Annotated in this window: 51 protein-coding genes, 1 other RNA gene and 1 pseudogene (1 of these 53 running past the window's edge); 21 read left to right on the forward strand and 32 right to left on the reverse strand. The window is 66.3% G+C overall.

Annotated features, from left to right (window positions below; translation table 11 throughout):
• Positions 1–315 carry the 3' portion of a PQQ-dependent sugar dehydrogenase gene (locus G3N64_RS04810; RefSeq protein ID WP_205782627.1) on the forward strand. It extends 825 nt beyond the left edge of the window, so only the last 315 of its 1,140 coding nucleotides appear in the window; its start codon lies off the left edge, out of view; the stop codon is at positions 313–315.
• Between the two features lie 109 nt (positions 316–424).
• The gene (locus tag G3N64_RS04815) at positions 425–892 is read left to right on the forward strand and encodes a TM2 domain-containing protein (RefSeq protein ID WP_205782628.1); all 468 of its coding nucleotides are present in this window, start codon (positions 425–427) and stop codon (positions 890–892) included.
• A 49-nt stretch (positions 893–941) separates the two neighbouring features.
• Here the strand turns inward: G3N64_RS04815 and G3N64_RS04820 are convergent, their stop codons facing one another.
• Positions 942–2,129, reverse strand: a complete 1,188-nt coding sequence (locus G3N64_RS04820) for a PA0069 family radical SAM protein (RefSeq protein WP_205782629.1) — start codon at positions 2,127–2,129, stop codon at positions 942–944.
• A gap of 92 nt (positions 2,130–2,221) precedes the next feature.
• The gene (locus G3N64_RS04825; RefSeq protein ID WP_205782630.1) at positions 2,222–2,710 is read right to left on the reverse strand and encodes an Lrp/AsnC ligand binding domain-containing protein; all 489 of its coding nucleotides are present in this window, start codon (positions 2,708–2,710) and stop codon (positions 2,222–2,224) included.
• A 145-nt stretch (positions 2,711–2,855) separates the two neighbouring features.
• Here G3N64_RS04825 and G3N64_RS04830 point away from each other — a divergent pair, with 145 nt between their 5' ends.
• Positions 2,856–4,142: a D-amino acid dehydrogenase gene (locus G3N64_RS04830; RefSeq protein ID WP_205782631.1), complete on the forward strand. Its 1,287-nt coding sequence runs from the start codon at positions 2,856–2,858 to the stop codon at positions 4,140–4,142.
• Positions 4,143–4,285: 143 nt separating this feature from the next.
• On the opposite strand, the pseudogene G3N64_RS04835 reads toward G3N64_RS04830, so the two are convergent.
• From G3N64_RS04835 to G3N64_RS04860, 6 genes and pseudogenes are all read right to left on the reverse strand, one after another.
• Positions 4,286–5,132: pseudogene (locus tag G3N64_RS04835) on the reverse strand (acyl-CoA dehydrogenase C-terminal domain-containing protein).
• A gap of 97 nt (positions 5,133–5,229) precedes the next feature.
• Positions 5,230–6,177 carry an FAD-binding protein gene (locus tag G3N64_RS04840; protein ID WP_205782632.1) on the reverse strand — a complete coding sequence of 316 codons (948 nt, stop codon included), beginning with the start codon at positions 6,175–6,177 and terminating at the stop codon, positions 5,230–5,232.
• A 16-nt stretch (positions 6,178–6,193) separates the two neighbouring features.
• Positions 6,194–6,943: an electron transfer flavoprotein subunit beta/FixA family protein gene (locus G3N64_RS04845; RefSeq protein WP_205782633.1), complete on the reverse strand. Its 750-nt coding sequence runs from the start codon at positions 6,941–6,943 to the stop codon at positions 6,194–6,196.
• Between the two features lie 228 nt (positions 6,944–7,171).
• Positions 7,172–7,966 (reverse strand): MetQ/NlpA family ABC transporter substrate-binding protein, encoded by a 795-nt coding sequence (locus G3N64_RS04850; RefSeq protein ID WP_205782634.1) that lies wholly within the window; start codon positions 7,964–7,966, stop codon positions 7,172–7,174.
• 29 nt (positions 7,967–7,995) lie between these two features.
• The gene (locus G3N64_RS04855; RefSeq protein ID WP_059529774.1) at positions 7,996–8,649 is read right to left on the reverse strand and encodes a methionine ABC transporter permease; all 654 of its coding nucleotides are present in this window, start codon (positions 8,647–8,649) and stop codon (positions 7,996–7,998) included.
• A complete protein-coding gene (locus G3N64_RS04860; RefSeq protein WP_205782635.1) occupies positions 8,639–9,673 on the reverse strand; it encodes a methionine ABC transporter ATP-binding protein in 1,035 nt (344 codons plus the stop codon). Before G3N64_RS04860 ends, G3N64_RS04855 begins: the two co-directional genes overlap by 11 nt.
• A 218-nt stretch (positions 9,674–9,891) precedes the next feature.
• Between G3N64_RS04860 and G3N64_RS04865 the strand changes: the two genes are divergently transcribed.
• A complete protein-coding gene (locus tag G3N64_RS04865) occupies positions 9,892–10,812 on the forward strand; it encodes an alpha/beta hydrolase (protein ID WP_205782636.1) in 921 nt (306 codons plus the stop codon).
• Positions 10,813–10,842: 30 nt separating this feature from the next.
• On the opposite strand, the gene G3N64_RS04870 is transcribed toward G3N64_RS04865, so the two are convergent.
• The gene (locus G3N64_RS04870; RefSeq protein WP_205782637.1) at positions 10,843–11,766 is read right to left on the reverse strand and encodes a histone deacetylase family protein; all 924 of its coding nucleotides are present in this window, start codon (positions 11,764–11,766) and stop codon (positions 10,843–10,845) included.
• Positions 11,767–11,809: 43 nt separating this feature from the next.
• Here G3N64_RS04870 and mltB point away from each other — a divergent pair, with 43 nt between their 5' ends.
• Positions 11,810–13,153: a lytic murein transglycosylase B gene (mltB, locus tag G3N64_RS04875; protein ID WP_205782638.1), complete on the forward strand. Its 1,344-nt coding sequence runs from the start codon at positions 11,810–11,812 to the stop codon at positions 13,151–13,153.
• Positions 13,154–13,232: 79 nt separating this feature from the next.
• Here mltB and cysM read toward each other — a convergent pair whose 3' ends face one another.
• The 16 genes from cysM to gyrA all read right to left on the reverse strand — a co-directional run bounded on the left by cysM (position 13,233) and on the right by gyrA (position 30,974).
• Positions 13,233–14,135, reverse strand: a complete 903-nt coding sequence (gene cysM, locus G3N64_RS04880; RefSeq protein WP_205782639.1) for a cysteine synthase CysM — start codon at positions 14,133–14,135, stop codon at positions 13,233–13,235.
• A gap of 214 nt (positions 14,136–14,349) precedes the next feature.
• Positions 14,350–14,694: a helix-hairpin-helix domain-containing protein gene (locus G3N64_RS04885; RefSeq protein ID WP_205782640.1), complete on the reverse strand. Its 345-nt coding sequence runs from the start codon at positions 14,692–14,694 to the stop codon at positions 14,350–14,352.
• Between the two features lie 74 nt (positions 14,695–14,768).
• A complete protein-coding gene (rfaD, locus tag G3N64_RS04890) occupies positions 14,769–15,761 on the reverse strand; it encodes an ADP-glyceromanno-heptose 6-epimerase (protein WP_205782641.1) in 993 nt (330 codons plus the stop codon).
• Positions 15,762–15,824: 63 nt separating this feature from the next.
• Positions 15,825–16,775 carry a D-glycero-beta-D-manno-heptose-7-phosphate kinase gene (rfaE1, locus tag G3N64_RS04895; protein ID WP_205782642.1) on the reverse strand — a complete coding sequence of 317 codons (951 nt, stop codon included), beginning with the start codon at positions 16,773–16,775 and terminating at the stop codon, positions 15,825–15,827.
• Between the two features lie 7 nt (positions 16,776–16,782).
• Positions 16,783–18,183, reverse strand: coding sequence for a UDP-glucose/GDP-mannose dehydrogenase family protein (locus tag G3N64_RS04900; protein WP_205782643.1), 1,401 nt, complete (start codon positions 18,181–18,183; stop codon positions 16,783–16,785).
• Positions 18,184–18,273: 90 nt separating this feature from the next.
• A complete protein-coding gene (lapB, locus tag G3N64_RS04905; RefSeq protein WP_205782644.1) occupies positions 18,274–19,446 on the reverse strand; it encodes a lipopolysaccharide assembly protein LapB in 1,173 nt (390 codons plus the stop codon).
• A 53-nt stretch (positions 19,447–19,499) separates the two neighbouring features.
• Positions 19,500–19,793 (reverse strand): LapA family protein, encoded by a 294-nt coding sequence (locus G3N64_RS04910; protein ID WP_205782670.1) that lies wholly within the window; start codon positions 19,791–19,793, stop codon positions 19,500–19,502.
• 210 nt (positions 19,794–20,003) lie between these two features.
• The gene (locus G3N64_RS04915; RefSeq protein WP_006486894.1) at positions 20,004–20,327 is read right to left on the reverse strand and encodes an integration host factor subunit beta; all 324 of its coding nucleotides are present in this window, start codon (positions 20,325–20,327) and stop codon (positions 20,004–20,006) included.
• 22 nt (positions 20,328–20,349) lie between these two features.
• The gene (gene rpsA / locus G3N64_RS04920) at positions 20,350–22,080 is read right to left on the reverse strand and encodes a 30S ribosomal protein S1 (RefSeq protein WP_346778801.1); all 1,731 of its coding nucleotides are present in this window, start codon (positions 22,078–22,080) and stop codon (positions 20,350–20,352) included.
• A gap of 123 nt (positions 22,081–22,203) precedes the next feature.
• Positions 22,204–22,890, reverse strand: a complete 687-nt coding sequence (gene cmk / locus G3N64_RS04925; RefSeq protein ID WP_006476573.1) for a (d)CMP kinase — start codon at positions 22,888–22,890, stop codon at positions 22,204–22,206.
• 13 nt (positions 22,891–22,903) lie between these two features.
• Complete coding sequence (aroA, locus tag G3N64_RS04930; protein WP_205782645.1) at positions 22,904–24,208, reverse strand: 3-phosphoshikimate 1-carboxyvinyltransferase; 1,305 nt, start codon at positions 24,206–24,208, stop codon at positions 22,904–22,906.
• A 13-nt stretch (positions 24,209–24,221) separates the two neighbouring features.
• Positions 24,222–25,148 carry a prephenate dehydrogenase/arogenate dehydrogenase family protein gene (locus G3N64_RS04935; protein ID WP_205782646.1) on the reverse strand — a complete coding sequence of 309 codons (927 nt, stop codon included), beginning with the start codon at positions 25,146–25,148 and terminating at the stop codon, positions 24,222–24,224.
• A 185-nt stretch (positions 25,149–25,333) separates the two neighbouring features.
• Entirely contained in the window at positions 25,334–26,416 is a 1,083-nt protein-coding gene (gene pheA, locus G3N64_RS04940) for a prephenate dehydratase (RefSeq protein WP_034206715.1), read from the reverse strand.
• 33 nt (positions 26,417–26,449) lie between these two features.
• Positions 26,450–27,532, reverse strand: coding sequence for a 3-phosphoserine/phosphohydroxythreonine transaminase (gene serC / locus G3N64_RS04945; protein ID WP_205782647.1), 1,083 nt, complete (start codon positions 27,530–27,532; stop codon positions 26,450–26,452).
• 155 nt (positions 27,533–27,687) lie between these two features.
• Positions 27,688–28,287: a DUF2059 domain-containing protein gene (locus tag G3N64_RS04950; RefSeq protein WP_011351329.1), complete on the reverse strand. Its 600-nt coding sequence runs from the start codon at positions 28,285–28,287 to the stop codon at positions 27,688–27,690.
• 83 nt (positions 28,288–28,370) lie between these two features.
• Complete coding sequence (gene gyrA, locus G3N64_RS04955; protein WP_205782648.1) at positions 28,371–30,974, reverse strand: DNA gyrase subunit A; 2,604 nt, start codon at positions 30,972–30,974, stop codon at positions 28,371–28,373.
• 541 nt (positions 30,975–31,515) lie between these two features.
• On the opposite strand from gyrA, the gene ompA reads away from it, so the two are divergent.
• From ompA to ssrA, 4 genes are all read left to right on the forward strand, one after another.
• A complete protein-coding gene (gene ompA, locus G3N64_RS04960; RefSeq protein WP_085039744.1) occupies positions 31,516–32,184 on the forward strand; it encodes an outer membrane protein OmpA in 669 nt (222 codons plus the stop codon).
• Between the two features lie 154 nt (positions 32,185–32,338).
• On the forward strand, positions 32,339–33,037 hold the full coding sequence (gene ubiG, locus G3N64_RS04965; protein WP_205782649.1) for a bifunctional 2-polyprenyl-6-hydroxyphenol methylase/3-demethylubiquinol 3-O-methyltransferase UbiG: 699 nt from the start codon (positions 32,339–32,341) through the stop codon (positions 33,035–33,037).
• A gap of 13 nt (positions 33,038–33,050) precedes the next feature.
• Positions 33,051–33,767 carry a phosphoglycolate phosphatase gene (gene gph, locus G3N64_RS04970; protein WP_205782650.1) on the forward strand — a complete coding sequence of 239 codons (717 nt, stop codon included), beginning with the start codon at positions 33,051–33,053 and terminating at the stop codon, positions 33,765–33,767.
• A gap of 17 nt (positions 33,768–33,784) precedes the next feature.
• Positions 33,785–34,154: a transfer-messenger RNA gene (ssrA, locus tag G3N64_RS04975) on the forward strand.
• Positions 34,155–34,431: 277 nt separating this feature from the next.
• Here the strand turns inward: ssrA and G3N64_RS04980 are convergent.
• The 3 genes from G3N64_RS04980 to G3N64_RS04990 all read right to left on the reverse strand — a co-directional run bounded on the left by G3N64_RS04980 (position 34,432) and on the right by G3N64_RS04990 (position 36,632).
• Positions 34,432–34,785 (reverse strand): DUF4148 domain-containing protein, encoded by a 354-nt coding sequence (locus G3N64_RS04980; RefSeq protein WP_205782651.1) that lies wholly within the window; start codon positions 34,783–34,785, stop codon positions 34,432–34,434.
• 369 nt (positions 34,786–35,154) lie between these two features.
• Complete coding sequence (locus tag G3N64_RS04985) at positions 35,155–35,424, reverse strand: hypothetical protein (RefSeq protein WP_205782652.1); 270 nt, start codon at positions 35,422–35,424, stop codon at positions 35,155–35,157.
• Positions 35,425–35,525: 101 nt separating this feature from the next.
• Positions 35,526–36,632, reverse strand: coding sequence for a substrate-binding domain-containing protein (locus tag G3N64_RS04990; protein ID WP_205782653.1), 1,107 nt, complete (start codon positions 36,630–36,632; stop codon positions 35,526–35,528).
• A gap of 129 nt (positions 36,633–36,761) precedes the next feature.
• Between G3N64_RS04990 and G3N64_RS04995 the strand changes: the two genes are divergently transcribed.
• From G3N64_RS04995 to G3N64_RS05010, 4 genes are read left to right on the forward strand one after another with little or no spacing between them, the layout of a single operon-like run.
• Positions 36,762–37,262 carry an NAD(P)H-dependent oxidoreductase subunit E gene (locus tag G3N64_RS04995; RefSeq protein WP_205782654.1) on the forward strand — a complete coding sequence of 167 codons (501 nt, stop codon included), beginning with the start codon at positions 36,762–36,764 and terminating at the stop codon, positions 37,260–37,262.
• A complete protein-coding gene (locus tag G3N64_RS05000) occupies positions 37,259–38,836 on the forward strand; it encodes a formate dehydrogenase beta subunit (protein ID WP_205782655.1) in 1,578 nt (525 codons plus the stop codon). Before G3N64_RS04995 ends, G3N64_RS05000 begins: the two co-directional genes overlap by 4 nt.
• A 17-nt stretch (positions 38,837–38,853) precedes the next feature.
• Positions 38,854–41,808, forward strand: a complete 2,955-nt coding sequence (gene fdhF / locus G3N64_RS05005; protein WP_205782656.1) for a formate dehydrogenase subunit alpha — start codon at positions 38,854–38,856, stop codon at positions 41,806–41,808.
• Between the two features lie 7 nt (positions 41,809–41,815).
• Positions 41,816–42,067 (forward strand): formate dehydrogenase subunit delta, encoded by a 252-nt coding sequence (locus G3N64_RS05010; RefSeq protein WP_205782657.1) that lies wholly within the window; start codon positions 41,816–41,818, stop codon positions 42,065–42,067.
• Positions 42,068–42,075: 8 nt separating this feature from the next.
• Here the strand turns inward: G3N64_RS05010 and G3N64_RS05015 are convergent, their stop codons facing one another.
• Positions 42,076–43,719 (reverse strand): FAD-dependent monooxygenase, encoded by a 1,644-nt coding sequence (locus G3N64_RS05015; protein ID WP_205782658.1) that lies wholly within the window; start codon positions 43,717–43,719, stop codon positions 42,076–42,078.
• Between the two features lie 58 nt (positions 43,720–43,777).
• On the opposite strand from G3N64_RS05015, the gene G3N64_RS05020 reads away from it, so the two are divergent.
• Positions 43,778–45,688: a tetratricopeptide repeat protein gene (locus G3N64_RS05020; RefSeq protein ID WP_205782659.1), complete on the forward strand. Its 1,911-nt coding sequence runs from the start codon at positions 43,778–43,780 to the stop codon at positions 45,686–45,688.
• A gap of 79 nt (positions 45,689–45,767) precedes the next feature.
• Here the strand turns inward: G3N64_RS05020 and G3N64_RS05025 are convergent, their stop codons facing one another.
• Positions 45,768–47,066 (reverse strand): MFS transporter, encoded by a 1,299-nt coding sequence (locus G3N64_RS05025; protein ID WP_205782660.1) that lies wholly within the window; start codon positions 47,064–47,066, stop codon positions 45,768–45,770.
• A gap of 350 nt (positions 47,067–47,416) precedes the next feature.
• Between G3N64_RS05025 and G3N64_RS05030 the strand changes: the two genes are divergently transcribed.
• Positions 47,417–48,370 carry a hypothetical protein gene (locus tag G3N64_RS05030; protein ID WP_205782661.1) on the forward strand — a complete coding sequence of 318 codons (954 nt, stop codon included), beginning with the start codon at positions 47,417–47,419 and terminating at the stop codon, positions 48,368–48,370.
• 78 nt (positions 48,371–48,448) lie between these two features.
• Here the strand turns inward: G3N64_RS05030 and G3N64_RS05035 are convergent, their stop codons facing one another.
• The gene (locus G3N64_RS05035; RefSeq protein WP_205782662.1) at positions 48,449–49,141 is read right to left on the reverse strand and encodes a DUF2968 domain-containing protein; all 693 of its coding nucleotides are present in this window, start codon (positions 49,139–49,141) and stop codon (positions 48,449–48,451) included.
• A 115-nt stretch (positions 49,142–49,256) separates the two neighbouring features.
• Positions 49,257–50,447, reverse strand: coding sequence for a type 1 glutamine amidotransferase (locus G3N64_RS05040; RefSeq protein ID WP_205782663.1), 1,191 nt, complete (start codon positions 50,445–50,447; stop codon positions 49,257–49,259).
• A gap of 277 nt (positions 50,448–50,724) precedes the next feature.
• Here G3N64_RS05040 and G3N64_RS05045 point away from each other — a divergent pair, with 277 nt between their 5' ends.
• The 6 genes from G3N64_RS05045 (at position 50,725) to G3N64_RS05070 (ending at position 56,347) form a co-directional block, all read left to right on the forward strand.
• Entirely contained in the window at positions 50,725–51,405 is a 681-nt protein-coding gene (locus G3N64_RS05045) for a GntR family transcriptional regulator (RefSeq protein WP_205782664.1), read from the forward strand.
• A gap of 6 nt (positions 51,406–51,411) precedes the next feature.
• A complete protein-coding gene (locus G3N64_RS05050) occupies positions 51,412–52,788 on the forward strand; it encodes an amidase (RefSeq protein ID WP_205782665.1) in 1,377 nt (458 codons plus the stop codon).
• A gap of 138 nt (positions 52,789–52,926) precedes the next feature.
• Positions 52,927–53,439 carry a disulfide bond formation protein B gene (locus G3N64_RS05055; RefSeq protein WP_205782666.1) on the forward strand — a complete coding sequence of 171 codons (513 nt, stop codon included), beginning with the start codon at positions 52,927–52,929 and terminating at the stop codon, positions 53,437–53,439.
• A 640-nt stretch (positions 53,440–54,079) separates the two neighbouring features.
• Positions 54,080–55,090, forward strand: a complete 1,011-nt coding sequence (gene xdhC / locus G3N64_RS05060) for a xanthine dehydrogenase accessory protein XdhC (RefSeq protein ID WP_205782667.1) — start codon at positions 54,080–54,082, stop codon at positions 55,088–55,090.
• Between the two features lie 18 nt (positions 55,091–55,108).
• A complete protein-coding gene (locus tag G3N64_RS05065) occupies positions 55,109–56,134 on the forward strand; it encodes an adenosine deaminase (RefSeq protein WP_205782668.1) in 1,026 nt (341 codons plus the stop codon).
• A 27-nt stretch (positions 56,135–56,161) separates the two neighbouring features.
• Positions 56,162–56,347: a hypothetical protein gene (locus tag G3N64_RS05070; RefSeq protein ID WP_205782669.1), complete on the forward strand. Its 186-nt coding sequence runs from the start codon at positions 56,162–56,164 to the stop codon at positions 56,345–56,347.
• Positions 56,348–56,412 lie beyond the last annotated feature (65 nt).

The raw sequence follows: 56,412 nt of genomic DNA on the forward strand, positions 1-56,412 counted from the left end.
GGTGCGCACGTCGCGGCACTCGGTATGCGCTTCTATACGGGGCCGATGTTTCCGGCGTCGTATCGCAATAACGTGTTCATCGCCGAACACGGCTCGTGGAACCGCAGTACGAAGGTCGGCTACCGCGTGATGCGCATTGTGGTCTCGGCGGATGGCAGCCAGGCACACCAGACCCCGTTCGTCACGGGCTGGCTGCGGCCCGACGGCACGGTATGGGGGCGCCCTGCCGACGTGCTGCCGCTGCCGGACGGCTCGCTGCTCGTCAGCGACGACTACGCGGGCGCAATCTACCGCGTGACCTATGCGGCACCTTGACGCAACACAAGGGTGACCGGGCCCGACCGGGCATCGTAGAATGCGTGCCGGGCCGAGCGCCCGCGCCGGCCCGCCGGCCGTCCATGCCAACGACAATACACCGCCATCCATGTCCAGCAGCACCGCACCGTCCCGCCGCTTTCGCTCCAAGACGCTCACCGCCGCCCTCGCGTTCCTGTTCGGATCGATCGGCGCGCACCGCTTCTATCTGTATGGCTTTCGCGACGTATACGGCTGGGCGCACCTGCTCGCGACGATCGTCGGCATCCCGGGCTTCCTCTTGCTCGCCGCGACCCAGCGCAGCGCCGGCCTCGGCTGGTGGCTCGCGGTACCCGGCGCAATCTCGCTGCTGGCGGCGTTCCTCGCCGCGCTCGTCTACGGGCTGCGTCCCGACGAAAAATGGGACGCGCAATTCAACGCAGAGACGGGCAAGCACAGCCAGTCGGGCTGGACCGTGATCTTCGTGGTGATCTTCTCGCTGCTGATCGGCGCGTTCCTGCTGATGACCGCCCTCGCGCTGTCGTTCCAGACGTATTTCGAGTCGCAGGTCGAAGCGGCCAAGCAGATTTCGCAGTAAGCGTAACGAACACGACGCCCCGGCACCCCGCGCCGGCCTGGCGCGTCGCTCAGAACAGGTTCAATTGCAGGTCGTCGCGCGACTGCGTCGACCGTGTGCCGGCTGCACGAACAGCGACGCGCGGCGCCGGCGCCGAGGCGGCCGGCGCACCGCGAAACTGCGACAGATCGAGAATTCCGTTCGTGCGCTCGTTCAGCCCGAGCCGCTTGACGGCCTGGCGGAAACGCTGCCGCAGCAGGTCGGCCCAAATCCCCTCGCCCTTCATCCGTTTCGAGAAATCCGAGTCGTAGTCTTTCCCGCCGCGCATGTCGCGCACCCGGTTCATCACGCGCTCCGCGCGGTCGGGAAAATGCGCGGCAAGCCAGTTCTTGAACAGCGGCGCGACTTCCCACGGCAGCCTCAGGATGATGTAGCTCGCGTGTGTCGCGCCGGCTTCCGCGCACGCCTCGAGCACGCGCTCCATGTCGGGCTCGGTGACGAACGGAATCATCGGGGCAATGCTCACCCCGACCGGCACGCCCGCCTCGCTCAGCGCACGAATCGTACGCAACCGTCGCGCCGGCGTCGCCGCGCGCGGCTCGAGCGTGCGCGCAAGATCGGCATCGAGCGTCGTGATCGTGACCGCCGCCATTACCTGCCCACGTTCGGCCATCGGCGCGAGCAGGTCGAGATCGCGCTCGATCAGCGACGACTTCGTGATCGCGGCGAACGGCAACCCGCGATCGTGCATCACCTGGATCACGCTGCGCGTGATGCGCAGGTCGCGCTCGACCGGCTGGTAGGCGTCGGTGTTGACGCCTAGCGCGATCGGCTCCGGCACGTAGCGCTTGCGCGAAATCTCGCGCTCGAGCAGTTCGGCCGCGTTGACCTTCGCATAGATGCGGCTTTCGAAATCGAGCCCCGGCGACAGGCCGAGATAACTGTGCGTCGGCCGAGCGAAGCAGTAGATGCAGCCATGCTCGCAGCCGCGATACGGATTGAGCGATACGCTGAATGGAATGTCGGGCGACTGGTTGTGCGTCAGGATGCTCTTCGCACGTTCCTCGAACACCTGCGTGCGCAGCGGCGCGGGGAAATCGGCATCGTCCGACTCGTGCGTCCAGCCGTCGTCGACCGCTTCGCGCTGCGCGATCTCGTATCGCCCCTGCAAGTTGTCGACCGCACCGCGCCCCTTGCGGGGCGCGGGCGGCGCTATCGGAAATTCGTTGTCGGATCGATCGTCCATGTGCCCACCCATTCGCCTGCGCCCAATACTGTACATTTATACAGTATTGGGCGCAGCATGCCAAGGGCGGGATGATGGGCCCGACGGGGCCAGCCGTGAGCGCGTCAGTCGCCCACCGCGATCGTCAGCGTCTCCTTGATTTCCTCCATCACGACATAGCTCTTCGACTGCACGGCGCCGGGCAACTGCAACAGGATGTCGCCGAGCAGCTTCCGGTAGTCGGCCATCTCGCCGATCCGCGCCTTGATCAGGTAGTCGAAATCGCCGGACACCAGATGGCATTCGAGCACCTCGTCGATCTTCATCACTTCCCGGCGGAATTGCTCGAACATGTTGCCGCCCTTGTGGCCGAGCGTGATCTCGACGAACACCAGCAGCGCAGCACCGAGCTGGTGCGGATCGACACGCGCGTGATAGCCGGTGATCACGCCATCCCGCTCCATGCGCCGCACACGTTCGATACACGGCGTGACGGTCAGTCCGACCTGTTCCGCGAGGTCTTTCATCGCCATCCGGCCGTCGCCCTGGAGCAGTTTCAGGATGCGCCGGTCGAGCTTGTCGAGCGAGCGTACGGGCTGACGTTGCGTTCTCATTTGTTTATGCTGAAAACCTGAAAAATACGATAACAAAACCTACACATTCGACAATACCATAGCGCAAAAAACTAGATCAGCTAGAGGTTACACGGAGCCGCATGTGCGCCCGGCCTCGATCTGGTCCCTTCCATCTGGAGCAGCTATGCGAGTCGTCATTCTGGGCAGCGGTGTGGTCGGCGTGGCAAGCGCGTATTACCTCGCGCGCGCCGGTCATGAAGTCACGGTGATCGACCGGGAAGCCGGCCCGGCGCTCGAGACGAGCTTCGCGAACGCAGGCCAGATCTCCCCCGGTTATGCCGCACCGTGGGCCGCACCCGGCGTGCCGTTGAAGGCCGTCAAGTGGATGTTCGAAAAGCACGCGCCGCTCGCGATCCGCCTCGACGGCACGCGCTTCCAGCTCCAGTGGATGTACCAGATGCTGCGCAACTGCACGGCCGAACGCTATGCGGTCAACAAGGGTCGCATGGTCCGCCTCGCCGAATACAGCCGCGACTGCCTGCAGGCGCTGCGCGCCGATACCGGCATCCAGTACGAAGGCCGCACGGGCGGCACGCTGCAGCTGTTCCGCACACAGCAGCAACTCGATGGCGCGGCGAAGGACATCGCCGTGCTGCGGGAAGCGAACGTGCCGTTCGAACTGCTGTCGCCGGCCGACCTGAAGAACGCCGAACCGGCGCTTGCTGCCGTCTCGCACAAGCTGACGGGCGGCCTGCGCCTGCCGGGTGACGAAACGGGCGATTGCCAGCTGTTCACGACGCGCCTCGCCGCGCTCGCCGAATCGCTCGGCGTGAAGTTCCGCTACAACACGCCGATCGATGCGCTCGCGATTGCGGGCGGCAAGATCGCCGGCGTGCAGTGCGGCAGCGAAACGGTGCGTGCGGACGCGTACGTCGTCGCGCTCGGCTCGTACTCGACCCACTTCATCTCGAACCTGATGAAGATCCCCGTCTATCCGCTGAAGGGCTATTCGATCACCGCGCCGATCGTCAACGAAGCGGCCGCGCCCGTGTCGACCGTGCTCGACGAGACCTACAAGATCGCGATCACGCGTTTCGACCAGCGCATCCGCGTCGGCGGCATGGCGGAAATCGTCGGCTTCGACAAGAAGCTGCGCGCCGCGCGCCGCGAAACGCTCGAAATGTGCGTGAACGACCTGTTCCCGGGCGGCGGCGACACGTCGAAGGCAACGTTCTGGACGGGCCTGCGCCCGATGACACCGGACGGCACGCCGATCGTCGGCCGCACGCCGGTGTCGAACCTGTTCCTGAACACCGGCCACGGCACGCTCGGCTGGACGATGTCGTGCGGCTCGGGCCAGCTGCTCGCAGACCTGATCTCGGGCAAGATGCCGGCGATCCAGGCCGACGACCTGTCGGTGCATCGTTACCTGAAGGACGTGGCCGGCCAGACGCGCCCGGCATACGCATAAGCCGTATTGGCCGACGCCGCCCGCAGCCATGCGGGCCGGCCGGTATCAAAAAGAAAGGCGCCCCAAAGGTTGGACGGGTGTCCAACTTTTGGGGTGCAGTTCAGGATCGGGTGCCTTTTTCATTTCTTCGAACCGTCAGCCGGTCAGAACTGCGCTTCCGTCAACGCGAGCACGCCCTCGTTGCCCTTCGTGCCGACGATCGATGCTTCGAACGCGCCCGCCTGCACCAGCACGTGCTCCGCATAGCATTGCGCGATCGCGATCTTCGCGTCGAAGAACGCCGGATCGCTCGCGCGGTTCGCCTGCGCTGCCACCAGCGCGCGGCCCATCTGCCACCCGCACAGCACCACACCCACCAGCTTCAGGTACGGCACGCTGCCCGCGAACACCGCGTTCGGGTCCTGCTTCACGCTCGCCACCACGTAATCGACCACCGACGACAGCGCCTTCGCGCCCTTCTCCAGCTGCGCCTTCACCGATGCGGCCGCTGCGCCGTCCAGTCAGGTTCATCGTGCCGGTCCATTCGCCCGAGATCCGCTTCGGCACCTAGCGCTGCTTCTGCTCGTCGGTGCCAGCCGTCAGCAGCGCCTCGATCGCGCCGTCGGTCAGCAGCGGACACAGCGCGAACGACAGGTTCGATGCGCTCAGCATCTCGATGCACGGCGTCGCGACCAGCTTCGGCAGCCCTTGGCTGTCGTATTCGGACGGATGCTGCAGCCCCTGCCAGCCGCCTTCGACGAACTGGCGGAAGGCTTCGCCGAAGCCCGGCGTGGCGGTCACGACGCCGTCCTACCAGCTGCTCGGGTTGCGGTCGCCTTCGGCGTTCAGCGGGGCCAGCACCTCGCCGCAGAATTTCGCGGACTCGTCGAGCACGGCCTGCGCCGTGTCGTAACCGGCATCCTCGAAGCCCGGCAACTGCGCAACGGTGTCGATGCCGGCGAGTTCCTTCAGCACGAACAGCATGTCCTTGAGGGGGGCGTTATAGCTCAGGTGTGTCCCCTTCGTCTCGCTTCTGTCGATGGCGAAAAAAAGGGGCGCTCGTCGCGCCCCTCTTCTCGTGTGCTTACCGCCGAAGCGTCACACTGCGTCAGCCGAGCTCAGCCACGAGTTCCGGCACGAGCGCGAACAGATCGCCCACCAGGCCGTAGTCAGCCACGCTGAAGATCGGCGCTTCCGGATCCTTGTTGATCGCGACGATCACCTTCGAATCCTTCATGCCGGCCAGGTGCTGGATCGCACCCGAGATGCCGACCGCGATGTACAGCTGCGGTGCGACGATCTTGCCGGTCTGGCCGACCTGGTAGTCGTTCGGCACGAAGCCCGCATCGACTGCCGCGCGCGACGCGCCGAGTGCTGCCGACAGCTTGTCCGCCAGCGGCTCCAGCACCTTCGTGTAGTTCTCGCCGCTGCCCAGACCGCGGCCACCCGACACGATGATCTTCGCGCTGGTGAGCTCCGGACGGTCCAGCTTCGTCACTTCACGGCTCACGAACTGCGACTTGCCTGCGTCGGCCGCCGCTTCGATCTTCTCGACCGACGCGCTGCCACCTTCGGCCGCTACCGGATCGAAACCCGTCGCACGCACCGTGATGACCTTGATCGGGTCGCTCGACTGCACCGTCGCGATTGCGTTGCCCGCGTAGATCGGGCGCTCGAACGTGTCGGCCGAATCGACCGCCGTGATGTCCGAGATCTGTGCAACATCGAGCTTCGCGGCGATACGCGGCGCGATGTTCTTGCCGTAGGCCGTCGCCGGCGCGAGGATGTGCGAGTAGTCCTTCGCAATGTTCAGCGCGGTCGCTTCGATGTTTTCCGCGAGGCCTGCTTCGAGTTGCGGCGCGTCGGCCAGCAACACTTTCGAAACGCCTGCGATCTTCGCTGCCGCGTCGGCCGCGCCTTGCGCATTGTGGCCCGCGACCAGCACGTGAATGTCGCCGCCGACGAATTTGCCAACCTCGGCCGCCGCCGCCACCGTGTTCAACGTCGCGGCCTTGATCGACGCGTTGTCGTGTTCTGCAATCACCAGAATCGTCATTTCTTTCCGCTCCCTCTTACAGCACCTTGGCTTCGGTCTTCAGCTTCTCGACCAGCGTCTTCACGTCCGGCACCTTCACGCCGGCTGCGCGCTTCGGCGGCTCGACCACCTTCAGCGTCTTCAGACGCGGCGCGACGTCCACGCCCAGGTCTTCCGGTTTCACCGTTTCCAGCGGCTTCTTCTTCGCCTTCATGATGTTCGGCAGCGTCACGTAGCGCGGCTCGTTCAGGCGCAGGTCGGTCGTCACCACCGCCGGCAGCGTCAGCGACAGCGTTTCTGCCCCGCCGTCGACTTCACGCGCGACCGTTGCACGGCCGTCGGCCACCGTCACCTTCGATGCGAACGTCGCTTGCGGCAGGCCTGCCAGCGCAGCCAGCATCTGGCCCGTCTGGTTCGAATCGTCGTCGATGGCCTGCTTGCCGAGGATCACCAGTTGCGGCTGTTCCTTGTCGACCAGCGCCTTCAGGATCTTTGCGACGGCCAGCGGCTCGACGCTGTCGGTCGATTCGACGAGGATCGCGCGATCCGCACCGATCGCCAGCGCCGTACGCAGCGTTTCCTGCGCTTGCGCGACGCCTACCGACACCGCGATCACTTCGGTCGCCACGCCCGCTTCCTTCAGGCGCACGGCCTCTTCAACCGCGATTTCGTCGAACGGGTTCATCGACATCTTCACGTTCGCGATGTCGACACCCGTGTTGTCCGACTTCACGCGGACCTTCACGTTGTAATCGACCACTCTTTTCACTGGCACCAGGATTTTCATGCACACGCTCCAAAGTTACGAATACGACCAGAGGCCATTCTATAGCGAGGCCTCATGACTGCGCGGCCAAGCGGACCCAACCTTCGTGGTTGTCGAGAATACCGCTTCTTGGCGACGCGCCAATGATAGCGAACGGTCGTTCTATTTTAAAAGAGAAAAAACCCGGACGCAAAGCCCGGGTTTTCGATCATCGACTCTAATCTCGCCGGGCGCCCCGTGCTTCGCCCGTTACCAGGCGGCAATGACCGCGCCGCCGAACTTGCCTTCGATGAACTGCTTCACATCGGCCGAATGATAGGCCGCGACCAGTTTCGCCACCCACGGCTTGTTCCGGTCCGCCTCGCGGATCGCGAGGATGTTCGCGTACGGGCCGCTCGGCCCTTCGATCGCGATCGCGTCCTGTTTCGGTTTCAACCCCGCTTCCATCGCATAGTTGGTGTTGATCGCGGCCGCGTCGACGTCGCCGAGCGAGCGCGGAATCTGCGCCGCATCCAGTTCGACGATCTTCAGCTTGCGCGGATTGTCGACGATATCGAGCGGCGTCGCCTTCAGCCCGGCGTCCGCGCGCAGCTTCAGCAGGCCCTGCTTTTGCAGCAACAGCAGCGCACGGCCGCCGTTGGTCGGATCGTTCGGGACCGCGATGCGCGCGCCCGGCTTCAGATCGGCCAGCGACTTCACGCGCTTCGAATAGATGCCCATCGGGAACGTGACGGTATCCGCGACCTTGATCAGCTTGTAGCCGCGATCCTTCACCTGCGCCTGCAGATACGGATCGTGCTGGTAGCTGTTCGCGTCGAGGTCGCCCGACGCGAGCGCGGCGTTCGGCTGCACGTAATCGGAGAATTCGACGATGCGGATGTCGAGGCCGCTCTTCGCCGCGACCTTCTTCACCGCTTCCATGATCTGGGCGTGCGGCCCGCCCGTCACGCCCACCTTGATGGTTTCGGCCTGTGCGTGTGCGCCCGCGAACAGCGCGGCTGCGCCCAGTGCGACCGCGAATTTCAGCATGAAACGTCGTTGCATCGTGTGTCCCCTAACAGATAGGTCTTGTTTTACTTGTGGCTCAACCGGCGGACGAGCCAGTCGCCGAACGACTGCACGATCTGCACGAACACGATCAGGATCGCGACCACCGTCCACATCACTTCGGGCAGATAGCGCTGGTAGCCGTAGCGGATCCCGAGATCGCCGAGACCGCCGCCACCGATCGCGCCCGCCATCGCCGAATAGCCGACCAGCGACACGAACGTGATCGTCAGGCCCGCGACGACGCCCGGCAGCGATTCGGGCAGCAGCACCTTGAAGACGATCTGCGACGTGGTCGCGCCCATCGATTGCGCGGCCTCGATCAGCCCGCGGTCGACTTCGCGCAACGCCGTCTCGACGAGACGCGCGATGAACGGCGCGGCCGCGAGCGTCAGCGGCACGACCGCCGCGGCCGTGCCGATCGACGAACCCGTGATGAGCCGCGTAAACGGAATCACCGCGACCAGCAGGATGATGAACGGTGTCGAGCGGACAGCATTCACGATGCCGCCGAGCACACGATTCACGGCGAGATTCTGCAGCACGCCCTGACGGTCGGTCAGGTAGAGCAGCACGCCGAGCGGCAGGCCGACGAGCGCGCCGACCGCCCCGGAGATGCCGACCATGATCAGCGTCTCCCAGAACGACTGCACGAACATATCGAACATCTCACTCAACATACGAAAGCTCCTCTACCACCACACCTTGCTCGCGCAGGAACGCGAGCGCCTGCCCGACCTTGCCCGGCTCGCCGCCCGCGAGCACCGCGAGCGAACCGAATGCCTGCCCCTGGATCTCGTCGATCTGGCCGTGCAGGATGTTGAAATCGAGTTCGTACCGGCGGATCGTCTCCGACAGGATCGGCTGGTCGACCCCCGAGCCCGTGAACGCGAGCCGCAGCAGATGCCCACGGCCCGTCTTCAGCCGCTCTGCCACGCGCGCCTTCATCGCGGGCGGCAACTCCTGCGCGATCACGTCGCCGATCAGCGCGCGCGTCACTTCGTGATGCGGCTGCAGGAACACGTCGATCACGCGGCCTTCCTCGACCACGCGCCCCGCATCGAGCACCGCGACGCGATCGCACACCTGCTTGATCACTTCCATCTGGTGCGTGATCAGTACGATCGTCAGGCCGAGTTCGCGGTTGATGCGCTTCAGCAGGTCGAGGATCGAGCGCGTGGTCTCGGGATCGAGCGCCGACGTCGCTTCGTCCGACAGCAGCACCTTCGGCTGGCTCGCGAGCGCGCGTGCGATGCCGACGCGCTGCTTCTGCCCGCCGCTGATCTGCGACGGATAGCGATCCTTCTGCGCGGACAGCCCGACGAGGTCGAGCAGCGGCAGCACGGCAGCCTCGATGTCGGCACGGCTTGCGCCGGCCAGCTCGAGCGGCAGCGCGACGTTGTCGAACACCGTGCGCGACGACAGCAGGTTGAAGTGCTGGAAGATCATGCCGATCTCGCGACGCGCCTCGCGCAGTGCGCCAGCCGGCAGCAGCGTGAGATCGCGCCCGCCGACGACGACATTGCCTTCGGTCGGCCGCGTGAGCAGGTTGATGGTGCGCACGAGCGTGCTCTTGCCGGCGCCGCTTCGGCCGATGATGCCGAACACCTCGCCCTGCGGGATCGTCAGGTTGATGTTGTGCAGCGCCTCGACCCAGCCACCCGGCCCGGGGAAGCGCTGCGAAAGATTGCGTAATTCGATCATGTAAACAAAACGGTGGCCGGCTGGCGAGCAGGCCCGCCAGTCGGCCACCTATGAATCTGGAATAGCCGCGGATTTTACCGCAAACCCCTCATTCCACTTAATAATCGATTTCGATCTTTTCATAACCAAACGAAATTAGAGGGGCCCCGCTGGCCTGCCTCAAGCGTGCCGCGACTATGATCCGGAACACACATGCCAACCCACCGGGGACACGCCTGATGACCGCCACCACCACGCCGGCCGCCGCACCCGCCACCGCCGGCACGGCGCCTTCGCCGTCGCCCGCGCCGACCATGGGCCGGCTGCGTACCGCGGACGGGCTCGAACTGGCGTCGTACCGCTGGCCGGCCGGCGACGGCACCGCGCCACCGCGCGCGACGATCGCGCTCGTGCACGGCCTTGCCGAACACGCGGGCCGCTATGCCGCGCTCGCCGGCCGGTTGAATGCAGCCGGCATCGACGTGCTCGCGATCGATCTGCGCGGGCATGGCCAGTCACCCGGCAAGCGTGCCTGGGTCGAGCGCTTCGACGGCTACCTGAACGATGCGGATGCACTGGTCGCCGAAGCCGCGCGCGGCAATTCGCCGCTGTTCCTGATGGGGCACAGCATGGGCGGCGCGGTCGCGGCGCTGTACGCGATCGAACGCGCGCCGGCACGCGGCCATGCGTTGACGGGACTCGTGCTGTCGAGCCCGGCGCTCGCCCCGGGGCGCGACGTGCCGCGCTGGATGCTCGCGGTGAGCCGCGTCATCAGCCGCGTCTGGCCGACCTTCCCCGCGATCAAGATCGATGCGGCGCTGCTGTCGCGCGATCCGGCCATCGTCGCGGCCAATCGTGCCGATCCGCTCGTGCATCACGGCGCGGTGCCCGCGCGCACCGGTGCGGAGATTCTCGACGCGATGGCACGCATCGAAAGCGGCCGCGGTGGGCTCCGCGTGCCGGTACTCGTCTATCACGGCACCGAGGACAAGTTGACCGAGCCCGACGGCAGCCGGGCGTTCGGGGCGCGCGTCGGCTCGCCCGATCGTACGCTGACGCTATACGAAGGCGGCTTTCACGAAACGATGAACGATCTCGAACGCGATCGCGTGATCGACGCGCTGATCGCGTGGATTCACGCGCGCGTGCCGGCGCGCTGAGCGCGCCCGGCCCGGCCGGTCAATCGTTAATCAGATGCCGGCCAGCACGCGCAGGTGTGCGACGACGCTGCGCCCGAGCGCGGACAGGTTGTAGCCGCCTTCGAGGCAGCTCACGATGCGGCCCTGCGCATGGCGGCGTGCCACGTCGACGATCTGCGCGGTCAGCCATTCGAAGTCGGCTTCGACGAGGCCGAGGTTGCCGATGTCGTCCTCGCGATGCGCATCGAAACCCGCCGACACGAACACCATCTGCGGCTTGAACGCATCGAGGCGCGGCAGCCAGAACATGTCGACGGCTTCGCGGATCGCCATCCCGTTGCTGCGCGCGGGCATCGGCAGGTTGACCATGTTCGGCGCCTGGTGATCGACGCCCGAGAACGGATACAGCGGATGCTGAAAGAAGCTGCACATCAGCACGCGCTCGTCGTTCGCGAATGCGGCCTCCGTGCCGTTGCCGTGGTGCACGTCGAAATCGATGATCGCGACACGCTCGAGACCGTGTACGTCGAGCGCATGGCGCGCCGCGATCGCGACGTTGTTGAAGAAGCAGAAACCCATCGCGCGCGCGGGCTCCGCATGGTGGCCGGGCGGACGCACGCCGCAGAACGCATTCGCGTAGCGGCCTTCGATCACCGCGTCGGTCGCTGCGATCGCGGCACCGGCCGCGCGCAGCGCCGCGCGCCACGTATCGCGGTTCATCAGCGTATCGGGATCGATCTCGACGTAGCCGTCGACCGGCGTCATGCTCCGGATATAGTCGATGTGCGCCTGCGTATGCACCCGGCCCAGCGCCACCTCGCTCGCGAACGGCGCGGTTTCGTGCACGATCAGGTCGTCGATGCGGCTCGCGATCAGTTGATCCTGGATCGCCGACAGGCGGGCCGGGCATTCCGGATGCCATTCCCCCATCTCGTGCAGCATGCAGTCGGGGTGCGTATAGAAAGCGGTTGCCATAAGCTGTCATCCGCGGCGCGCGGTGCGCCGCAGGTCTCCATCAATGATGTCCATCGTCGGCCGCGAATTCGCCGCTAACTTACCACAACGGGGGCCCGCTACGCCCCGGCGCGCCGGATCCGTCGGGTATACTGCGCCGAACCCAATCGCCCTGTCCGCCCGCTTCGACATGAATTCCAGCAAGCCTGCCGCCCTTCTCTCCGCGCTGTTCCGTGTTCGCGTCCCGCTCGTTGCGGCCGCTGTGGTCGCGGCCCTCTGCGCCGCGCCTGCCGGCGCGCAGACGCAACCCGCGAAGTCCGCGCGCACGCTCGTCGCACAGGACCAGCCGCAGCAGCCGACACCACAGGGCCAGACCTTCGAAGAGGAAATCGTCCCACAGCGTTACGCGAACAACGCGAAGGTCGACGCGTTCATCGACGAGATGGTGAGCCGCAACGGCTTCGACTCCGCGAGCCTGCACGCACTGTTCTCGCGCATCAGCTATTCGGCGACGGCCGTCAAGCTCGTGAAGCCGGCCCCGTCGCCGACGGTCAAGAACTGGCGCGTCTATCGCTCGCGCTTCATCGAGCCGATCCGCATCAACGCGGGCGTGAAATTCTGGAAGGCGAACCAGGCAACGCTGCAGCGCGCATCCGAGCAGTTCGGCGTGCCGCCCGAAGTGATCGTCGGCATCATCGGCGTCGAGACGATCTACGGCCGCTACATGGGCAATTTCCGCGTGCTCGACGCGCTGACGACGCTCACGTTCGACTATCCGGACACACCGAATCGCGACAGCCGCCAGGCGACGTTCCGCAAGAACCTCGAGGATTTCCTGGTCTGGACCCGCGACAACCAGCTCGACCCGACCACCGTGCTCGGCTCGTATACGGGCGCGATCGGGATCCCGCAGTTCCTGCCGAGCAGCATCCGCGAGTATGCGGTCGACTTCGACGGCACGGGCCATGTCGACCTGCGCAGCAGTCCTGTCGATGCGATCGGCAGCGTCGCGAACTACCTGAAGCAGCACGGCTGGGAAACCGACCGGCCGGTGGTCTGGCAGATCACGCCCGATACGGGCAGCCTGGGGATCGCACAGGCCGCCGCCGACGGCCAGCCCGAACCGCACTGGGCGCTGTCGCAACTGCTGCGCGCGGGCATGACGCTGAACGAGCCGGCGGTCAACATCACCACCGAAGCCGGTACGCCTGTAACGGTGGTCGACCTGCCGTCGCCGGGCCGCGCGACCGAATACATGCTCGGGCTCAAGAACTTCTACGTACTGACGCGCTACAACCGCAGCTTCTTCTACGCGCTCACCGTGTACCAGCTTGGCGAGGCCGTGAAGGCACAGATGGAAGCGAACGGCGCACTTCAGCCGGCCGATACCGAAACGCAGTCGCAATAAACACCGATCGCCCAAAGAAAAAGCGCCGCACAAGCGGCGCTCGTTCTATCGCAGGCGCACGACGCGCGCCTGCCCGCGTTCAGGCAGGAAACACGCCCGTGGACAGGTAGCGGTCGCCGCGATCGCAGACGATGAACACGATCGTCGCATTCTCGACCTGACGCGCGATACGCATCGCGACTTCGCATGCGCCACCCGACGAAATGCCTGCGAAGATGCCTTCGACCGCTGCCAGCCGGCGCGTCATCGTTTCGGAAGCAGCCTGGCTCACGCTCTCGACGCGGTCGATGCGGCTACGATCGAAGATCGTCGGCATGTACGCTTCCGGCCACTTGCGGATGCCCGGAATGCGAGAACCGTCTTCCGGCTGCGCACCGATGATCTCGATCGCCGGATTCTGTTCCTTCAGAAAGCGCGACGTGCCCATGATCGTGCCCGTCGTGCCCATTGCCGATACGAAATGCGTGATCCGCCCTTCGGTATCGCGCCAGATTTCCGGGCCCGTCGCTTCGTAGTGCGCGACCGGATTGTCGGGGTTCGCGAACTGGTCGAGGATCACGCCCTTGCCTTCGCGCTGCATCTCGTCCGCGAGATCACGTGCCAGTTCCATCCCGCCCTTCACCGGCGTCAGGATGATTTCGGCACCGTAGGCGGCCATGCTCTGGCGGCGCTCGACCGACAGGTCTTCCGGCATGATCAGCACCATCTTGTAGCCGCGGATCGCCGCCGCCATTGCGAGTGCGATACCCGTGTTGCCGCTCGTCGCCTCGATCAGCGTATCGCCCGGCTTGATGCGCCCGCGCGCCTCGGCCTTGCTGATCATCGACAGTGCCGGGCGATCCTTCACGGAACCGGCCGGATTGTTGCCTTCGAGCTTCGCGAGCACGACGTTGTTGCGCGCGCGAATCTCGTCGTCCGGCAAGCGGACCAGTTGGACGAGCGGCGTGTTGCCGATCGTGTCTTCGATAGTTTTGTAAGCCATGGATATACCGTGAGTACGAGGCCGATCAATCGATCGATTGTAAACCAGCACCGCTGCTCGCGCCGGCAACCCCATTGCGACGATGGAATACGCCGGCCGTGCAACGCGTGGCCGCCACATACGCCGTGCGCACGCAAAAAGCCCGCGGCATGCCGCGGGAAGCCGTCGCAACGACGGCGACTGAAGGAGCTCGTTGTCGGCCGCGTGCGACGCGTTACTTCTGCGCGGTGCGGGCAGGTGCAGCCGCAGGCTTGCCGGCTGCCGGCTTGCCCGCGGCCGGCAGCGCAGCAGCCGTGCCGGCCGCACCTATCGTCAGGCCTTCCTGCTGAAGCCGCTCGACGGTATGACCGCCCATGCCTTTCACGCGTGATGCGAGATCGTCCGCATTCCTGAACGGACCGCGTGCGCCACGTTCGTCGAGAATCGCTTTCGCCCGTGCCGGGCCGATGCCCTTGATGCCGACGAGCGCATCCTCGTTCGCGGTGTTGACGTCGACGGCCGCCCAGGCCGACGCGATCGTGCCGAGCATTGCCGCTGCGGCCAACCATTTCCTGATCATGTGCTGGATCTCCGATGAAAAACGGCCGGCGGCTGCCGACCGTGAGACCCAGTCTATCGATTCAACGCTTCCGCTTAAACCTGGCCAGATAGCCAACGCACATAGCGGTCGACGCCTTCCTGCACGGTCAGGAACGGTGCGTCGTAACCGGCCGCGCGCAGCTTCGTCTGATCGGCCTGCGTGAAGCACTGGTACTTGCCGCGCAACGCATCGGGGAACGGCACGTATTCGATCAACCCCTGCTCGACCTGCTGCGCGAGCGTCAGCGGGGGCAGGTTGTCGAGCGCGCGCAGCGTATTCACGACCGTCGACGCGATATCGTTGAACGGCTGCGCGCGGCCGGTACCGAGGTTGAAGATGCCCGACTTCTCCGGATGATCGAAGAAGAACAGGTTCACGTTCGTCACGTCCTCGACCGACACGAAATCGCGCGTCTGCTCGCCCGGTGCATAGCCGTTGTACTCGCCGAACAGCTTCACCTTGCCTTCCGCGCGGAACTGGTTGAAGTTGTGGAATGCGACCGACGCCATGCGACCCTTGTGCGTCTCGCGCGGGCCGTACACGTTGAAATAGCGGAAGCCGGCGATCTGGCTCTTCGCGGTCGGCAGCACGCGACGGATCACCTGGTCGAACAGGAACTTCGAATAGCCGTAGACATTCAGCGGCGCCTCGACGTCACGCTCCTCGACGAAACGCGTCGAGCCGCCGTAGATCGCCGCCGACGACGCGTACAGGAACTGCGTGCCCTGTGCGAGACAGGTGTCGAGCACCGCGCGGCTGTAGCGGAAGTTGTTGTCCATCATGTAGCGGCCGTCCGTTTCCATCGTGTCCGAACAGGCGCCTTCGTGGAACACCGCGCGTACCTTGCCGAAATCGCCGCGTGCGAAACGCTCGACGAACTCCGTCTTGTCCAGATAGTCGTCGATCTCGCAATCGACGAGGTTCCGGAACTTGTCCGCGCGCGTCAGGTTGTCGACCGCGATGATGCGCGTCTCGCCACGCTCGTTGAGCGCCTTGACGATGTTCGCGCCGATAAAACCGGCTGCGCCGGTGACGATGAGGGTCATGATCGTCCTGCCTGAAAAGTGCGAGCCATGCGTGCGGCGCGCTCGTCGCGCCGCCGCATGCGCTCAGTGAAACAGTTCGTCGTAATCCACCGTGGCCGTGCCGAGCTTGCCGACCACGATGCCTGCCGCGCGATTCGCGAGCACGACGGCGTCGACGAGCGGCACGCCTGCGCCGAGCATCGTCGCGACCGTCGCGATCACGGTATCGCCCGCGCCCGACACGTCGAACACCTCGCGCGCGAGCGCCGGGGCGTGCAGTTCGCCGGTGGCGGAAAACAGCGTCATGCCTTCTTCCGAACGCGTGAGCAACAGCGCGTCGATGTCGAGTTCCCCGCGCAGCTTCGCGACGCGCGCACGCAGATCGTCTTCCGACTTCCACTGCCCGACCACTTCGCGCAATTCCGCGCGATTCGGCGTGATCAGCGACGCGCCGCGATAGCGTGCCCAGTCGTCGCCCTTCGGGTCGACGAGGACGGACTTGCCGGCCGCACGCGCCTTCTCGATCATCGTCGTGACGTGCGTCAGGCCGCCTTTAGCGTAATCCGACATCAGCACGACGTCGTGCTGCGGCAGCAGCGCATCGAAGCGCGCGAGCCCTGCGAGCAGCACCTCGTGCGTCGGCATGGCCTCGAAATCGACGCGCAGCAGTTGCTGCTGGCGTGCGAGCACGCGCAGCTTGATCGTGGTCGGTAACGCCGGGTCGCGCTCGAGATGCGGCGTCACGCCGCTGCTGCCGAGCAGTTCGACGATCCGCTCGCCGGGTTCGTCGCAACCGACGACGCACAGCAACCCGGCCTGGCCGCCGAGCGTCACCGCGTTGCGCGCAACGTTGGCCGCACCGCCGAGCCGCTCTTCCTGGCGCTGCACGTGCACGACCGGCACCGGCGCTTCAGGCGAAATGCGATCGACGTTGCCGAACCAGTAACGGTCGAGCATTACGTCGCCGACGACAAGCACGCGCGAGCGCGCGAGTTGCTCGCGCGGCACCGGAACGACTTCGCGGAGAGTATTCATCGTGTGGTCAACCACGGGAGGACGACTGGGGATCGACATGCGGCCGGCCGATCGCGTAGTAGTCGATGCCCAGTTCGGCCATCGCGTCCGGCTCATAGAGGTTGCGCCCGTCGAAGATCACCGGCGCCTTCAGTTCGGCCTTCAGGCGCGTGAAATCGGGACTCCGGAATTCCTTCCACTCGGTCACGATCACGAGCGCGTCCGCGCCCGTCACGGCGATGTCCTGCGTCTCGACGAGATGCAGCCGCGCCAGGGCGTCCGGATCGGTGCCGAAATCGATCGCAAACACGCGCCGTGCCTCGTCGACCGCAACCGGATCGTACGCACGCACCGTCGCGCCGCGTTCGAGCAGCGCGGCGATCAGGCGGCGGCTCGGCGCCTCGCGCATGTCATCGGTGTTCGGCTTGAACGCCAGGCCCCAGACCGCGAACTCGCGGCCGGTCAGGTCGGCGCCGAAGCGCTGCTCGATCTTGCCGATCAGCACATCCTTCTGCGCATGGTTGGCCGCCTCGACGGCTTCCAGGATGCGCAGCGGCTGGCCGTTCTCGCCGGCCGTGCGAATCAGCGCCTGGACATCCTTCGGGAAGCACGAGCCGCCGTAGCCGACGCCGGCGTACAGGAAGTGATAGCCGATGCGCGGATCGGAGCCGATCCCGCGGCGCACGGCCTCGATGTCGGCGCCGACCTTGTCGGCCAGATTCGACATCTCGTTCATGAACGAGATGCGCGTCGCGAGCATCGCGTTCGCCGCATACTTCGCGAATTCGGCCGAACGCACGTCCATGTAGATCGTGCGCTCGTGGTTGCGATTGAACGGCGCGTAGAGCTTCTTCATCTTCTCGCGCGCGATCGTGCCCGTCTCGTCGTCGTCGACGCCGATGATGATCCGGTCCGGGCGCATGAAGTCTTCGACCGCGGCGCCTTCCTTCAGGAACTCCGGGTTCGACACGACCGAGAAGCGATGCGCGACGCTGCCTGCCAGACCGCGGGCGGCAAGCGCCTCGTCGACCACGCCGCGCACGCGCTGCGCGGTGCCGACCGGCACCGTCGACTTGTCGACGATCACCTTGAAGCCCGTCATGTAGCGGCCGATGTTGCGCGCGGCTTCGAGCACGTACTGCAGGTCGGCCGAGCCGTCCTCGTCGGGCGGCGTGCCGACGGCGATGAACTGGATCTCGCCGTGCGCGACGCTCGCCTCGATGTCGGTCGAGAAGCGCAGGCGCGCCGCCGCGCGGTTGCGCGCGATGATGTCCAGCAGCCCCGGTTCGTGAATCGGCATCCCGCCGTTGTTCAGGATGTCGATCTTGCGCGGATCGACGTCGAGACAGAAGACGTCGTGACCGATCTCCGCGAGGCAGGCGCCCGTGACGAGACCGACATAGCCGGTGCCGATGATGGTGATTTTCATAGATGTTCCGGTACTTCCCGGTAATTGACTAACTTGGCCGCCGGAACGAGCCCGGCGGCAACCGCAGCGCGTTGGCTCCGCGTGCCGGGATCAGCCCGGCATCGCAGGTTCGACGCGGCGCGGCGCATAGGTTTCCCAGCCGCTGCATCCGGGGCACTGCCAATAGAAGAGCCTTGCCCGGAAACCGCAATTCTGGCACGTATACCGTGGCAGATTCTTCGTGCGCTGCTTGATCAGCGCACGCATCATTTCAAGTTCCTTACGACGCGGTTCGTCAGCCGCCGCGATTTGCGCATCGAGCAGATGCAGCATCCCCGACAGGTTCGGCGACTTCTCCATCTGCGCGCGCGCAAGCGTGTGCGCCGCGTCCTGGCCACGCAACCCCGCGATGTGCTGGTACGCGATGTCGAGCAGGTCGTTCGACGGATAGCGGTCGACATACCCCATCAGCAGCTCGGCGCCTTCGGCGTTCTTGCCGAGCGCGACATACGCTTTCATCAGCTTGTCGGCGACGAGCGGCAGATACGCCGGATTCTGCGCTTCGACGCGCTTCCAGTGCTCGATTGCGGCCGCGTGATTGCCCTCCGCTTCCGCCGCGTCGCCGGACAGGACCGTCGCGCGAACGTTCTGCGGATTCACGCTCAGCGCGAGGCGCAGTTGTTCGGCTGCCGCTGCCGCGTTCTTGCGCTGCAGCGCGTCCTGCGCGAGTTCGCAGTGGAACTGTGCAATTTCGACGCCGAGCGGCTTGTCGCTCATCGACTCGATGCGCTTCGCCGTATCGATCGACTTGCTCCAGTCCTTCTCGATCTCGTAGATCGTCAGCAACGCGCGCTGCGCACCGAGCGCGTAATCGCCGTCGGCGAGCTTGTGAAACGCCTCCTCGGCCCGGTCGAGCAGGCCGGCCTTCAGGAAATCCTGGCCCAGCTCGTACAGCGCGTGATCCCGCTCGTTGACCGGCAGGTCCGTGCGGCTCAGCAGGTTCTGGTGCACGCGGATCGCGCGGTCGGTCTCGCCGCGGCGGCGAAACAGGTTGCCGAGCGCGAAGTGCAGCTCGACCGTCTCGGGATCGAGCTTGGCGACCTCGATGAACGCGTCGATCGCCTTGTCGGGCTGTTCGTTCAACAGAAAATTCAGGCCGCGAAAATACGATCGCGGCAAGTTGGCACTCTCCGACAGGAGATTCTTCAGGTCATAGCGTGACGCCGCCCAACCAAGCGCGAACGCGACCGGAATCGCGAGCAACCACCAGAAATCCAGATCCATGCGAAATATCGAAGCAGAGACGAAAACCGCGCGATGATCGCGCGGCGTCCGTGTTAAATGACGGGCGGCATCGGCGGCTGGTCGATGACGGCCGGCGTTTCGCGCGCCGCGCGCAGATCGCGCTTCAGGCGCCCGTTCTCGAGACGCATGCGGAAGATCGAAGGCAGCGCGGACAGCAAGCCGGCCAGCAGCCCCACGGCAAAGAATGCCAGGCCGATCAGGATCAGCGGCGCTTGCCATGAATAGCCGGCAACAAAATTCAGCGTCGCGGTTTGCGTATTGGCCAGCGCAAGCACCAGCAGCAGTACGAACACCAATACCCGGATCAGCCAGACGATAAACTTCATGAAGCCCTCTCTTTGTTGAGGTTTGCCGCGGCGCGCGACTCCCCTTCGTCGCACCGAATCGACCCGTATTGTAAAGGATGCGTTTCCGCGGCTGCGCACATCCTGCTCGCGCCCGTTGCGTCGCGATCGCCGGAAATGAAAAAAGCGCCCGCAAGGGGCGCTTTTCTTTTCAGCCTTCGCCGGATGGGTTCCGGGCAAACCGGATGACGCTCAACGCTCGTCGTCCGGATCGTCAGCCTTCAGCGGTTCACCGGCGCGGCCGTCGACACGTTCACGCAATTCCTTGCCAGGCTTGAAGTGCGGCACGAACTTCTCGGGCACCTGCACTTTCTCCCCCGACTTCGGGTTGCGTCCGACGCGCGCCGGGCGACGGTTGAGGCCAAAGCTGCCGAAACCCCGAATTTCAATGCGATGCCCTTTCGCCAGGGCGTCAGACATCGCATCGAGCATCGTTTTCACCGCGAAATCCGCATCCTTGAGGACAAGTTGCGGAAATCGCGATGCCAGCTGCGCGACCAACTCGGATTTGGTCATACTTCAGCAGACCTCGTGAGGCTTACTGGTTCTGGCCGTCGAGCTTCGCCTTCAGCAGCGCGCCGAGGTTGGTCGTACCGGTCGCAGCAGAGCTGGTGTCCGACTGCAGGCCGCGGATCGCTTCCTGTTGTTCAGCCGAATCCTTCGCCTTGATCGACAGGTTGATGCCGCGCGACTTGCGATCGATGTTGATCACCATCGCGTTGACCTTGTCGCCTTCCTTCAGCACGTTGCGTGCATCTTCGACGCGATCCTGCGCGATTTCCGATGCGCGCAGGTAGCCTTCGATGTCGCCCGTCAGCGTGATGACCGCACCCTTCGCATCGACCGACTTCACGACGCCGTCGACGATCGAGCCCTTGTCGTTCATTGCAACGTAGTTGCTGAACGGGTCGCCTTCGAGCTGCTTGATGCCGAGCGAAATACGCTCCTTCTCGACGTCGATACCGAGCACGATTGCTTCGACTTCGTCGCCCTTCTTGTACTTGCGAACGGCTTCCTCGCCGGTTTCGCTCCACGACAGGTCCGACAGGTGGACCAGGCCGTCGATGCCGCCCGGCAGACCGATGAACACGCCGAAGTCGGTGATCGACTTGATTGCGCCCGTGATCTTGTCGCCCTTCTTGAAGTTGCGGCTGAAGTCATCCCACGGATTCGGCTTGCACTGCTTCATGCCGAGGCTGATACGACGACGGTCTTCGTCGATCTCGAGGACCATGACTTCGACTTCGTCGCCCAGCTGGACAACCTTCGACGGCGCAACGTTCTTGTTGGTCCAGTCCATTTCCGACACGTGGACGAGGCCTTCGATGCCCGATTCCACTTCGACGAATGCGCCGTAGTCGGTGATGTTCGTGACCTTGCCGAACAGGCGCGTGCCCGACGGGTAACGGCGCGAGATGCCTTCCCACGGATCGTCGCCCAGTTGCTTGATGCCCAGCGAGACGCGGTTCTTCTCTTGGTCGAACTTGAGGATCTTCGCGGTGACTTCCTGGCCAACCGACAGGACTTCGCTCGGGTGACGCACACGACGCCATGCGATGTCGGTGATGTGCAGCAGGCCGTCGATGCCGCCGAGGTCGACGAACGCGCCGTAGTCGGTGATGTTCTTGACCACGCCGTTGACGATCGCGCCTTCCTTCAGGGTTTCGAGCAGCTTCGCACGCTCTTCGCCTTGGGTTGCTTCGATCACGGCACGACGCGACAGCACGACGTTGTTACGCTTGCGATCCAGTTTGATCACGCGGAACTCGAGCGTCTTGCCTTCGTACGGGGTCGTGTCCTTGACCGGACGCGTGTCGACCAGCGAACCCGGCAGGAACGCGCGGATGCCGTTGACCATCACGGTCATGCCGCCCTTCACCTTGCCGGTGATCGTGCCGGTGACGAGTTCGTTGTTGTCGAGAGCCTTTTCCAGCGACAGCCACGATGCAAGGCGCTTCGCCTTGTCGCGCGACAGGATCGTGTCGCCGTAGCCGTTTTCGAGTGCGTCGATCGCGACGGACACGAAATCGCCCGACTGCACCTCAACCTCGCCCTGATCGTTCAGGAATTCCTCGATCGGAATGTAAGCCTCGGACTTCAGGCCTGCATTGACGACCACGAAGTTGTGGTCGACGCGCACGACTTCGGCGGAAATCACTTCGCCGGCGCGCATGTCTTGGCGGGTCAGCGACTCTTCGAACAGAGCCGCGAAAGATTCAGTATTCGGGTTGGAGGTTTGCAGGTCGGACATAAAAATCTGATTGTGCATGGATCGCTGTGCCACGCCGGCCGGAATGGCAGGCTGAAAGGGCCAGATCGAGTTCCACACGGGGTTAAGGGTTCGAAACACGCTCCGCACTTATGCACGGAACACCTACCGCTACCCGCCCTCTCAGGCGGGCTGGCCGAGTGCCCGGTACCACTGCAGCACCTGGTCGACGGCTTCATCGACCGAAAGTGCCGACGTATCGAGCAGCTTGGCATCTGCCGCGGGCTTCAGCGGCGCGGCCGCGCGATTGCTGTCGCGCGCGTCACGTTCACGAAGATCCCGGAGCAAGTCATCTATATTAGCAGAAAAACCTTTTTGCATCAATTGCTTATGCCGTCTGGTCGCACGCGCCTCGGCGCTGGCCGTCAGGAATACCTTCAGCACGGCGTCCGGGAAGATCACGGTGCCCATGTCGCGCCCGTCTGCAACGAGGCCCGGCGTCTTGCGGAACGCGCGCTGGCGCGCGACGAGCGCGGTACGCACGGGCCCGTGCACGGCAATCGCCGATGCGCGGTTGCCGACCGCTTCGGCTCGGATGTCGTTCGACACATCGACGCCGTCGAGCTGCGCACAGCCTTCGCGGAACGTGATGTGGAGATCGTCGATCAGCTTCACCAGCGCGTCGATGTCCTCCGCCGCGATGCCGTAGCGCACGCTCGCGAGCGCGGCGAGGCGGTACAGCGCGCCGCTGTCGAGCAGGTGGAAGCCAAGGTGCGCGGCGACGAGCGCGGCGACGGTACCCTTGCCGGAAGCAGTCGGGCCGTCGATCGTGATGACGGGAGTCGGGTGAAAGGGTCGGGTCGATTTCATCAGAACTGTGGAGTCAGGCTTTGGCGAGCGCGGCGAAGCGGTCGAAATAGTCGGGGAACGTCTTGCCGACACACTTCGGATCGTTGATCCGCACGGGCACACCGCCCAGGCTGACGAGCGAGAAGCACATCGCCATCCGGTGATCGTCGTACGTGTCGATCGCCGCGTTCGGCGTGAGCTTTTCCGGCGGCGTGACGACGAGGTAGTCCGGGCCTTCCTCGACGATCGCGCCAACCTTGCGCAGCTCGGTCGCCATCGCCGCGATGCGATCGGTTTCCTTCACGCGCCAGCTCGCAATGTTGCGCAGCGTGCTCGTGCCGTTCGCGAACAGCGCCGCGACCGCGATGGTCATCGCCGCATCGGGGATCAGATTGAAGTCCATGTTGATCGGCTCGAGCTTGCCGTGGTCGTGGCCGATGCCGCGCACATCGATCCAGTCATCGCCCATCGTCACGTTCGCGCCCATCTGCATCAGTGCATTCGCGAAGCCGACGTCGCCCTGGATACTCGCGCGCCCCACGCCTTCGACGCGCAGCGGCCCGCCACCGAGCGCGCCGGCCGCGAGGAAATACGACGCGGACGACGCGTCGCCTTCGACCATGATCCGCCCCGGCGAGCGGTAGCGCACGCCCGCCGGCACGACGAAGCGCTGCCAGCCGTCGCGCTCGATGGTCACGCCGAAGCGCTCCATCAGCCTGATCGTGATGTCGATGTACGGCTTCGAGATCAGCTCGCCGTCGACCTCGACGACGGTCTTGCCGTCCTTCGCCTTCACGAGCGGCAGCGTCATCAAGAGTGCCGTGAGGAACTGGCTCGACACGTCGCCGCGCACGCGGATCGGCGCGTCGACGGAAATGTTCGCGGGCTTGATGCGCAGCGGCGGGTAGCCTTCGTTCAGCTCGTAGTCGATCTGCGCGCCAATCTGCCGCAGGCCGTCGACGAGATCGCCGATCGGCCGCTCGTGCATGCGCGGCACGCCGTGCACGCGGTAGTCGCCGCCGTTCACCGCGAGCGCGGCAGTCAGCGGCCGCACGGCCGTGCCCGCGTTGCCGAGGAACAGGTCGGCCGTCTTCGCGGTGAAGGCGCCGCGCGTGCCCGTAACGACACAGGTGTCGCCGTCGCGCGCGAGCTTCACGCCAAGCTTGCCGAGTGCGTCGAGCATCACGCGCGTGTCGTCGGAGTCGAGCAAGTTGGTGATCGTCGTTTCGCCTTCGGCAAGCGCCGCGAGCAGCAGCACGCGGTTCGAAATGCTCTTCGAGCCGGGCAGGCGCACGGTGCCCGATGCGCTGGAGTACGGGCCGAGATCGAGATAGTCCATGGGAATCGTCCTGTTATTTCTTGACCGGTTCGGCAGCGGGCGTGCCGCCACGCTCCTGCCATGCCTTGCGCGCGGCGCGCGAGCGCGTGAACACCGCTTCGAGCGCCGCGCCGTCGCCGGCGTCGATCGCCGCACGCAGCCGCGTGAGCACGCGCGTGTAGCCGTCGAGTTCATCGAGCAGCGCCGCGCGGTTCGCGACACACACGTCGCGCCACATCTCCGGGCTCGACGCCGCGATGCGCGTGAAATCGCGGAAGCCGCCCGCCGCGTACGAGAATTTCAATTCAGCGTCGGCCTCGCCGAGGATCTGCTCGACGAGCGCAAACGACAACACATGCGGCAGATGGCTGATCGACGCAAATACGCGATCGTGCTGCTCCGTGCTCATCGTGCGCACGTCGGCACCGGTCGCGCGCCACATCGCATCGATCCGCGCGACGGATTCGGGTGCGCTCTCCGGCAGCGGACACAGCACGACGTTGCGGCCGACGTACAGATCCGGCAACGCGGCCTCGACGCCGCTCGACTCGCGACCGGCGATCGGATGCCCCGGCACGAACTGCGCGATACGTGCGCCGAGCACTTCGCGCGCAGTCGCGACCACATCGGACTTGGTGCTGCCCGCATCGGTGACGATCGTCGCCGCTTCAAGCCACGGCGCGATGCGCGCGAGCAACGGGCCCGTCTGCGCGACGGGCGCGGCCAGCAGCACGAGATCGGCGCCTGCCAGCGCGTCGCGCAATTGCGCATCGTCGTCGAGCGCCGCCGCGCGGTCGATCACACCGAGCGCGAGCGCCCGCTCGACCGACGCACGCGAACGGCCCACGCCGACGATCTCGCCCGCGCCGCCCGGCGCGCGCTCGCGCAGCGCGCGGGCCAGCGATCCGCCGATCAGGCCGACGCCGAAGATGACCAGTTTGTTGAATGCAAAGCCTGACACGACAAGAGCCAAGTTACGCGCGCGGGACGACGCCCCGCACACGGAATTCCAGATTCCGGGCAACGGGCCCGCATCCGGCACAACCTGCGCCGAGTGCCACCCGAACCCGCCTTCGGCAGCGCCGACCGGCCTGCCCTGCCCGCCCAGCCGCAACGCCTGTCGAACAGGCGACGGGCCGCCGCGCCTCAGCGTGCGCGCGGATACGAACCGAGTATCTTCAGGAACGCGGCCTTCTGGCCGAGTTCCGCAAGCGCGGCCGCCACCGCCGCATCGTCCCGGTGCCCTTCGATGTCGATATAGAAGTAGTACTCCCACGTGCCGACGCGCGCCGGACGCGACTCGAAGCGCGTCATCGACACGCCGTGCCGCGCGAGCGGCTCGAGCAGCTTGAACACGGCGCCCGGCTCGTTCTTCACCGACACGATCAGCGACGTCTGGTCGTGACCGCTTTGCCCGGCCGGCTGCTTGCCGACGATCACGAAGCGCGTGCGGTTGTGCGGATCGTCCTGGATCAGCGAGAACGCGATCTGCAAGCCGTAGTGTGCGGCCGCGCGGTCGCCCGCGATCGCCGCGACGGTCGGATCGGCCGCCGCGAGACGCGCGGCCTCGGCATTGCTCGCCACGGCCTGCCGCTCGAGCTGCGGCGCATTCGCCGCGAGCCATTGCTGGCATTGCGCAAGCGCCTGCGCATGCGCACAGACGCGCTTCACGCCGTCGAGCGTGCCGCTCTGCGTCAGCAGGTTGTGATGGATCGGCAGCGCCAGTTCGCCGCTGATCACCAGTTGCGTCTGCAGCAGCAGGTCGAGCGTGCGCGACACGGCGCCTTCGGTCGAATTCTCGACCGGCGCGATGCCGAACGCGGACGCGCCGGCCTCGACCGAGCGGAACACCTCGTCGATCGACGGGCACGGCAGCCCTTCGATCGACTGGCCGAAATATTCAAGCATCGCCTGTTCGCTGTACGTGCCCACCGGCCCGAGGAACGCGACGTGGATCGTCTGCTCGAGGGCGCGGCTCGCGGCCATGATCTCGCGCCAGATGGCGCTGATGTGCTCGCTCGCGAGCGGCCCCGCGCTCATGTCCTGCAACCGCGCGATCACTTGCAGCTCGCGCTCCGGCCGGAACACCGGCGCATTGAAATGCTTCTTGACCTCGCCCACCTCCAGCGCCACCGCGGCGCGCTGGTTCAGGAGCGCGATCAGCTGCGCGTCGATCGCATCGATGCGATCGCGCAGCGGTTTCAGGCGGGAATTCAGTTCGTCGTCCATGCGTTTTGCCGTGCTGTTTGAACAGCGCCGCCGTCAGGCGCCGCGCTGCTCGAAGTCCTTCATGTACTCGACGAGCGCTTTCACGCCCTCGAGCGGCACCGCGTTGTAGATCGACGCCCGCATGCCGCCGACGGACTTGTGGCCCTTCAGCTGCAGCAGCCCGCGCGCCTTTGCGCCGGCAAGGAAGTCTTCGTTGCGCGTTTCGTCGGCCAGGAAAAACGGCACGTTCATTCGCGAACGTGCTGCCGGGTCGACCTTGTTCAGATAGAAACTGCTCGCATCGATCGTGTCGTAGAGCAGCTTTGCCTTTTCGATATTGCGGGCTTCGATCGCTTCGAGACCGCCCTGCCGCTTCAGCCACTGGAACACCAGGCCCGCGATGTAGATCGCGTAGGTGGGCGGCGTGTTGTACAGCGAGTTGTTCGCGGCGATGGTCTTCCATTCGAACGCGGACGGGCAGATCGACAGCGCGCGGTCGAGCAGATCCTCGCGCACGATCACGAGCGTCACGCCGGCCATCCCGATGTTCTTCTGCGCGCCACCGAACAGCACGCCGTATTTCGCGACGTCCATCGGACGCGACAGGATGTGCGACGAGACATCCGCGACCAGCGGCACGTCGCCGAGATCGGGAATCTCGAACGTCTCGACGCCGTCGATCGTCTCGTTGGTGCACAGATGCACGTAGGCCGGATCGTCCGACAGTTGCCATTCGGCGCGCGCGGGCGCCCGCGTGAAGCCGTCTTCCGTCTTGCCGGTTGCAGCAAGATGCGGCGTGCCGTATTTCTTCGCTTCGCTGAACGATTTCTGCGACCACGAGCCCGTCACGACGAAATCGGCCGTCTTGCGCGACCCGAGCAGGTTCATCGGTACGATCGCGTTTTCCGCGATACCGCCGCCCTGCAGGAACAGGATCCGGTGACTGGCGGGCACGCCGAGCAGGTCGCGCAGGTCGGTCAGCGCGGCCTCGTGGATCGACATGAATTCCTTGCCGCGATGGCTCATCTCCATCACGCTCATGCCGCTGCCGTGCCAGTCGAGCATTTCGTCGGCAGCTTGCCGCAGCACTTCCTCGGGCATCGCCGCAGGGCCGGCGGAGAAATTAAAGACGCGCATCGTGAAAACCTCGGAGGGACGCGACCGGCTCGCCGCCGGCAGAACGCGCCAGAAAAGAAATGGCCGCTTGCGCTCACGCGCAAACGGCCATTATCGCACTGTCGTCAGGCTCCCGCCAAACCCGGCCGAACGGCCGGGAGCGTGCCCGGACGGCTTTACTTGCCCGGCTTGACTGCTGCGACTTCCTTGTCAGCCTGCGTGCGCGTTGCCTGGATAGCTTGCGGCATGTACTTCTGCATCAGGCCGTTGACCACGTCGCGACCGACCTGATCCTGAACCTGGATGAACTTGCGGCCCGTCGGGCTCTTGTAGAACGTCGTCAGATCCTTGATCTCCGACGTGCTGTAGTACTTCGCGTATGCGTCGTACTGAGCCGACATCGCATCGTTCTGGAACTGTTGCGTGCCAAACACCTTGCCTGCGCCATCGACCAGCTTCGGCACTGCATTCTTCTGCAGCGTCGGAACGGCAGCCTGCTTCTGCTTGTCGTTCAGCGTCTTGTTTTCCGACAGCGCGTCCGACAGGATCGCCGGAACGAGTTGCTTCGCCTGCATTTCGGCGCTGTTGCCGATTGCCGACACGAGCTTCGGCGCGTCGATCGCGTCGAGCAGATCCTTGATCGCTGCCTTCTTGTCGGCGTCGATCGGCGCAGCTGCCGCCGGAGCAGCCGGTGCGGAATTCGACAGCGCTTGCGCCATCGCGAACGTCGGCACCAGTGCAGCCAGCAGAACCAGTTGCTTGAATTGCTTTTGCATCATCACTCCCTTTTGGAAATATGAATGGTTGCTCGCCGGCCGCGGCGCTTCGCGCCCGCGGCGGCCAGAGTCTCATCCGTTCTTCAGGCTTCGCCGTCCGACGCCTCGTCGGCTTCGCCATCACCCTCCTCGGCCTCCGCAATCTGCTGCAGGCCAGAGAGCTTGGTACCCTCATCGAGACTGATGAGTGTAACACCTTGCGTGGCACGCCCCATCTCGCGAATCTCCGAGACACGGGTGCGAATCAGCACGCCGGCCGTCGTGATCAGCATGATCTGATCTTCGGCGTCGACGAGCGTTGCGGCCACGACCTTGCCGTTGCGCTCGGACGTCTGGATCGCGATCATACCCTTCGTGCCGCGGCCATGACGCGTGTACTCGGTGATCGGCGTGCGCTTGCCGTAGCCGTTCTCGGTCGCGGTGAGCACCGTCTGCTCCTCGCTGCCGGCGACCAGCAGCGCGATGACCTGCTGCCCGTCCTCGAGCTGCATGCCGCGCACGCCGCGCGCCTCGCGCCCCATCGGACGCACGTCGTTCTCGTCGAAGCGCACGGCCTTGCCGGCGTCGGAGAACAGCATCACGTCGTGCGCGCCGTCAGTGATCGACGCACCGATCAGGTAGTCGCCGTCGTCGAGGCCGACCGCGATGATGCCCTTCTTCATCGGACGGCTGAATGCCTCGAGCGGCGTCTTCTTCACGGTACCGAGCGACGTCGCCATGAAGATGAACTTGTCGGCCGAGAATTCCTTCACCGGCAGCACGACGTTGATCTTCTCGCCTTCCTGCAGCGGGAACATGTTGACGATCGGGCGGCCGCGCGAGTTGCGCGAGCCCTGCGGCACTTCATAGACCTTGACCCAGTACACGCGGCCGCGGTTCGAGAAGCACAGGATGTAGTCGTGCGTGTTCGCGATGAACAGGGTCTCGATCCAGTCGTCTTCCTTCATCTGCGTCGCCTGCTTGCCGCGACCGCCGCGCTTCTGCGCACGGTACTCGGACAGCGGCTGCGACTTCACGTAACCCGCATGCGACATCGTGACGACCATGTCCTGCGGCGTGATCAGATCCTCGGTGTTCAGCTCGGTCGCGTTCAACTCGATCTTCGAGCGGCGCGCGTCGCCGAATTCGGCCTTCACCGAAACCAGCTCCTCGCCGATCATCGTCGTGATCCGCTCGGGGCGCGCGAGGATGTCCAGCAGGTCGGCGATCTGCGCCATCACTTCGCGGTACTCGCCGATGATCTTGTCCTGCTCGAGGCCGGTCAGGCGCTGCAGACGCATCTGCAGGATTTCCTGGGCCTGCGTGTCGGACAGGCGGTACAGCCCGTCGCTCTGCATGCCGAACGCCGGGTTCAGGCCTTCCGGGCGGTACGCGGAGCGGCCGCCGGCCGCTGCGTTCTCGCTCTCGGCGCGCGTGAGCATCTCGCGCACGAGCGACGAATCCCACGGCTTCGCCATCAACTCCGCCTTCGCGATCGGCGGCGTCGGCGCGGCCTTGATGATCGCGATGAACTCATCGATGTTCGCGAGCGCGACCGCGAGACCTTCGAGCACGTGGCCGCGTTCGCGGGCCTTGCGCAGTTCGTAGATCGTGCGGCGCGTCAGCACTTCGCGTCGATGCGACAGGAAGCACTGCAGGATTTCCTTCAGGTTCAGCAGCTTCGGCTGGCCGTCGACGAGCGCGACCATGTTCATGCCGAACGTATCCTGGAGCTGCGTCGCCTTGTACAGGTTGTTCAGCACCACTTCCGGCACTTCACCGCGCTTGAGCTCGATCACGACACGCATGCCGCTCTTGTCGGACTCGTCGCGGATGTCGGAGATGCCTTCGAGCTTCTTCTCGTTGACGAGCTCGGCGATCCGCTCGAGCAGCGAGCGCTTGTTCACCTGGTACGGCAGCTCGTCGACGATGATCGCCATCCGCTGGCCGCGGTCGATCTCCTCGAAGTGCGTCGCCGCGCGCATCACGACGCGCCCGCGCCCGGTGCGATAGCCGTCGCGCACGCCGGCGACGCCGTAGATGATGCCGGCCGTCGGGAAATCCGGCGCCGGGATGATCTCGATCAGCTCGTCGATCGTCGCTTCCGGGTTGCCCAGCAGGTGCTGGCACGCGTCGACGACTTCGTTCAGGTTGTGGGGCGGGATGTTGGTCGCCATGCCGACCGCAATACCCGACGAACCGTTGATCAGCAGGTTCGGGATGCGCGACGGCAGGACCGACGGCTGCATTTCGTTGCCGTCGTAGTTCGGCTCGAAATCGACCGTTTCCTTGTCGATGTCGGCGAGCAGCTCGTGACCGATCTTCGCCATGCGAATTTCGGTGTAACGCATCGCCGCGGCATTGTCGCCATCGATCGAGCCGAAGTTGCCCTGCCCGTCGATCAGCATGTAGCGCAGCGAGAAGTCCTGCGCCATCCGCACGATCGTGTCGTAGACCGCGGTGTCGCCGTGAGGGTGGTACTTACCGATCACGTCGCCGACGATACGCGCCGACTTCTTGTACGCGCGGTTCCAGTCGTTATTCAGTTCGTGCATCGCGAACAACACGCGCCGGTGCACGGGTTTCAGGCCATCGCGGACATCCGGGAGGGCACGTCCGACGATCACGCTCATCGCGTAATCGAGATACGAACGGCGCATTTCCTCCTCTAGGGAGGTGGGCAGGGTCTCTTTGGCGAATTGATCCATGTATCCGTATCGTTTCGGAGCGAAGACGGCGAACGCCTTTCGCGTGGGCGCTGCATGCGCAACGCAACGCGAGATTCTAACATGCGCCCATCAGCCGCCAATTCGCCGCCCCCTCTATATATAAATAGCGAAAATTGCGGCGGCGCCAATCCGGCAGGAATCGCACACCAGAATCACATTCGACTCGGCGCCACTGGCAATCGCATCGCACTTGTTTCTCGCGCACGAGTAAACAACTGCGCTCGCCAACGCAATTTCGCCGCCCCGCTCTTGACAATCTCTAAAAGTTACGGCAGGCCGGTGTTGCGCATGCACCACAAAGTTGGAGCGATCTTAGGGTGGGGAGGATTTTTTTTCGTAGGAAGGGAACGATATGGCAAAATGCCAACGCACTGAAAGTTAGACGCTGCTCGAAGTCTACACAGGAGCGGTGCCACGTTTTTTGTGCCGCACCAATGTTATACTTCGAGCAATGTATGACTTGTCACCGTCAACAGGCTCGCAGTAAACCTGCGGTAATCTCAATTTCGAGAGGAGAAATATGAATAAACTTTCAAAGCTCGCGTTCATTGCAGCTACCGCAGTTATGGCTGCATCCGCTTCGGCACAGTCGGTGCCGGCGTCGCGTCAAGCCGTCAATGACAACTGGGTGAACGGCACGGGCGAATGGGTGTGGATGAACGGTACGAACGAGCTCTGCTGGCGCGATGCGTTCTGGACGCCGGCCACCGCCAACGCGAAGTGCGATGGCGCACTGGTCGCCCAGGCACCGCAGCCGCCGGTCGCTCCGGTCGCTCCGGCTATCTCGAGCCAGAAGATCACGTATCAAGCTGACGCACTGTTCGACTTCGACAAGGCAACGCTCAAGCCGCTGGGCAAGCAAAAGCTGGACGAACTGGCTTCGAAGATCCAAGGCATGAACACGGAAGTGGTCGTCGCAACGGGCTACACGGACCGCATCGGTTCGGACAAGTACAACGACCGTCTGTCGCTGCGCCGTGCGCAAGCCGTGAAGTCGTACCTGGTCAGCAAGGGTGTGCCGGCCAACAAGATCTACACGGAAGGCAAGGGCAAGCGCAACCCGGTTACGACTGGCTGCAACCAGAAGAACCGCAAGCAACTCATCGCCTGCCTCGCACCGGACCGCCGCGTGGAAGTCGAAGTGGTTGGTACGCAAGAAGTCCAGAAGACGACCGTTCCGGCAAACTAAGCCGCGGTTTTCGACTGCTTCAAAGCCCCGCTCCGGCGGGGCTTTTTCTTTGACGCTTGCCCAGGCGCTCGCCGCTTCGCCGCTCGTCCGCTTCTTATATACTCGGGGCTGACGAACCGCAGCACCGCCCTCCTCCCGAAGCCCGTTTGCCGACATGACCAACGCCGATCCGCACGAACTCCAGAAATTCAGCGACCTCGCCCATCGGTGGTGGGATCCGAATGCCGAATTCAAGCCGCTGCACGACCTGAACCCGGTCCGGCTCGGCTGGATCGATGCGCATGCGCACCTCGCCGGCAAGCGCGCACTCGACATCGGCTGCGGTGGCGGCATCCTGTCCGAATCGATGGCCGGACTCGGCGCACAGGTGAAAGGCATCGACCTGTCGACCGAAGCACTCGGCGTCGCCGACCTGCACAGCCTCGAAAGCGGCATCTCGGTCGACTACGAGGCCATCGCCGCCGAAGCGATCGCCGCACGCGAACCGGGCACCTACGATGTCGTCACCTGCATGGAGATGCTCGAGCACGTGCCGTCGCCCGGCGATGTCGTCGCCGCGTGCGCAACGCTCGTGAAGCCGGGCGGCTGGGTGTTCTTCTCGACGCTGAACCGCAACCTGAAGGCCTACCTGTTCGCCGTGATCGGCGCGGAGTACATCGCGCAAATGCTGCCGAAGGGCACGCACGACTACGCTCGCTTCATCCGCCCGTCCGAACTGGCCAGCTTCGTGCGGGCGACGGATCTGCACATCGTGGAGATCAAGGGCATCACGTATCACCCGATCGGCAAGCGCTTCGCGCTGTCGAACGACGCCGACATCAACTACCTCGTCGCGTGCCGCCGCGGCGCGTGACCTTCCAACCGGCATGACGACTCCCCTCTCGACCGCGCGAGTTGCACTCGACGAACCGCGCCTGCTGCACTGCGATGCCGTGCTGTTCGACCTGGACGGCACGCTCGCCGACACGGCCCCCGATCTCGCGGCTGCCGTCAACAAGATGCAACGCGTGCGCGACCTGCCCGAAACACCGCTCGACGTGCTGCGGCCGCTGGCCTCGGCCGGCGCACGCGGCCTGCTCGGCGGCGCGTTCGGCATCGATCCGCACACGCCCGGCTACGAAGCGATGCGCGACGAGTTCCTGGCCAACTACGCGACGGATCTGTGCGTGCATACGACACTGTTCCCCGGCATCGGCGACGTGCTCGACGAACTCGACGCGCGCGGCGTGCGCTGGGGCATCGTCACGAACAAGGCGATGCGGCTCACGGCGCCGCTCGTCGATCTGCTCGGCCTCGCGCCGCGTGCCGCCTGCGTCGTCGGGGGCGACACAACGCCGCACTCGAAGCCGCACCCGGCCCCGCTGCTGCATGCGGCCGACCAGTTGACGCTCGCGCCGGCGCGCATCGTTTATGTGGGCGACGACCTGCGCGACATTCAGGCCGGCAGCGCGGCCGGCATGGCGACGGTCGCGGCCGCGTACGGCTACTGCGGCGACGGCGCGGCGCCGGCTGACTGGCAAGCGCAGCATCTCGTCGACACGACGCAGCAACTGCGCGAACTGCTGCGCGATGTTGGGCTATAATGTTTGATCTTATCCGCGGGGGCGACCTGGTTTCGACAGGGGTTGTGAAGCGGCTAGGGCATGTCGAGGACCCGTCACCTCGTTAATCAATGGGAAAATCGTAACTGCAAACGACGATACGTTCGCACTGGCAGCCTAACGGCCGCCGTCCTCTGCCTAGTTCACTGACGGGCTAGTGTCGCAAGACCGGTAGCAATACCGCCAGAGGTCATTTACGTCAGTTAAGCCCTGTCGGCGTCGCGACGCCAGGGTCGAAAACCTAGCGAATCGCCGTAGTGCAGCGTGTTCGTCCGCGTCGCTGCGGTTAAATCAAATGACTGAACTAAACATGTAGAACTAGTCGTGGAGCGCTTCTGGACGCGGGTTCGATTCCCGCCGCCTCCACCAAATTCCGCGCTCGCCGCACGAGAACCCCGCATGACGCAAGTCTGCGGGGTTTTTTGTTGCCGGCGAAACGCATGCGCCCCTCTCCTTCCGAAAAAGCGCCCAGCCACGGGTGGGCCGGGCGGAATGCCACCGGTATTCCGGCGACAGGAGGTGACGGATGTCCTGCCCACGCCCGCGCAATCGTCGATCGCGGCGGGCAGCGGCCGGCCCGGGTGCCGCAGTGCCGGGCGCGACGCGTCGTCGCATTGGCATTCGCGCACACCGGGCGATACGCGACTTAGCTGCCGCGATACAGCGACTTCATTTCTTCAGCGGTCGCCGGACGCACGCCCATTGCACGCGAACCCGATGCCGACGCGCCCTGTGCCTGCGCGCCGTAACCGCTGGCGTCAACGCCTTGCGCTTGCGCCAGCGCGCTGCGCTGCTGCTCTGCAACACGCGCCGTCGCGGCCTGGATCGCTTCCGGGTAATGCGGATCCTCGCCGCGAGCGGAGTTGTAACCTGCCTGCTGCAGCTGGAGCAGTTCGGCGCGAACCTGCGCGCGGGTGATCGTCGAACCCGACTGGGCAAACGAGACGACCGGGACAACGAGAGCGGCAGCAACGACAACAGCTTGAACGAGCGACTTCATGATGACCTACCTCCAGATTTGTCTGTGTTCGCGGTGAACATTTTGTTCATCGCTGACAACCCGAAGTTTATGTAGGCGGATGCTTAAGAATAAGGCAGGTTTCTGGAAGACATCCTTCCTGATTTACGGGTTAACCCTAGATCACCCGCCAGGCCGGCGATACGCATACACCGGCACCGAATCGCATGAAGATTCGCCGGAAAGCAAAAGCCCCGCGAAGCGGCAACGCTTCGCGGGGCTCGGACAGCATCGGAATCGAACGGGACTCCGGCAGTCGCCGGTCAGCCGGCCAAGTCGGCGCGCGAGCGCAACGCCCGCCAGTCGAACCGGCCCCGCATGACCCTCGTGCGGGCGCGCCCGTCCGCCTGGTTACTGGCTATCCATCGGACACTTCAGGTTGCAGCCGTTCGGATCGCCCATGTCGCCCTTGCGGCGCAATGCCGACTTCTTGCCGTTCTGGTATTTCTGCGACGGCGTCGACGCCGCGAACGGCATCTGCGGATGCTCGTTCAGGCGAAACTGTTCGCTCAGGATACCGCCGGGCACCCCGGGGGAATTCTGTGCGAGCGCAAACGGCGAAACAGCGGCCAGCAGCCCCGCGGTCAACGCTGCCGCGGCGAGAGGAACGGAAAATTTCATGGCGGGATGACGCTTGAACGGCGTGCTTGTTGGAACGTTGATCAAGCGGCAAGCGTAGCGCAAATCCCCCGCTGCTGCAGCGCGGTTCGATCATGCCCGCGTTACCGGGAATTGCCGCCGGGCACGCTCGCACCGTCGCCGCCGGCCAGCCCCGTCGCGATGCCCGTCAGCGTCCCGCATGCGGCCGGATCGTAGCCGTCGAGATGCGCGACGCGCTCGACGAAGCGCGCATCGCGCAGCAGCGCCAGTACGCCGGCAAGTGGCCGGGCGTCGAGCCGCTCGCGTTCGCATGCGAAGTAATAGTCTTCGTCGACGACCGGGATGAAATCGAGCCCGAAATGACGGGCGGCCGGCTCGACGCCGAAGCCGAGATCGGCCATCCCGCTCGCAACGAACGCCGCGATCGCCGAATGCGTGAGCTCGGCTGACGCGTAGCCGTCGATGCGCTCGGGATCGATGCCGATCGCGCGCAACGCGAGATCCAGCAGCATCCGCGTGCCCGACCCCGGCTGGCGATTGACGAAGCGGATGTCATTGCGCGCGAGATCCGCGAGCCCGCGAACCTGCTTCGGGTTGCCGCGCGGAACGAACAGCCCCTGCTGGCGCCGTGTCAGGTGGATCAGCACATGGCGCGTATCGTCGAGCCACGGCCGGTAGATCTGTGCGCACTGCGCGCGAAACGCGCCGCGCGGCAGATGGAAGCCGGCCAGGTCGCACTCGCCGCGGGCGAGCGCCTGCACGGCCTCGACGCTCTCGCGATACTTGATGTCGACGGCCGCCTGCGCATCGACGAGCGCGGAGACGAGCGTCGCGACCGCGTAGCCGTGCGACGCGTGAATGCGCACGGCGCCGTCGCGCTGCGCGAGCCGCCGGTTCAGGTCGCTCGCCACTTCGGCCGCCAGCGCGCGCAGGTTCCCGTCGAGCCGGCTACGCGCGAGGCGTTGCGCATCGACGACCGCCTGCCCGAGTGCCGACAGCGTCGAGCCCTTGCCGCGCGCGGTTTCGATCAGTTCCCCGCCGATGCACGCCTCCAGCGCGCGCAGCATGCCCCACGCATGCCGGTAGGACAGCCCTTTCGCGTGCGCGGCCTGCGCAATGCTGCCCGTGTCGGCCACGAGTTCCAGCAAGGGCGCGACATCCGACAGGCTGGCCGCGCGGCCTTTCGTGTCGCGTACGGTCAGATACGCGTCGCATTCGATTCGAATCAATTATGCACTCCGATTTCCTATTGCGACGGCCAAATCTTCCGCTTATCGTTGTTTAAAATCAATCAGATCGAAGTCGCGATGCGCACTATATGAATCTCGAGCGCATATGAGACTTTGGAGGAGCACAAGATGTCCCCGAATTCCCAAGCGCCCGACGCGCTCGTCGAGCGCCATGCACGCGCCGGCCGGTCGCTCGTGGCGATCCTGCACGCGATCCAGGACGACGCGGGTTACGTGCCGCCGGGCTGCGTCGCGCCGCTCGCCAGGGCACTCAACCTGTCGCGCGCGGAAGTGCACGGCGTACTGACTTACTACCATCACTTCCGCACCGCGCCGCCCGCCCGCGTGACGATCCAGATGTGCCGCGCCGAAGCGTGCCGCAGCATGGGCTGCGAGGCGCTGGCCGCGCACGCGGAAGCCCGCACCGGCTGCCGGTTCGACGCGGCGCACCGCGATGTCGCGGATGTGCACGCGCCCGGTGACGTCGCGCTCGAATCGGTCTACTGCCTCGGACTGTGCGCACAGTCGCCGTCGCTGACGGTCAACGGCGTGCTGCATGCCAAGGTCACACCGGAGAAATTCGACGCGCTGCTTGCCGACGCGGTCGCCCACACCCCGGAGGCCGCATGACGACCCGCATCTACGTCCCGCGCGATTCGTCCGCGCTGGCACTCGGTGCCGACGCGCTCGCCGCCGCGATCGCGGCGGAAGCCGAGCGGCGCGGCGTCGCGATCGAACTGGTCCGCAACGGTTCGCGCGGGCTGCTGTGGCTCGAGCCGCTCGTCGAGGTCGGCACGGCCGCCGGCCGCGTCGGCTATGCGAACTTGTCGGCCGCCGACGTGCCCGCCCTGTTCGACGCCAACTGGCTCGAAGGCGGCACGCATCCGAGCGGTGTCGGCCTCGTCGACGCACTGCCCTATCTCGCGCGCCAGCAACGCCTCACGTTCGCACGCATCGGCCTGACCGATCCGCTGTCGATCGACGACTACCTGCAATACGAAGGCCTCGCCGGCCTGAAGAACGTGCTCGCGCTCGATGGCGATGCGGCGTGCGAAACGCTGATCGAATCGGGGCTGCGCGGCCGCGGTGGCGCGGCCTTCCCGGCCGGCATCAAGTGGCGCACGGTCCGGCAGGCGAGCGCCGCGCAGAAATACATCGTCTGCAATGCAGACGAAGGCGATTCGGGCACGTTCTCCGACCGCCTGATCATGGAATGCGATCCGTACTGCCTGATCGAAGGGATGATCATCGCGGGCGTCGCGACCGGCGCGACAGTCGGCTACATCTACGTGCGCAGCGAATACCCGCACGCGATCGCGATGCTCGAAGCCGCGATCGTCCGCGCACGCGAAGCCGGCTGGCTCGGCGAACGCGTGCTCGGCTCCCCGCATGCGTTCGAGCTGCACGTCGCGAAAGGCGCGGGTTCGTACGTGTGCGGCGAGGAAACGGCGCTGCTCGAATCGCTCGAGGGCAAGCGCGGCGTCGTGCGTGCGAAACCGCCGCTGCCCGCACTCGCCGGCCTTCACGGCCAGCCGACCGTCATCAACAACGTGATCACGCTCGCGACGGCGCCCGTGATCTTCGCGCGCGGCGCCGCGTTCTATCGCGACTACGGAATGGGCCGCTCGCGCGGCACGCTGCCGTTCCAGCTCGCGGGCAACATCCGTTACGGCGGCCTCGTCGAGCTCGCGTTCGGCGTCACGCTGCGCGAGCTGCTGTTCGACTTCGGCGGCGGCACGGCAAGCGGCCGGCCCGCACGCGCCGCACAGGTGGGCGGGCCGCTCGGCACCTACCTGCCCGACCACCAGTGGGACGTGCCGCTCGACTACGAAGCGTATACGGCGATCGGCGCGGTGGTCGGCCACGGCGGCATCGTGCTCCACGACGACACGTCGAACCTCGCCGATCTGGCCGAATACGCGATGAAGTTCTGTGCGATCGAGTCGTGCGGCAAGTGCACGCCGTGCCGGATCGGTTCGACGCGCGGCGTCGAAACGATCGCGCGCATCCGCCACGGCGATACGTCGGAACGGCAGGTGACACTGCTGCGCGACCTGTGCGACACGATGCTGGCCGGTTCGCTGTGCGCAATGGGCGGGATGACACCCTACCCGGTGCTGTCCGCGCTCGACCATTTCCCCGAAGATTTCGGGCTCGCCGCAGGCAAAAATGCCGCGTCGGGTCCGGTCAAGGCTGCGGCCTGACCCAGAAGGAGCCCTGCATGTCCCTCGACACGAACAACGTCCGCCAAGGCGGCTGCGGCTCGGGCCAATGCGCGTGCAAGAGCGCCGCTCAGGCGCATGCCCGCGACCCGTTCGACGATACCGACTACGGCACGCCGCAACGGTATGCCGATACCGACGTCACGCTCGAAATCGACGGCCAGCCGGTCACGGTGCCGGCCGGCACGTCGGTGATGCGTGCGGCGATCGAAGCCGGCGTCAACGTCCCGAAGCTCTGTGCGACCGATTCGCTCGAACCGTTCGGCTCGTGCCGGCTGTGCCTCGTCGAGATCGAGGGCCGGCGCGGTTATCCGGCCTCGTGCACGACGCCTGCCGAAGCGGGCATGAAGGTGCGCACGCAGTCGGACCGGCTGCAGTCGCTGCGTCGCAACGTGATGGAACTGTACATCTCCGACCATCCGCTCGACTGCCTCACCTGCCCCGCCAACGGCGACTGCGAGCTGCAGGACATGGCGGGCGTCGTCGGGCTGCGCGAAGTGCGTTACGGCAACGACTGCGCAAATCATCTGCGCGACAAAAAGGACGAGTCGAATCCGTACTTCACGTACGACCCGTCGAAGTGCATCGTCTGCAACCGCTGCGTGCGCGCCTGCGAGGAAACGCAGGGCACGTTCGCGCTGACGATCGCCGCACGCGGTTTCGAGTCGCGCGTCGCCGCGGGCGAAAGCGAATCGTTCATGGCATCGGAATGCGTGTCGTGCGGCGCGTGCGTCGCCGCCTGCCCGACCGCCACGCTGCAGGAAAAATCGGTCGTGCAGCTCGGGCAGGCCGAACACTCGGTCGTCACGACCTGCGCGTACTGCGGCGTCGGCTGCTCGTTCAAGGCCGAGATGAAGGGCACGCAGGTCGTGCGCATGACGCCGCACAAGAACGGCCTCGCGAACGAAGGCCACGCATGCGTGAAGGGACGCTTCGCCTGGGGCTATGCCACGCACAAGGACCGCATCACGAAGCCGATGATCCGCGAGAAGATCACCGACCCGTGGCGCGAAGTGAGCTGGGACGAAGCGCTCACGTACGCAGCAACGCAATTCCGCCAGCTGCAGCAGAAGTACGGCCGCGACTCGATCGGCGGCATCACGTCGTCGCGCTGCACGAACGAGGAAACCTACCTCGTGCAGAAGCTGGTGCGTGCCGCGTTCGGCAACAACAACGTCGACACCTGCGCACGCGTGTGCCACTCGCCGACCGGCTATGGCCTCAAGACGACGCTCGGCGAATCGGCCGGCACGCAGACGTTCGCGTCGGTCAGCCAGGCCGACGTGATCGTCGTGATGGGCGCGAACCCGACCGACGGCCACCCGGTGTTCGGCTCGCGGCTGAAGCGGCGCGTGCGCGAGGGTGCGAAGCTGATCGTGATCGACCCGCGCCGCATCGACGTCGTCGACGGCCCGCACGTGAAGGCCACGCACCACCTGCAGTTGCGCCCCGGCACCAACGTCGCGATCGTCAATGCGCTCGCGCATGTGATCGTCACCGAAGGGCTCGTCGCCGACGCGTTCGTCGCCGAGCGCTGCGAGACGCGTGCATTCGAGCAATGGCGCGACTTCGTATCGCGTGCCGACAACTCGCCCGAGGCGACCGCCGAAGTAACGGGCGTGCCGGCCGACCTGGTACGCGAAGCCGCGCGCCTCTATGCGACGGGCGGCAACGCCGCGATCTACTACGGGCTGGGCGTGACCGAACACGCACAGGGCTCGACGACCGTGATGGGCATCGCGAACCTCGCGATGGCGACCGGCAACATCGGCCGCGAAGGCGTCGGCGTCAATCCGCTGCGCGGCCAGAACAACGTGCAGGGCTCGTGCGACATGGGCTCGTTCCCGCACGAGCTGCCCGGCTACCGGCACATCAGCGACGAGATCGTGCGCACGCAGTTCGAAGCAGCATGGTCGGCGAAGCTGCAACCGGAACCGGGGCTGCGCATCCCGAACATGTTCGACGCGGCGCTCGACGGCAGCTTCAAGGGGCTTTACTGCCAGGGCGAGGACATCGTCCAGTCGGACCCGAATACGCAGCACGTCGCAGCCGCGCTGTCGGCAATGGAATGCATCGTCGTGCAGGACATCTTCCTGAACGAGACCGCGAAATACGCGCACGTGCTGCTGCCCGGCTCGTCGTTCCTCGAGAAGGACGGCACGTTCACGAACGCCGAACGCCGCATCTCGCGCGTGCGCAAGGTGATGCCGCCGCTCGCGGGCTACGCGGACTGGGAAGTCACGCTGATGCTGTCGCGCGCGCTCGGCTACGAGATGGACTACGCCCATCCGTCGGAAATCATGGACGAGATCGCGCGGCTCACGCCGACCTTCTCGGGTGTGTCGTACGCGAAGCTCGACGCGCTCGGCAGCATCCAGTGGCCGTGCAACGAGCACGCACCGGAAGGCACGCCGACGATGCATATCGACGCATTCGTACGCGGCAAGGGCCGGTTCGTGATCACGCAGTTCATTGCGTCGCCGGAGAAGGTCACGCAACGCTATCCGCTGATCCTGACGACGGGTCGCATCCTGTCGCAATACAACGTCGGCGCGCAGACACGCCGCACAGAAAACGTCCGCTGGCACGAAGAGGATCGCCTCGAGATCCATCCGCACGACGCCCAGGATCGCGGCATCCGCAGCGGTGACTGGGTGGGCATCGAATCGCGCGCGGGGCAGACGGTGCTGCGCGCGCTCGTGACCGAACGCATGCAGCCGGGCGTCGTGTATACGACGTTCCACTTCCCGGAATCGGGTGCGAACGTGATCACGACGGACAGCTCGGACTGGGCGACGAACTGCCCCGAGTACAAGGTGACGGCCGTGCAGGTACTGCCCGTTGCGCAGCCGTCCGACTGGCAGCAAGCCTACGCGCGCTTCAACGCGGAGCAGCTCGATCTGCTCGAGCGCCGCGCAGCGGCGGCTGCCACCACCGTGACGACAGGCAAGTGAGGAAGCGATGGACAACGGACACCTGATCGACATGGCCAATCAGATCGGCGCCTTCTTCGAATCGATGCCCGATCGCGACGAAGCACTGGCCGGCATCACCGACCATATCCGGCGCTTCTGGGAGCCGCGGATGCGCCGTGCGTTACTCGCGGCGCTCGACGATCCGTCGAGTGAAGCTGCGCAACGCGCGGCGCCGATCGTGCGCGACGCGATCGCCGTGCATCGTGCGTCGCTCGTGCCCGCCACGGCGAGCGCCTGACCGCGCGGCTACGCGGATCTCGACATGCCCGCGAACCAGTTTTCGCAGTGGCGCAGCAGCGCGTTCGCGTCGGTGGCCGTGCGCCCTCGCGCGGCCACATAACCGTCGGGCCGCAGCAGGTAGAACGACGGCCGCGAGCGGCCGTATTCCTGCGCAAGCCCGGCATCACCGCCTTCGGCATCGGTGACGCGCCAGACGCGCACCGCATCCGGCATGATCCGTTCGAGCCCCTGCACGAGCGCCTGCGCATCGGCCGGCATCGGCGGCACTGCGCCGGCGTCGGCATTTGCCGGCTCTTCCAGCAGCAGCAGCGTGAAGCTCGCCGGATCGTGCAGGTCGTATAGCCGCGCCGTTCCGGGCGCCTGACCGAGCGGCCCGTCGAGCACACGTACGTGCGCATCGGGTGCCCGCTCGCCTGCGCGCGGGCCGCCGTCGAGCACGCGCTCCAGCGTGAGCGGACTCTTCCGGTACTGCACGCCGAGTTCGCTGACCGTGCGCCGCACCGCGTCGCGCATCGGCCCGAACGACGCCAGCAGCGGTACGACATGATCGCGCAGCAGTTTCATCGCACCACGCTCGGCTTCGACGATCTGCGTGACGAAACCGGTCTGCCGCAACACGTCGCGCTCGATCGGATGGCGCTCGGCGTGATACGTGTCGAGCAGCCGCTCGGGCGTGCCCGCGCCGAGCACGCGCGCGAGCTTCCAGCCAAGATTGAACGCTTCCTGGATGCCGGTGTTCATGCCCTGCGCACCGGCCGGGCTGTGGACGTGCGCGGCGTCGCCCGCGAAGAACACGCGGCCGTGACGCAGCCGGTCGACCATCCGGCTGTGCAGGTGAAAATAGGACGACCACGCGAGGTCGCTCGGCGAGATCGACGCGCCGGCACGGGCACGCACGATCGCGTCGCATTCCGCGAGCGACGGGGTCGGCGCATCGGGCGACGCGTCGCTGCCCGGCGGCCGGTCGGCCACGAGCCGGTAACGGCCGCCTCCCATCGGAAACAGGCCGGCGATGCCTTCGGGCGTCGTGAACAGGTGGATCTCTTCGTCCGGCCAATCGGGTATCGCCGCGAAATCGGCAAGCAGGAAAGTCTGTTCGAACGCATGCCCGGTGAAACCCAGGCCGAGCAGATGCCTGACCGTACTGTGCGCGCCATCGGCAGCGATCAGGTACGACGGCGTGAACGATTCGTCGCGACCGTCGGCGCAGCGGATCGACACGTCGAGTGACGCGCCGCCCGCATCGCACGCGGTCAGTGTCGCGCCGCGCTCGACCGTCACGCCGAGCCCGGCCAGGTGCTCGGCGAGCAGCCGCTCGGTGACGGTCTGGTCGAGAAACAGCAGGTACGGATAGCGCGTTTGCAGCGGATCGAAATCGAGCCGCGCGATCACGCGGCCGTCGGCATGCAGCGCGGCCGCATGCGCACGATGGCCGAGCGCGAGAAACGGTTCGACCGCGCGATGCTGCTCCAGCAGTTCGAGCGTGCGCGCCTGGATGCCGATCGCGCGCGAATGCGGCGCGGGCGCAGCGAGCCGATCGATGATGCGCACCGGCACGCGGGCCCGCGCGAGGCTCATCGCCGCGGCAAGGCCGGTCGGCCCCGCGCCGACGATCAGCACGGGCGGGATATCGGGCAGTGTGTCAGCCATGAGAACCTCGATGACACGCGATCCTGCAAGTCTACGCCGCTCCACGTGACGGGGCCATATGCCGATCGGCCGATTCGCGGCACCGCCGCGCGGTGTGGGAAAATACGCGCTTTCCGTCAGTTTTCGCGTCATGGATTCCGCATTCGACCGAGCGTATGCCGCACACCGCGCGGGCCGCCTCGCCGAGGCCGAGCACGGCTATCGCAACGCGCTCGCCTCCAACCCCGCCGACGCCGACGCACTGCATCTGTTCGGCGTGCTGCGGCACCAGCAGGGCCAGCACGCCGAGGCGGCCGATCTCGTCGGCCGCGCCGTCGCGCTGCGTCCGGACGATGCCGCGCTGCAGCTCAATCTCGGCAACGCACTGAAGGCACTCGGCCGGCTCGACGAAGCGGTCGACCGCTTTCGCAATGCGCTGACGCTCGCGCCCGAATTTCCGCTCGCGCACTACAACCTCGGCAACGCGTATGCGGCGCTGCAGCGCCACGACGATGCGATCGATGCCTTCGGCCGCGCGCTCCGGCTCACGCCCGACGATGCATCGATCCACAACAATCTCGGCAACGCGCTGAACGCGCTCGGCCGCCACGACGACGCACTCGCCGCGTTCCATCGCGCGCTCGAGCTGCGGCCCGGGCATGCCGGTGCGCACAACAACCTCGCGATGGCGCTGAACGCGATGGGCCACGCCGACGACGCGATCGCGCACTTCCAGGCCGCGATCGCCGCGCAGCCGCGTTTCGTCGCCGCGCATTTCAATCTCGGCAACACGTTCGACGCGGTCGGCCGGCATGCCGAGGCGGCCGCCGCGTTCGAAGCCGCGCTCGCGCTGCATCCGCCGTTTCCGCTCGCACTGTTCGGGCTCGCGAACGCACTGAGCGCGCAGGCACGCCACCGCGACGCGCTGCCCTATTACGAGCGTGCCGTCGGTCTCGATCCGTCGTTCAGCCTGGCCTGGCTGAACCTCGGCAACGCACATCACGCGCTCGGCGCGCACGAGATGGCGCTGCGCGCATTCGACCAGGCGCTGCGTGTCGCGCCCGATCTCACGCTGGCACGGCTGCACCGCGCGGTCACGCTGCTCACGCTCGGCGACTTCACGCGCGGCCTGCCCGCCTATGAAGCGCGCCACGACACGCCGGGCGCGACGCCGCTCGGCGCGCTGCCGCGCTGGCAAGGCGAGCCGATTGCGTCGCGCACGCTGCTGATCCGCGCGGAACAGGGTTTCGGCGACACGCTGCAGTTCGTCCGCTTCGTGCCGCTTGCCCGCGCACGCTGCGCGCGCGTCGTGCTGGAAGTCCAGCCGGAACTCGTTACGCTGCTGGCACCGGCCGCGTCGCGCTGGCGCGTGACGCTCGTCGCACAGGGCACCGCGAAACCGCCTGCCGCGGACGTCGCGTGCACGCTGATGAGCTTGCCGTTCCTGCTCGGGCTTCAGACGGAGGACATCGTCGCGGGCTCGCGCTACCTCGACGCCCCCGACGGCGCCGGCCGGCGCTTTCGCGGCTCGCTCGGCGGGCAGTCGAAGCGCAAGTTCGGCCTCGCGTGGTCGGGGCGCCGGCAGGCGCAGGAAAATCGCTCGATGCCGTTCGACGCGCTCACGCCGCTGCTTGCGCTGCCGGACATCGACTGGATCGTGCTGCAGCCCGCACTCGACGACGACGAACGCGCGCGCGTCGACGCGCATCCGCGCATGCATAGGCTCGACGGCCGGCTGAACGACTTTGCCGACACGGCCGCGCTGATCGAACGGCTCGACGGTGTCGTCACGATCGATACGGCGGTCGCGCACCTCGCCGGCGCGCTCGGCAAGCCGCTGTGGGTCATGCTGCCGTTCGCACCCGACTGGCGCTGGTTCACCGGTGACGACTGCCCGTGGTACCCGCAGGCCACGCTCGCCCGCCAGCCCGCGCCCGGGCAATGGCTCGACGTGGCGGCCGCGGTCGCCGGCGCACTGCGCGAAGCCTGAACGCAGACGAAAAAAGGGAGCGCGCTCCCTTTTTCAATGCGATGCGTGCGGCCGGCGCCGCGCGATAGGCGGGCGCCCGTCAGGCCGCCTTGTATTGATTGCGCGCCTCGGGCGTGCGATACAGCACGAGTGTCGCGATCAGCCCGCAAATCGCGGCAATACTCAGCCACAGCCCCGGCGCCGCCTTGTTCCCGGTCTGATGAATCAGCAGCGTCGAGATTGCGGGCGTAAAGCCGCCGATCGTCGTCGCCAGGCTGTATGCCAGCGAGAAACCGGCGGTGCGCACGTCGGCCGGCATCACTTCGGTCAACGCGACGACCATCGCCCCGTTATACGACGCATAGAGGAACGACAGCCACAGCTCGACCGCGAGCAGCCGCAGGAACGACGGATCGCCGACGAGCCACAGCACGGCCGGGTAAGCCGACAGCAGCGTCAGCACGGTGAACGCGATCAGCACCGGGCGGCGGCCGATGCGGTCGGACAACGCACCAGACAGCGGCAGCCACACGAGATTGGAGATTCCCACGCAGACGGTCACGACGAGCGCGTCGAGCGACGACAGGTGCAGCACTTCCTTGCCGAACGTCGGCGTATAGGCGGTGATCATGTAGAACGACACCGTCGTCATGATCACCATCCCCATGCCCGCCACCACGACGCCCCAGTTGTCGAGCATCGAACGCATGATCTCGCCCATCGTCGGACGATGACGCTTCGCGAGGAACTCGTCGGTTTCCTTCAGCGAACGACGGATCAGGAACAGGAACGGCACGATCAGGCAGCCGATCAGGAACGGAATGCGCCAGCCCCACGCGGTCATCTCCTCGGCCGGCAGCGCGCGATTCAGCAACACGCCGACGAACGCGGCGAACACGACGGCCACTTGCTGGCTGCCCGACTGCCACGACGTATAGAACCCCTTGTGCCCCTTCGTCGCGATCTCCGACAGATAGACCGATACGCCGCCGAGTTCGACGCCCGCCGAAAAGCCCTGCAGCAGCCGGCCGAGCAGCACGAGCACCGGTGCGAGTACGCCGATCGTCGCATAGCCGGGTATCGCAGCCACCGTGAGCGTGCCGAGCGCCATCAGCCCGAGCGTCAGGATCAGCCCCTTGCGCCGGCCGTGGTGGTCGATGTATGCACCGAGCACGATCGCGCCGACCGGCCGCATCAGGAAGCCTGCGCCGAACACCGACAGCGACAGCATCAGCGACGCGAATGCGTTGCCGCTCGGAAAGTAGGTTTTCGCGATGGCCGACGCGTAATAGCCGTAGACCATGAAGTCGTACATTTCCAGGAAGTTGCCGCTGACGACGCGGAACACCGTGCGGAATTTCGATTCCTGCGCGATGGCGTGTGATGCTGCTGTGGACATGTTTTTCTCGCTCAGCTCGGATGGCGCGAATCCGCGCCGCATGGATCCGACGACGCACGCAGCGCCGGGCCGGCGCGACGGGCATCGCTGCCCGCCGGCGGCGCGTCGCGCGACGACGCGCCCACCGGCATGGTTCGCGCATCATGCCACGCCAACCCGACATTTGCCTTGTGCCGCCCCTGCCGTTGCCGTCGCGGCGTTCGCCTCGTACGAGTCGTCCCGAAACGGAAGCAAAAATCAGATTGATCTGATCGACCGGCCTTCGCCGGCTGACCACAATGTCTCGATTTGCAACGACATTTCCGCGCCGCACCGGCACGGTCGCCCGTGTCGCATGGTGCACCGCCCTCATGACCCCATCGTCCCTCGTCCCCGTGACAGGCGCGCTCGCCCGCCCGCGCGTCGCTCCGCTCGATCACGTGCCGCCGTTCGGCCGCGACTGGATCTTTCGCGGCGCACCGGGTGCGCGGCCCGGCAAGCACTGCCTCGCAACACTGGCCACGTCCTGCATCGACGTAGACCGGCCGCACCGCACGTGCCACTGGCAGCCGCTGCCCGTAGAAGCGTCGGCACCGGCTTGCGCCGGGTTGCCGGTTGCACTGCCTGCCGGTGCGGGCCGGCGCTCCCGCCATACCGCCGGCGGCTTTCGCGACCGCCGTGTGCGGTACGCGATCTGCTGGAGCATCGGCGCGCTCGGCATCATCGGCTGGCTGATCGCCGCATATGAACCGATTCCGGGGTTCGGGCCTGCATACGCGATTCACACGGCCGGCAGCGTACCGGATCACGCTACGTCGACGCTCGGCACCGTGCGGGTCTCCACGGTTAAGCCGCAGCCGTCGACGAGCGCGCCACCGCAGCGCAAAATATCCACGCCTGTCGTGACAGCAGCCGAATCACCGCCGGCCACGCACCACGTCGCGCGCCATCCGGCATCGCTTCGTCCGAAAACAACGTCCGGCGTGCCGCATACGGCCACTGCATCGCCGCCCCGTTCGAACGGCAAGCACAGCACGATGGCGGCACCGGCTCGACCCGCGACCGTGTCGCGGCTGGCCTCACATCCACCGATCCGGAGCAGCACGGTCGACGCCCGCACACGCGATCGGCTCGTCGCGCCGCCGCGTACGACTGGCGATACGCGCGACACGCGCGACGATCCGCTCACGCTGATCGCGATGGCAAACACGCTGCGCGCAACCCAGCCTGCCCGCGCAACGCACGCGCCCGCCACCGGGTTCGACTGGACGGCCCAACTATCCCACCACCGCCTGACCGATACGCCGGACGCGTTCGCGCACTGACGGCCGCGCCATAAAAAAACCCGGCGAAGCTCGCTTCGCCGGGTTTTGCTCGTCTCTCTCCGTCGGTCCGACGAATCGTTACTTGTGCGCGGGCAGCCCCGTCTCGGTCTGCTTCTCGAGTTGCCGCACCTGTTCCTGCAAATCACGCAGCTGCATCTGCGCGGCCCGCTTCTCGACCTGCAGCGCCTGTGCCTGCTCCTGCGCCGACCGCTGCCGCTGCGCGACTTCGGCCTGCTGGTTGCGCGCAACGCTCAGGTCGGCCTGCAACTGCTGCGCACGATTCGCCTGCAGTGCGATCACACGCTCGAGAAACGCCTTCTGCGCCTCCAGTTCGGTACGGCGGATCTCGATATCGGCAAGTTGTACGGTCTGCTGAACGAAGTTCGCGTACACCATCTCCGCGCGGCTCTTCTCCTGCGACCGGATCACGCGCCACAGGCGCTTGTCCTGGAACAGCGCGACGTAGTACGTCATCTCGCGCGGATCGAACATCAGGCTCGCGCCGTAGCTGCCGTTGTACGTCGTGCGCATCTCGACGATCCGGCCATCGTGCAGCATCTGCGTCAGCTCGGCGACGTTGCCTCGCGCGGATGCATCCGTCGCAACCGCGGTGGCTGCATCCGCGTCGCCGCGCAGGCTCGTGACTGCCGGACGCGTACCGGCGGCGGGCGCGGTCGCGTCGGCGGACCAGGCCGCGCCCGCTTGCGCACAGGCAGCGAGCGCAACGATCCACGTCGCGCATCGTGCAGGGGAAAAGTTTCGGAAAGCCAACGTCAGACTCCGGCGAACGAATCGGGACTCGCGATTATCGTGCAAAACGAAACGGCCGCATCTCGAATTTATCGGAATGCGGCCGGCCTTCGTACGACGCGAAGCATGTGGCTTGCTACAGGCGGGTTTCGCGCGCCGCGCGCAGGAACGCATCGAGCAGCGGCGTGCAGTCGAGCAGCTCCGAACCGCCGGCCCGATGGAACTCCGGGTGCCACTGCACGCCGACGACGAACGGCGAACGGCGATGGCGAATGCCTTCGATGATCCCGTCGCCCGCCGACACGGCCTCGATGTTCAGGTCGCGGCCGAGATCGCGGATCGCCTGATGGTGAATCGAGTTGACGATCGCCTCGCTGCGTCCGGGGAACATGCTCGCGAGCGTCGACGAATCCGGAAAGCGGATCGCATGACGATGCTGGTCGTAATGCTCGCTCACGTGCGCATTCGCAGTCGGCACATCGGTGGCGATGTCCTGGTACAGCGAGCCGCCGAACGCGACGTTGATCAGCTGGCAGCCGCGGCACACGCCGAGAACGGGTTTGCCGGATTCGACGAACTCGTGCAGCAGCTCGAGTTCGTACATGTCGCGCACGCGATCGCCCGGCCATTCGGGGCGGGCGTCGGACGCGGCGTAGGTTTGCGGCGATACGTCGGCGCCCCCCTGCAGCAGCAGGCCGTCGAGATGCTTAGCGTAGTCGCGCAGCCGGATGTTGCTCGGGTGAATCATCCCCTGGTGGCCGACGGTCGGAATCATGAACACGAGCACGTCGCGTGACATCACCCAGTGGGCGATCGATTCCTCGAGATACTGCAGCGTCTTGCCCCGCAACCCCTTCGCGCCCGGTTCCGGATGGAAGATCCGCGCCGACACGCCGATGCGCAGCGTACGCTGCGTGATGCGCTGACCGGCACGGTCGAACAGCCGGCGCGCGCGCGCGGCCACGATCCGGCCGAACACCGACCACGGCGTATCGCTCTGCTTCAGGTAGGCCGGCGGCGCATTCTGCGCGCTCGCGGGCGGCGGGCGCGGCGTGTCGAAGTCGGGCTGCGCGCCGAACCCCGGTGGTGGCGCGCCATGCTTCGGCGGCGCGGCAGCGGCAACGCCATCGACGGCGGCACCCGTTGCACCGGGCGCACCCGGCTCGGACGCTGCCGTGACCGGCGACGCACCGTCCGCGGCAACGTTCTGCGCGGCGGCCTGGGCTGCCGGCGCATCGGGCGCTTTCGCCGGAGCGGGACGGGGGGAATCGGAAGAAACGGAGGAGGTGCCGGGCAGACCGGCCGGGGAAGGCGTGTTTTCGCTCATGACGATGGTCTGGTACGTCGCTCACGCGTATGGATAAACGAGGATTCATTATGCTTCAGCGCGCGATCGAGCGGCAAACCTGCAACATCCTGTCGATCTTGTTGCAAGTCGGCGGCAAACCGCATCGGGGCGTGTCGGCCGCCCGCCGGCCACGCCGATGCATTTCCGCCGGTACTGGACACTCGTGATATATCACAATAATATCCAGGCATCGTCCACGCTTCCCGATCGAACGCGCCATGATCGCGCCCCGTCCGGCCGCCGTGCCGCCCTCCGCATGAACGCCCTGACCGACGTCACCCGCGAACGCCCTACCGCGCCGGCGGCCAGCCTCGCCGACCGCGCGTACGCACTGATCCAGCGCGACATCATCACGATGCGCCTGAAGCCCGGTGCCGCCCTCAACGAAGCCGACCTCGTCGCGCGCACCGGCATCGGCCGCACGCCGGTGCACCAGGCCGTGCATCGGCTCGTGCTCGAAGGGCTGCTGTCCGTGATGCCGCGCAAGGGATTGATGGTGCAGCCGCTGTCGCTCGACGACATCGTCGCGGTGATCGACGTGCGGCGCATCAACGAAGCGCACTGCGCGGAGCTCGCCGCGCGCCATGCGACGCCCGACGATCTCGCGCGCCTCGCGGCGCTGCTCGACGACGGGCAGGCGTGCGTCGATACGCACGACGTCGAAGGCATGATGGAACTCGACCGCGCGTTCCACCAGACGATCGCCGCGGCCGCGCGCAATGCGGTCCTTGCCGAGATCCTGCGCGCGCTGCACGAGCGCTCGCTGCGCTTCTGGTTCGTCACGTTGTCCGAACCCCACCATCTCGCCGACGTTCAGCACGAGCATCGCGAACTGTTCGATCGGCTGTCCGCGCGCGACGCCGCCGGCGCGCGCGCGGCCGTCGAAAGCCATATCGATTCGTTCCGCTCCACGCTTCTTCACCATCTTCGCCCCTGAGCCGCCATGACCACTTTCACGCCCTTTCCCCCGCTCGCCCAGCTCGCCACCGACCTCGCCGCCGGCCGGACCACGAGCCGCGCGCTCGTCGACACCGCGCTCGACCGGATCGCCGATCCGTCGGGCCAGGGTGCGGTCGTCTTCACCGAAGTCGATGCCGACAACGCGCGCGCAGCCGCCGACGCGCATGACCGGCTGCGCGCCGCGGGCACCGTGCTGTCGCCGCTCGCGGGCATTCCCGTGTCGGTCAAGGACCTGTTCGACGTCGCGGGCCAAGTGACACGCGCGGGTTCGCGCGTGCTCGACGGCGCGCCGGCCGCGCGCACCGATGCGGTCGCCGTCGCGCGGCTCAAGCGCGCGGGCGCGGTGCTGGTCGGCCGCACCAACATGAGCGAGTTCGCGTTCTCGGGGCTCGGGCTGAATCCGCACTTCGGCCATCCGCGTTCGCCGTATCACCGCGACGTGCCGGGCGACGCGCGGATTTCCGGCGGCTCGTCGTCCGGCGCGGCCGCGTCCGTCGCCGACGGGATGGCGGCCGTCGCGCTCGGCACCGACACGGGCGGCTCGATCCGCATTCCGGCTGCCCTGTGCGGGCTGACCGGCTTCAAGCCGACCGCGAGCCGGATCCCGACGCAAGGCGGCGTGCCGCTGTCGACGACGCTCGACTCGTTCGGCCCGATCGGCCTGACGGTCGCCTGCTGCGCGCTCGTCGACCGGATGCTGGCGGGCCTCGAACCGCACGTGCCGGCCGCCCGGCCGCTCGAAGGCGTGCGGCTCGGCGTGCTGACGAACTACGTGACCGATGGCGTCGATGCCGACGTCGCGGCCGCGCTCGACGCCGCACTCAAGCATCTCGAAGCCGCCGGCGCGATCGTCACGGAAGTGCGCTTCCCGGCTCTCGACCGGCTGCCGGACATCAACCGCTTCGGCTTCTCGCCGATCGAGGCCTACGCGTGGCATCGTCCGCTACTCGCCAAGCACCGCGACCAGTACGACCCGCGCGTGCTCACGCGGATCCTGAAAGGTGAACCCGCGAGCGCGGCCGACTATCTCGACCTGCTCGCCGCGCGCACGGCGATGCTCGACGAAGCCGCACACACGGTCTGGGCGCGCTTCGATGCGCTCGTCGCGCCGACGGTGCCGGTCGTGCCGCCGCGCATCGCCGAACTCGAAGCGGACGACGCCGCGTTCACGCGCACCAACGCGCTGATCCTGCGCAACCCGAGCGCGTTCAACTTCCTCGACGCGTGCGCGCTGTCGCTGCCCTGCCATCCGCGCGACGCGGCGCCGGTCGGCCTGATGCTCGCTGCGGCACCGCATCGCGACGACGCGCTGCTCGCGATCGGCCAGGCGGTCGAGGCCGTGCTGAACACGATCCGCTGACCGTGGCCAACCGACCGCCAGCGGACAGGACGCGCGGTGCGGCAGGTTGCCGCATGCGCGCTGTCAGTTTCGTGCCGGACCGTTCGCGCTAAAATCGCGCGATTGTTTTCCGGATCGACCACGAGGAACCCCGCCGACATGAACGACTACACGCTCGCAATCCGCCGCGAACGCCGCCTGCTGATGCTGCTCGGCTGGGCGTGCATCGCCCTGCTGGCCGGTGCGCTGTACCTGCAGTACGTGAAGAACGAAGACCCCTGCCCGCTGTGCATCATCCAGCGCTACTTCTTCTGCGCGATCGGGATCTTCGCGTTCCTGGCCGCCGGGATCCGCAACTGGCGCGGCGTCTGGGTGCTCGAGCTGCTGATCGCGATCGCCGCGGCCGGCGGCGTCGGCACGGCCGCCCGGCACCTGTCGATCCAGATGAATCCGGGCTTCAGCTGCGGCTTCGACACGCTGCAGCCGATCGTCGACAGCCTGCCGCCCGCGCAGTGGTTCCCCGGCATGTTCAAGGTCGCCGGGCTGTGCGAGACCGTCTACCCGCCGATCTTCGGCATCCTGCTGCCGGGCTGGGCACTGATCGGCTTCGCCGCGATCCTGATCGCCGTCGTCGCGAGCCTCTGGCGCCATCGCCGCAAGCTCGTAGCCTGACCGGCCGGTTTCGCACCGGCCAGCACGCGGCACGCTCGCCCGGGCCGCACACCGCCAGCCGGTAACCACCCGGCCCCGGCGCGCTCGCCAGCCCAACCCGGCGGGCCGCGCCTGCGCGGCCCCGCTTGGGTGGCCCCGCGTAAACACCTACTCCGCCGCCGCCCGGATCTCCGGGCGAACGCGCATCGCGTGACTTCCGCGCCCCGCCCCGCCACGCCTGCGTTTCGGCCCGATGAGCACGCATCGGCGCCCCGATCCCGCGCGGCGGGCCTATGATCGACATGATCGCCTCCTGATAGCCCGGATCACCGCCCCGTGATGTTCCCGCCGCGTTGCGGTGCTATCTTCGTGACTGGATGGCGATCTACGTGCGCGAGGCCAGGCGGTCTCCCCCCTGCGTAACGCGCGCCCGACCCGCAATGTCGACTGGATTCATCATGACAACGCAAACCATCCGCATCCGTCACCCTCTTCGCGTCCGCGCATCCGGCGGTGCCGTTCGCGCGCGCCGTCGGCGCGCTGCCGCCGCACCGCATCGGCCGTGCGGCCGGCCCGCCCCGCTCCCGTCCGTCATCGTTGCCGCCACGCTCGCCAGCCTGCGCCGCGTGTCATGCCGCGTCGTCCCGAACGGAGCGTGCTGATGGAAGCCTGGCTCGGCGATCTGCAGCAACTGCTCGCGCATGGCGAAGCGGCCGTGCTCGTGACGGTCGCGCACACTGACGGCTCCGCGCCGCGCGAAGCCGGCACCAAGATGCTCGTCACGCGCGACATGGCCCGCCATACGATCGGCGGCGGTCATCTGGAATGGAAGGCAATCGAGATCGCACGGCATCTGCTGAAGGATGGCGCGCACGTGCCGCACGCGCGCCGGCTCGAGCGGCTCGCGCTCGGCCCGAGCCTCGGACAGTGCTGCGGCGGCGCCGTGGTGCTCGCGTTCGAGCGGCTCGACGTCGGCGATCTCGGCTGGATCATGTCGCTCGCGAAGCGTGTCGCGGCCGGCGCCGCGACCGTGCGTAGCGTATCATTCGGCCCCTCGCCGGGCGCGCCGCTGTTGAGCGAACCCGAATCGGAAGCCGCGCGTGCCGACTGCCTGCTATGGGAAACCGGCGGCGTGTCGCTGATGACCGAAACGATCGCGCCGTATGCGTTCCCCGTCGTGCTGTTCGGCGCCGGGCACATCGGCACCGCGCTCGTGAAGGTGCTGGCGACGCTGCCGTGCCACGTGCGCTGGATCGACGGGCCCGACGCGGTGTTCCCGCCGGCCGATGCGCTCGCCGGCATCGGCAACCTCGCGATCGAAGCGGCCGCTGCCCCGGCCGATGCGGTCGACACAGCACCGCCGCAGGCCTACTTCGTCGTGATGACGCACGACCACGCACTTGATTTCGTGCTGGCCGAGCGCATCCTGCGGCGCGGCGACTACGCGTACTTCGGGATGACCGGCTCGCGTGCGAAACGCGTGCAGTTCGATCATCGCCTCGCGGCGATCGGCATCGACCCGGCCCAGGTCGCGCGGATGCGCTGCCCGATCGGAGTCGAAGGCATCATCGACAAGGCGCCCGAAGTGATCGCGATCTCGGTGGCCGCGCAGTTGCTGCAGGCCGTCGAGGCAAACGCAAACGCATCCGCGCAGGCTTCCCCTACCTACTGACCGACCAAGAACGACGCCATGACCCCGACATTCAAGAACAAGATTGCCCGCGCGCCGAAAGCGGAGCTGCACATCCATATCGAAGGCTCGCTCGAGCCCGAGCTGATTTTTGCGCTCGCGCAGCGCAACGGCGTGAAGCTCGCGTACGACTCGATCGACGCGCTGCGCGCCGCGTACGCGTTCACCGACCTGCAGTCGTTCCTCGACATCTATTACGCAGGCGCAAGCGTGCTGCTGACCGAGCAGGATTTCTACGACATGACGGCCGCGTACTGCGAACGCGCGCTCGCCGACAACGTCGTCCACACCGAACTGTTCTTCGACCCGCAGACGCACACCGAACGCGGCGTGCCGATCGAGACGGTGGTGGCCGGCATCGAGCGCGCGCTCGCCGATGCCGAACAACGCGGGCTGTCGAGCAAGCTGATTCTGTGCTTCCTGCGCCACCTGTCCGAAGAGGATGCGCTCGCGACGTTCGAAGCCGCGCTGCCGCTGTTCGAGCGCTACCGCCATCGCCTGATCGGCGTGGGCCTCGACTCGTCCGAGCTCGGCCATCCGCCGACGAAGTTCGCGCGCGTGTTCGACAAGGCGCGCGCGCTCGGGCTGAAGCTCGTCGCGCATGCGGGTGAGGAAGGCCCGCCCGCATACATCTACGAAGCGCTCGACGTGCTGAAGGTCGACCGGATCGACCACGGCGTGCGCAGCATCGAGGACGCGGCACTCGTCGAACGCCTCGCCAAGACGCGCACGGCACTCACCGTGTGCCCGCTGTCGAACCTGAAACTGTGCGTGTTCGACGACATGGCGAAGCACACGCTGAAGGCCCTGCTCGATCGCGGCGTCGCGGTGACGATCAACTCCGACGATCCGGCCTATTTCGGCGGCTACGTCAATGAAAACTACTTCGCGACGGCCGAAGGGCTGCAACTCACGGATGCCGAAGTCCATGCGGTGATCCGCAACGGCTTCGAGGCGTCGTTCATCGAACCGGCGCAGCGCGACGCACTGTACGCGCGCCTCGACGCGTACTGGCAGGCCGCGTGACGGCCCGCATCGAGGAACGCTAGACAGATGAAACACGGCAACGGCATCCGCTTCGCGACCACCGGGCCGGCCTTGCGCCGGAACGATCGCGTGCATGCCCGCGCGGCGACCGCGCCGTTCGTCGACGCTCGCGCGGGCCGGCCGTCGCGGTTTGCCGTTTCGCTCGCCGCCGCGGCGGTCGCGAGCGCAAAGAACGGACGAGCACACCTCTGAACTTCAGTGACTGCGAGACATCTCGTATGCCGTCGTCGTCTTGAAAAAAATAAAACGTGAACAGG

Source organism: Burkholderia sp. Ac-20344, assembly GCF_017104975.1.
Taxonomy (GTDB): Bacteria; Pseudomonadota; Gammaproteobacteria; order Burkholderiales; family Burkholderiaceae; genus Burkholderia.

Coding starts and splice junctions, on each gene's coding strand:
- G3N64_RS04915 (WP_006486894.1), bottom strand. CDS start 20,327: ATGACCAAATCCGAGTTGGTCGCGCAGCTGGCATCGCGATTTCCGCAA.
- G3N64_RS05010 (WP_205782657.1), top strand. CDS start 41,816: ATGGACAACGGACACCTGATCGACATGGCCAATCAGATCGGCGCCTTC.
- G3N64_RS05000 (WP_205782655.1), top strand. CDS start 37,259: ATGACGACCCGCATCTACGTCCCGCGCGATTCGTCCGCGCTGGCACTC.
- gph (WP_205782650.1), top strand. CDS start 33,051: ATGACGACTCCCCTCTCGACCGCGCGAGTTGCACTCGACGAACCGCGC.
- G3N64_RS04870 (WP_205782637.1), bottom strand. CDS start 11,766: ATGGCAACCGCTTTCTATACGCACCCCGACTGCATGCTGCACGAGATG.
- G3N64_RS04820 (WP_205782629.1), bottom strand. CDS start 2,129: ATGGGTGGGCACATGGACGATCGATCCGACAACGAATTTCCGATAGCG.
- mltB (WP_205782638.1), top strand. CDS start 11,810: ATGATGTCCATCGTCGGCCGCGAATTCGCCGCTAACTTACCACAACGG.
- G3N64_RS04985 (WP_205782652.1), bottom strand. CDS start 35,424: ATGAAATTTTCCGTTCCTCTCGCCGCGGCAGCGTTGACCGCGGGGCTG.
- G3N64_RS04825 (WP_205782630.1), bottom strand. CDS start 2,710: ATGAGAACGCAACGTCAGCCCGTACGCTCGCTCGACAAGCTCGACCGG.
- pheA (WP_034206715.1), bottom strand. CDS start 26,416: ATGGACGACGAACTGAATTCCCGCCTGAAACCGCTGCGCGATCGCATC.
- ompA (WP_085039744.1), top strand. CDS start 31,516: ATGAATAAACTTTCAAAGCTCGCGTTCATTGCAGCTACCGCAGTTATG.
- G3N64_RS04815 (WP_205782628.1), top strand. CDS start 425: ATGTCCAGCAGCACCGCACCGTCCCGCCGCTTTCGCTCCAAGACGCTC.
- G3N64_RS05030 (WP_205782661.1), top strand. CDS start 47,417: ATGACCCCATCGTCCCTCGTCCCCGTGACAGGCGCGCTCGCCCGCCCG.
- G3N64_RS04850 (WP_205782634.1), bottom strand. CDS start 7,966: ATGCAACGACGTTTCATGCTGAAATTCGCGGTCGCACTGGGCGCAGCC.
- xdhC (WP_205782667.1), top strand. CDS start 54,080: ATGGAAGCCTGGCTCGGCGATCTGCAGCAACTGCTCGCGCATGGCGAA.
- G3N64_RS04900 (WP_205782643.1), bottom strand. CDS start 18,183: ATGAAAATCACCATCATCGGCACCGGCTATGTCGGTCTCGTCACGGGC.
- G3N64_RS05050 (WP_205782665.1), top strand. CDS start 51,412: ATGACCACTTTCACGCCCTTTCCCCCGCTCGCCCAGCTCGCCACCGAC.
- G3N64_RS05025 (WP_205782660.1), bottom strand. CDS start 47,066: ATGTCCACAGCAGCATCACACGCCATCGCGCAGGAATCGAAATTCCGC.
- gyrA (WP_205782648.1), bottom strand. CDS start 30,974: ATGGATCAATTCGCCAAAGAGACCCTGCCCACCTCCCTAGAGGAGGAA.
- G3N64_RS04950 (WP_011351329.1), bottom strand. CDS start 28,287: ATGCAAAAGCAATTCAAGCAACTGGTTCTGCTGGCTGCACTGGTGCCG.
- G3N64_RS05015 (WP_205782658.1), bottom strand. CDS start 43,719: ATGGCTGACACACTGCCCGATATCCCGCCCGTGCTGATCGTCGGCGCG.
- G3N64_RS05020 (WP_205782659.1), top strand. CDS start 43,778: ATGCCGATCGGCCGATTCGCGGCACCGCCGCGCGGTGTGGGAAAATAC.
- G3N64_RS04910 (WP_205782670.1), bottom strand. CDS start 19,793: ATGAAGTTTATCGTCTGGCTGATCCGGGTATTGGTGTTCGTACTGCTG.
- aroA (WP_205782645.1), bottom strand. CDS start 24,208: ATGGACTATCTCGATCTCGGCCCGTACTCCAGCGCATCGGGCACCGTG.
- ubiG (WP_205782649.1), top strand. CDS start 32,339: ATGACCAACGCCGATCCGCACGAACTCCAGAAATTCAGCGACCTCGCC.
- serC (WP_205782647.1), bottom strand. CDS start 27,532: ATGCGCGTCTTTAATTTCTCCGCCGGCCCTGCGGCGATGCCCGAGGAA.
- G3N64_RS04860 (WP_205782635.1), bottom strand. CDS start 9,673: ATGATCGAATTACGCAATCTTTCGCAGCGCTTCCCCGGGCCGGGTGGC.
- G3N64_RS04980 (WP_205782651.1), bottom strand. CDS start 34,785: ATGAAGTCGCTCGTTCAAGCTGTTGTCGTTGCTGCCGCTCTCGTTGTC.
- rpsA (WP_346778801.1), bottom strand. CDS start 22,080: ATGCACAATCAGATTTTTATGTCCGACCTGCAAACCTCCAACCCGAAT.
- lapB (WP_205782644.1), bottom strand. CDS start 19,446: ATGGATCTGGATTTCTGGTGGTTGCTCGCGATTCCGGTCGCGTTCGCG.
- rfaD (WP_205782641.1), bottom strand. CDS start 15,761: ATGACCCTCATCGTCACCGGCGCAGCCGGTTTTATCGGCGCGAACATC.
- G3N64_RS05055 (WP_205782666.1), top strand. CDS start 52,927: ATGAACGACTACACGCTCGCAATCCGCCGCGAACGCCGCCTGCTGATG.
- G3N64_RS04885 (WP_205782640.1), bottom strand. CDS start 14,694: ATGATCAGGAAATGGTTGGCCGCAGCGGCAATGCTCGGCACGATCGCG.
- G3N64_RS04845 (WP_205782633.1), bottom strand. CDS start 6,943: ATGAAAATCCTGGTGCCAGTGAAAAGAGTGGTCGATTACAACGTGAAG.
- G3N64_RS05070 (WP_205782669.1), top strand. CDS start 56,162: ATGAAACACGGCAACGGCATCCGCTTCGCGACCACCGGGCCGGCCTTG.
- fdhF (WP_205782656.1), top strand. CDS start 38,854: ATGTCCCTCGACACGAACAACGTCCGCCAAGGCGGCTGCGGCTCGGGC.
- cmk (WP_006476573.1), bottom strand. CDS start 22,890: ATGAAATCGACCCGACCCTTTCACCCGACTCCCGTCATCACGATCGAC.
- G3N64_RS04830 (WP_205782631.1), top strand. CDS start 2,856: ATGCGAGTCGTCATTCTGGGCAGCGGTGTGGTCGGCGTGGCAAGCGCG.
- G3N64_RS05040 (WP_205782663.1), bottom strand. CDS start 50,447: ATGAGCGAAAACACGCCTTCCCCGGCCGGTCTGCCCGGCACCTCCTCC.
- G3N64_RS05065 (WP_205782668.1), top strand. CDS start 55,109: ATGACCCCGACATTCAAGAACAAGATTGCCCGCGCGCCGAAAGCGGAG.
- rfaE1 (WP_205782642.1), bottom strand. CDS start 16,775: ATGAATACTCTCCGCGAAGTCGTTCCGGTGCCGCGCGAGCAACTCGCG.
- G3N64_RS04855 (WP_059529774.1), bottom strand. CDS start 8,649: ATGTTGAGTGAGATGTTCGATATGTTCGTGCAGTCGTTCTGGGAGACG.
- G3N64_RS04995 (WP_205782654.1), top strand. CDS start 36,762: ATGTCCCCGAATTCCCAAGCGCCCGACGCGCTCGTCGAGCGCCATGCA.
- cysM (WP_205782639.1), bottom strand. CDS start 14,135: ATGGCTTACAAAACTATCGAAGACACGATCGGCAACACGCCGCTCGTC.
- G3N64_RS04865 (WP_205782636.1), top strand. CDS start 9,892: ATGACCGCCACCACCACGCCGGCCGCCGCACCCGCCACCGCCGGCACG.
- G3N64_RS05045 (WP_205782664.1), top strand. CDS start 50,725: ATGAACGCCCTGACCGACGTCACCCGCGAACGCCCTACCGCGCCGGCG.
- G3N64_RS04840 (WP_205782632.1), bottom strand. CDS start 6,177: ATGACGATTCTGGTGATTGCAGAACACGACAACGCGTCGATCAAGGCC.